General features: G+C 66.7%; 63 protein-coding genes and 2 pseudogenes (2 of these 65 running past the window's edge). 30 read left to right on the forward strand and 35 right to left on the reverse strand.

Features of this window, described 5'->3' with window-relative positions; genetic code table 11:
* Position 1, forward strand: partial view of a zeta toxin family protein gene (locus tag HBE63_RS11190; RefSeq protein ID WP_166904808.1) — a 1-nt sliver only. 578 nt of this gene lie to the left of the window's left edge; a 1-nt sliver of its 579-nt coding sequence is all that appears in the window; its start codon lies beyond the left edge, outside the window; the stop codon is cut by the window's left edge — 1 of its three bases falls inside, at position 1.
* 60 nt (positions 2 to 61) lie between these two features.
* On the opposite strand, the gene HBE63_RS11195 is transcribed toward HBE63_RS11190, so the two are convergent.
* Genes HBE63_RS11195 through HBE63_RS11205 form a run of 3 tightly spaced genes read right to left on the reverse strand, consistent with a single transcriptional unit; the run spans position 62 to position 2,013 of the window.
* On the reverse strand, positions 62 to 418 hold the full coding sequence (locus HBE63_RS11195; protein WP_166904809.1) for a thiocyanate hydrolase: 357 nt from the start codon (positions 416 to 418) through the stop codon (positions 62 to 64).
* Between the two features lie 10 nt (positions 419 to 428).
* Positions 429 to 1,154 (reverse strand): thiocyanate hydrolase subunit gamma, encoded by a 726-nt coding sequence (scnC, locus tag HBE63_RS11200; RefSeq protein ID WP_166904810.1) that lies wholly within the window; start codon positions 1,152 to 1,154, stop codon positions 429 to 431.
* Positions 1,155 to 1,188: 34 nt separating this feature from the next.
* Complete coding sequence (locus HBE63_RS11205) at positions 1,189 to 2,013, reverse strand: SH3-like domain-containing protein (protein WP_166904811.1); 825 nt, start codon at positions 2,011 to 2,013, stop codon at positions 1,189 to 1,191.
* A gap of 215 nt (positions 2,014 to 2,228) precedes the next feature.
* Between HBE63_RS11205 and HBE63_RS11210 the strand changes: the two genes are divergently transcribed.
* Positions 2,229 to 2,867 (forward strand): FKBP-type peptidyl-prolyl cis-trans isomerase, encoded by a 639-nt coding sequence (locus tag HBE63_RS11210; RefSeq protein WP_208301345.1) that lies wholly within the window; start codon positions 2,229 to 2,231, stop codon positions 2,865 to 2,867.
* A 47-nt stretch (positions 2,868 to 2,914) separates the two neighbouring features.
* Entirely contained in the window at positions 2,915 to 3,520 is a 606-nt protein-coding gene (locus tag HBE63_RS11215; protein ID WP_166904812.1) for a bifunctional 2-polyprenyl-6-hydroxyphenol methylase/3-demethylubiquinol 3-O-methyltransferase UbiG, read from the forward strand.
* Here HBE63_RS11215 and HBE63_RS11220 read toward each other — a convergent pair.
* Positions 3,517 to 4,311, reverse strand: a complete 795-nt coding sequence (locus tag HBE63_RS11220; protein ID WP_208301434.1) for a thioesterase family protein — start codon at positions 4,309 to 4,311, stop codon at positions 3,517 to 3,519. The two genes, HBE63_RS11215 and HBE63_RS11220, sit on opposite strands and share 4 nt — an antisense overlap.
* Before the next feature lie 215 nt (positions 4,312 to 4,526).
* Here HBE63_RS11220 and HBE63_RS11225 point away from each other — a divergent pair, with 215 nt between their 5' ends.
* On the forward strand, positions 4,527 to 4,943 hold the full coding sequence (locus HBE63_RS11225) for a hypothetical protein (protein WP_166902188.1): 417 nt from the start codon (positions 4,527 to 4,529) through the stop codon (positions 4,941 to 4,943).
* A 28-nt stretch (positions 4,944 to 4,971) separates the two neighbouring features.
* Positions 4,972 to 6,333: a TIGR01777 family oxidoreductase gene (locus tag HBE63_RS11230; RefSeq protein WP_166904814.1), complete on the forward strand. Its 1,362-nt coding sequence runs from the start codon at positions 4,972 to 4,974 to the stop codon at positions 6,331 to 6,333.
* On the opposite strand, the gene HBE63_RS11235 is transcribed toward HBE63_RS11230, so the two are convergent.
* Complete coding sequence (locus tag HBE63_RS11235) at positions 6,323 to 6,850, reverse strand: hypothetical protein (RefSeq protein WP_166909663.1); 528 nt, start codon at positions 6,848 to 6,850, stop codon at positions 6,323 to 6,325. The genes HBE63_RS11230 and HBE63_RS11235 overlap by 11 nt on opposite strands.
* A 193-nt stretch (positions 6,851 to 7,043) precedes the next feature.
* On the opposite strand from HBE63_RS11235, the gene HBE63_RS11240 reads away from it, so the two are divergent.
* The gene (locus tag HBE63_RS11240) at positions 7,044 to 8,261 is read left to right on the forward strand and encodes an NAD(P)/FAD-dependent oxidoreductase (RefSeq protein ID WP_166904815.1); all 1,218 of its coding nucleotides are present in this window, start codon (positions 7,044 to 7,046) and stop codon (positions 8,259 to 8,261) included.
* A gap of 8 nt (positions 8,262 to 8,269) precedes the next feature.
* Here HBE63_RS11240 and HBE63_RS31150 read toward each other — a convergent pair whose 3' ends face one another.
* From HBE63_RS31150 to HBE63_RS11260, 4 genes are all read right to left on the reverse strand, one after another.
* Positions 8,270 to 8,749, reverse strand: a complete 480-nt coding sequence (locus HBE63_RS31150) for a peptidoglycan-binding protein (protein WP_208301346.1) — start codon at positions 8,747 to 8,749, stop codon at positions 8,270 to 8,272.
* A gap of 119 nt (positions 8,750 to 8,868) precedes the next feature.
* Positions 8,869 to 10,233, reverse strand: a complete 1,365-nt coding sequence (locus tag HBE63_RS11250) for an NAD(P)/FAD-dependent oxidoreductase (RefSeq protein WP_208301435.1) — start codon at positions 10,231 to 10,233, stop codon at positions 8,869 to 8,871.
* Positions 10,234 to 10,258: 25 nt separating this feature from the next.
* Positions 10,259 to 11,428: an RNA polymerase sigma factor gene (locus HBE63_RS11255; RefSeq protein ID WP_166904817.1), complete on the reverse strand. Its 1,170-nt coding sequence runs from the start codon at positions 11,426 to 11,428 to the stop codon at positions 10,259 to 10,261.
* The gene (locus tag HBE63_RS11260) at positions 11,428 to 11,835 is read right to left on the reverse strand and encodes a YciI family protein (RefSeq protein ID WP_166904818.1); all 408 of its coding nucleotides are present in this window, start codon (positions 11,833 to 11,835) and stop codon (positions 11,428 to 11,430) included. Before HBE63_RS11260 ends, HBE63_RS11255 begins: the two co-directional genes overlap by 1 nt.
* 189 nt (positions 11,836 to 12,024) lie before the next feature.
* Between HBE63_RS11260 and HBE63_RS11265 the strand changes: the two genes are divergently transcribed.
* Positions 12,025 to 12,261, forward strand: coding sequence for a hypothetical protein (locus HBE63_RS11265; RefSeq protein WP_166904819.1), 237 nt, complete (start codon positions 12,025 to 12,027; stop codon positions 12,259 to 12,261).
* Position 12,262: 1 nt separating this feature from the next.
* Here HBE63_RS11265 and HBE63_RS11270 read toward each other — a convergent pair whose 3' ends face one another.
* From HBE63_RS11270 to HBE63_RS11310, 9 genes are all read right to left on the reverse strand, one after another.
* Positions 12,263 to 13,822, reverse strand: coding sequence for a threonine/serine exporter ThrE family protein (locus HBE63_RS11270; RefSeq protein WP_166904820.1), 1,560 nt, complete (start codon positions 13,820 to 13,822; stop codon positions 12,263 to 12,265).
* 65 nt (positions 13,823 to 13,887) lie between these two features.
* Positions 13,888 to 14,556, reverse strand: coding sequence for a class I SAM-dependent methyltransferase family protein (locus HBE63_RS11275; protein WP_208301347.1), 669 nt, complete (start codon positions 14,554 to 14,556; stop codon positions 13,888 to 13,890).
* 187 nt (positions 14,557 to 14,743) lie between these two features.
* Positions 14,744 to 15,661 (reverse strand): PHB depolymerase family esterase, encoded by a 918-nt coding sequence (locus tag HBE63_RS11280; protein ID WP_208301348.1) that lies wholly within the window; start codon positions 15,659 to 15,661, stop codon positions 14,744 to 14,746.
* Positions 15,662 to 15,863: 202 nt separating this feature from the next.
* Entirely contained in the window at positions 15,864 to 16,877 is a 1,014-nt protein-coding gene (locus tag HBE63_RS11285) for an alcohol dehydrogenase catalytic domain-containing protein (RefSeq protein WP_166904821.1), read from the reverse strand.
* Positions 16,878 to 16,945: 68 nt separating this feature from the next.
* The gene (locus HBE63_RS11290; RefSeq protein ID WP_166904822.1) at positions 16,946 to 17,602 is read right to left on the reverse strand and encodes a maleylpyruvate isomerase N-terminal domain-containing protein; all 657 of its coding nucleotides are present in this window, start codon (positions 17,600 to 17,602) and stop codon (positions 16,946 to 16,948) included.
* A gap of 9 nt (positions 17,603 to 17,611) precedes the next feature.
* Positions 17,612 to 18,079 carry a cyanase gene (gene cynS / locus HBE63_RS11295; RefSeq protein ID WP_166904823.1) on the reverse strand — a complete coding sequence of 156 codons (468 nt, stop codon included), beginning with the start codon at positions 18,077 to 18,079 and terminating at the stop codon, positions 17,612 to 17,614.
* 26 nt (positions 18,080 to 18,105) lie between these two features.
* A complete protein-coding gene (locus HBE63_RS11300) occupies positions 18,106 to 19,944 on the reverse strand; it encodes a fatty acyl-AMP ligase (protein WP_166904824.1) in 1,839 nt (612 codons plus the stop codon).
* 9 nt (positions 19,945 to 19,953) lie between these two features.
* The gene (locus HBE63_RS11305; protein WP_166904825.1) at positions 19,954 to 20,397 is read right to left on the reverse strand and encodes an SRPBCC domain-containing protein; all 444 of its coding nucleotides are present in this window, start codon (positions 20,395 to 20,397) and stop codon (positions 19,954 to 19,956) included.
* The gene (locus HBE63_RS11310) at positions 20,394 to 20,726 is read right to left on the reverse strand and encodes a helix-turn-helix transcriptional regulator (protein WP_166904826.1); all 333 of its coding nucleotides are present in this window, start codon (positions 20,724 to 20,726) and stop codon (positions 20,394 to 20,396) included. The genes HBE63_RS11305 and HBE63_RS11310 overlap by 4 nt, the downstream gene beginning before the upstream one ends.
* 105 nt (positions 20,727 to 20,831) lie before the next feature.
* On the opposite strand from HBE63_RS11310, the gene HBE63_RS11315 reads away from it, so the two are divergent.
* Positions 20,832 to 21,602: a DUF899 domain-containing protein gene (locus tag HBE63_RS11315; RefSeq protein WP_166904827.1), complete on the forward strand. Its 771-nt coding sequence runs from the start codon at positions 20,832 to 20,834 to the stop codon at positions 21,600 to 21,602.
* A gap of 45 nt (positions 21,603 to 21,647) precedes the next feature.
* Positions 21,648 to 23,225, forward strand: a complete 1,578-nt coding sequence (locus HBE63_RS11320; protein WP_166904828.1) for a class I adenylate-forming enzyme family protein — start codon at positions 21,648 to 21,650, stop codon at positions 23,223 to 23,225.
* A 92-nt stretch (positions 23,226 to 23,317) separates the two neighbouring features.
* Here the strand turns inward: HBE63_RS11320 and HBE63_RS11325 are convergent, their stop codons facing one another.
* Both HBE63_RS11325 and HBE63_RS11330 read right to left on the reverse strand, forming a co-directional pair.
* On the reverse strand, positions 23,318 to 24,439 hold the full coding sequence (locus HBE63_RS11325; RefSeq protein ID WP_243858610.1) for a cytochrome P450: 1,122 nt from the start codon (positions 24,437 to 24,439) through the stop codon (positions 23,318 to 23,320).
* 35 nt (positions 24,440 to 24,474) lie between these two features.
* On the reverse strand, positions 24,475 to 24,849 hold the full coding sequence (locus HBE63_RS11330; protein WP_166904829.1) for an NYN domain-containing protein: 375 nt from the start codon (positions 24,847 to 24,849) through the stop codon (positions 24,475 to 24,477).
* A 98-nt stretch (positions 24,850 to 24,947) separates the two neighbouring features.
* Between HBE63_RS11330 and HBE63_RS11335 the strand changes: the two genes are divergently transcribed.
* From HBE63_RS11335 to HBE63_RS11350, 4 genes are read left to right on the forward strand one after another with little or no spacing between them, the layout of a single operon-like run.
* The gene (locus HBE63_RS11335) at positions 24,948 to 26,222 is read left to right on the forward strand and encodes a GTP cyclohydrolase II (protein ID WP_166904830.1); all 1,275 of its coding nucleotides are present in this window, start codon (positions 24,948 to 24,950) and stop codon (positions 26,220 to 26,222) included.
* A complete protein-coding gene (locus HBE63_RS11340; protein ID WP_166904831.1) occupies positions 26,219 to 27,436 on the forward strand; it encodes a URC4/urg3 family protein in 1,218 nt (405 codons plus the stop codon). The genes HBE63_RS11335 and HBE63_RS11340 overlap by 4 nt, the downstream gene beginning before the upstream one ends.
* Before the next feature lie 9 nt (positions 27,437 to 27,445).
* Positions 27,446 to 28,075, forward strand: a complete 630-nt coding sequence (gene upp, locus HBE63_RS11345; protein ID WP_166904832.1) for a uracil phosphoribosyltransferase — start codon at positions 27,446 to 27,448, stop codon at positions 28,073 to 28,075.
* Complete coding sequence (locus HBE63_RS11350) at positions 28,072 to 28,758, forward strand: CPBP family intramembrane glutamic endopeptidase (protein ID WP_166904833.1); 687 nt, start codon at positions 28,072 to 28,074, stop codon at positions 28,756 to 28,758. The genes upp and HBE63_RS11350 overlap by 4 nt, the downstream gene beginning before the upstream one ends.
* 4 nt (positions 28,759 to 28,762) lie before the next feature.
* Here the strand turns inward: HBE63_RS11350 and HBE63_RS11355 are convergent, their stop codons facing one another.
* The 3 genes from HBE63_RS11355 to ripD all read right to left on the reverse strand — a co-directional run bounded on the left by HBE63_RS11355 (position 28,763) and on the right by ripD (position 31,362).
* Positions 28,763 to 29,545 carry a hypothetical protein gene (locus HBE63_RS11355; RefSeq protein ID WP_166904834.1) on the reverse strand — a complete coding sequence of 261 codons (783 nt, stop codon included), beginning with the start codon at positions 29,543 to 29,545 and terminating at the stop codon, positions 28,763 to 28,765.
* 55 nt (positions 29,546 to 29,600) lie between these two features.
* Positions 29,601 to 30,659 carry a M48 family metallopeptidase gene (locus HBE63_RS11360; protein WP_166904835.1) on the reverse strand — a complete coding sequence of 353 codons (1,059 nt, stop codon included), beginning with the start codon at positions 30,657 to 30,659 and terminating at the stop codon, positions 29,601 to 29,603.
* Positions 30,660 to 30,735: 76 nt separating this feature from the next.
* The gene (gene ripD / locus HBE63_RS11365; protein WP_166904836.1) at positions 30,736 to 31,362 is read right to left on the reverse strand and encodes an NlpC/P60 family peptidoglycan-binding protein RipD; all 627 of its coding nucleotides are present in this window, start codon (positions 31,360 to 31,362) and stop codon (positions 30,736 to 30,738) included.
* 346 nt (positions 31,363 to 31,708) lie between these two features.
* On the opposite strand from ripD, the gene tenA reads away from it, so the two are divergent.
* Complete coding sequence (tenA, locus tag HBE63_RS11370; RefSeq protein WP_166904837.1) at positions 31,709 to 32,392, forward strand: thiaminase II; 684 nt, start codon at positions 31,709 to 31,711, stop codon at positions 32,390 to 32,392.
* Between the two features lie 56 nt (positions 32,393 to 32,448).
* On the opposite strand, the gene tpx is transcribed toward tenA, so the two are convergent.
* The gene (gene tpx, locus HBE63_RS11375) at positions 32,449 to 32,940 is read right to left on the reverse strand and encodes a thiol peroxidase (RefSeq protein ID WP_166904838.1); all 492 of its coding nucleotides are present in this window, start codon (positions 32,938 to 32,940) and stop codon (positions 32,449 to 32,451) included.
* A gap of 61 nt (positions 32,941 to 33,001) precedes the next feature.
* Between tpx and HBE63_RS11380 the strand changes: the two genes are divergently transcribed.
* Positions 33,002 to 33,895, forward strand: coding sequence for an aminoglycoside phosphotransferase family protein (locus HBE63_RS11380; protein WP_166909669.1), 894 nt, complete (start codon positions 33,002 to 33,004; stop codon positions 33,893 to 33,895).
* A 4-nt stretch (positions 33,896 to 33,899) separates the two neighbouring features.
* Here the strand turns inward: HBE63_RS11380 and HBE63_RS11385 are convergent, their stop codons facing one another.
* Both HBE63_RS11385 and HBE63_RS11390 read right to left on the reverse strand, forming a co-directional pair.
* A complete protein-coding gene (locus HBE63_RS11385; RefSeq protein WP_166904839.1) occupies positions 33,900 to 34,223 on the reverse strand; it encodes a hypothetical protein in 324 nt (107 codons plus the stop codon).
* 160 nt (positions 34,224 to 34,383) lie between these two features.
* Entirely contained in the window at positions 34,384 to 35,349 is a 966-nt protein-coding gene (locus tag HBE63_RS11390; protein ID WP_166904840.1) for an o-succinylbenzoate synthase, read from the reverse strand.
* A 103-nt stretch (positions 35,350 to 35,452) separates the two neighbouring features.
* On the opposite strand from HBE63_RS11390, the gene HBE63_RS11395 reads away from it, so the two are divergent.
* The 3 genes and pseudogenes from HBE63_RS11395 to HBE63_RS11405 all read left to right on the forward strand — a co-directional run.
* On the forward strand, positions 35,453 to 35,701 hold the full coding sequence (locus HBE63_RS11395) for a hypothetical protein (RefSeq protein WP_166904841.1): 249 nt from the start codon (positions 35,453 to 35,455) through the stop codon (positions 35,699 to 35,701).
* A gap of 18 nt (positions 35,702 to 35,719) precedes the next feature.
* Entirely contained in the window at positions 35,720 to 36,382 is a 663-nt protein-coding gene (locus HBE63_RS11400) for an MOSC domain-containing protein (protein WP_166904842.1), read from the forward strand.
* Positions 36,383 to 36,395: 13 nt separating this feature from the next.
* Positions 36,396 to 37,142: pseudogene (locus HBE63_RS11405) on the forward strand (GlxA family transcriptional regulator); the annotation flags it as partial.
* Positions 37,143 to 37,150: 8 nt separating this feature from the next.
* Here HBE63_RS11405 and HBE63_RS11410 read toward each other — a convergent pair.
* Together HBE63_RS11410 and HBE63_RS11415 are read right to left on the reverse strand one after the other, a co-directional pair.
* Entirely contained in the window at positions 37,151 to 37,840 is a 690-nt protein-coding gene (locus HBE63_RS11410) for a GDSL lipase (protein ID WP_166904843.1), read from the reverse strand.
* 155 nt (positions 37,841 to 37,995) lie between these two features.
* Positions 37,996 to 39,210, reverse strand: coding sequence for an acyltransferase (locus HBE63_RS11415; protein WP_166909671.1), 1,215 nt, complete (start codon positions 39,208 to 39,210; stop codon positions 37,996 to 37,998).
* A gap of 330 nt (positions 39,211 to 39,540) precedes the next feature.
* Here HBE63_RS11415 and HBE63_RS11420 point away from each other — a divergent pair, with 330 nt between their 5' ends.
* Positions 39,541 to 39,783, forward strand: coding sequence for a hypothetical protein (locus HBE63_RS11420; protein WP_166904844.1), 243 nt, complete (start codon positions 39,541 to 39,543; stop codon positions 39,781 to 39,783).
* A 15-nt stretch (positions 39,784 to 39,798) separates the two neighbouring features.
* Here the strand turns inward: HBE63_RS11420 and HBE63_RS11425 are convergent, their stop codons facing one another.
* Complete coding sequence (locus tag HBE63_RS11425; RefSeq protein ID WP_166904845.1) at positions 39,799 to 40,365, reverse strand: hypothetical protein; 567 nt, start codon at positions 40,363 to 40,365, stop codon at positions 39,799 to 39,801.
* On the opposite strand from HBE63_RS11425, the gene HBE63_RS11430 reads away from it, so the two are divergent.
* The 4 genes and pseudogenes from HBE63_RS11430 (at position 40,364) to HBE63_RS11445 (ending at position 42,973) form a co-directional block, all read left to right on the forward strand.
* Positions 40,364 to 41,626: an alkaline phosphatase family protein gene (locus HBE63_RS11430; RefSeq protein ID WP_371814965.1), complete on the forward strand. Its 1,263-nt coding sequence runs from the start codon at positions 40,364 to 40,366 to the stop codon at positions 41,624 to 41,626. The two genes, HBE63_RS11425 and HBE63_RS11430, sit on opposite strands and share 2 nt — an antisense overlap.
* Before the next feature lie 47 nt (positions 41,627 to 41,673).
* Positions 41,674 to 42,000, forward strand: a complete 327-nt coding sequence (locus HBE63_RS11435; protein ID WP_166904846.1) for a DUF732 domain-containing protein — start codon at positions 41,674 to 41,676, stop codon at positions 41,998 to 42,000.
* An 18-nt stretch (positions 42,001 to 42,018) separates the two neighbouring features.
* Positions 42,019 to 42,273 (forward strand): annotated as a pseudogene (locus HBE63_RS31400) (DUF5078 domain-containing protein); the annotation flags it as partial.
* A gap of 289 nt (positions 42,274 to 42,562) precedes the next feature.
* Positions 42,563 to 42,973: a hypothetical protein gene (locus HBE63_RS11445; RefSeq protein WP_166904848.1), complete on the forward strand. Its 411-nt coding sequence runs from the start codon at positions 42,563 to 42,565 to the stop codon at positions 42,971 to 42,973.
* Positions 42,974 to 43,045: 72 nt separating this feature from the next.
* On the opposite strand, the gene HBE63_RS11450 is transcribed toward HBE63_RS11445, so the two are convergent.
* Both HBE63_RS11450 and HBE63_RS11455 read right to left on the reverse strand, forming a co-directional pair.
* The gene (locus HBE63_RS11450) at positions 43,046 to 43,843 is read right to left on the reverse strand and encodes a thioesterase family protein (protein ID WP_166904849.1); all 798 of its coding nucleotides are present in this window, start codon (positions 43,841 to 43,843) and stop codon (positions 43,046 to 43,048) included.
* A complete protein-coding gene (locus tag HBE63_RS11455; RefSeq protein ID WP_166904850.1) occupies positions 43,840 to 44,667 on the reverse strand; it encodes a RecB family exonuclease in 828 nt (275 codons plus the stop codon). Before HBE63_RS11455 ends, HBE63_RS11450 begins: the two co-directional genes overlap by 4 nt.
* Positions 44,668 to 44,752: 85 nt before the next feature.
* On the opposite strand from HBE63_RS11455, the gene HBE63_RS11460 reads away from it, so the two are divergent.
* Positions 44,753 to 45,613 (forward strand): tRNA (adenine-N1)-methyltransferase, encoded by an 861-nt coding sequence (locus HBE63_RS11460; RefSeq protein ID WP_166904851.1) that lies wholly within the window; start codon positions 44,753 to 44,755, stop codon positions 45,611 to 45,613.
* 117 nt (positions 45,614 to 45,730) lie between these two features.
* Here the strand turns inward: HBE63_RS11460 and HBE63_RS11465 are convergent, their stop codons facing one another.
* The 3 genes from HBE63_RS11465 to HBE63_RS11475 are packed head-to-tail and all read right to left on the reverse strand — an operon-like array spanning position 45,731 to position 47,110.
* Complete coding sequence (locus HBE63_RS11465) at positions 45,731 to 46,042, reverse strand: DUF503 domain-containing protein (protein ID WP_166904852.1); 312 nt, start codon at positions 46,040 to 46,042, stop codon at positions 45,731 to 45,733.
* A gap of 7 nt (positions 46,043 to 46,049) precedes the next feature.
* Positions 46,050 to 46,598, reverse strand: coding sequence for a hypothetical protein (locus HBE63_RS11470; RefSeq protein WP_166904853.1), 549 nt, complete (start codon positions 46,596 to 46,598; stop codon positions 46,050 to 46,052).
* Positions 46,599 to 46,606: 8 nt separating this feature from the next.
* On the reverse strand, positions 46,607 to 47,110 hold the full coding sequence (locus HBE63_RS11475) for a hypothetical protein (RefSeq protein ID WP_166904854.1): 504 nt from the start codon (positions 47,108 to 47,110) through the stop codon (positions 46,607 to 46,609).
* 145 nt (positions 47,111 to 47,255) lie between these two features.
* Between HBE63_RS11475 and arc the strand changes: the two genes are divergently transcribed.
* Positions 47,256 to 49,097 (forward strand): proteasome ATPase, encoded by a 1,842-nt coding sequence (gene arc, locus HBE63_RS11480; protein WP_166904855.1) that lies wholly within the window; start codon positions 47,256 to 47,258, stop codon positions 49,095 to 49,097.
* A gap of 67 nt (positions 49,098 to 49,164) precedes the next feature.
* Here the strand turns inward: arc and HBE63_RS11485 are convergent, their stop codons facing one another.
* Positions 49,165 to 50,106: a LysR family transcriptional regulator gene (locus HBE63_RS11485; protein ID WP_166904856.1), complete on the reverse strand. Its 942-nt coding sequence runs from the start codon at positions 50,104 to 50,106 to the stop codon at positions 49,165 to 49,167.
* 72 nt (positions 50,107 to 50,178) lie between these two features.
* Between HBE63_RS11485 and HBE63_RS11490 the strand changes: the two genes are divergently transcribed.
* From HBE63_RS11490 to thpD, 5 genes are all read left to right on the forward strand, one after another.
* A complete protein-coding gene (locus HBE63_RS11490) occupies positions 50,179 to 51,186 on the forward strand; it encodes a DMT family transporter (RefSeq protein WP_166904857.1) in 1,008 nt (335 codons plus the stop codon).
* A 402-nt stretch (positions 51,187 to 51,588) separates the two neighbouring features.
* On the forward strand, positions 51,589 to 52,134 hold the full coding sequence (gene ectA / locus HBE63_RS11495) for a diaminobutyrate acetyltransferase (RefSeq protein ID WP_166904858.1): 546 nt from the start codon (positions 51,589 to 51,591) through the stop codon (positions 52,132 to 52,134).
* Between the two features lie 48 nt (positions 52,135 to 52,182).
* Positions 52,183 to 53,469, forward strand: a complete 1,287-nt coding sequence (ectB, locus tag HBE63_RS11500; RefSeq protein ID WP_166904859.1) for a diaminobutyrate--2-oxoglutarate transaminase — start codon at positions 52,183 to 52,185, stop codon at positions 53,467 to 53,469.
* Positions 53,470 to 53,483: 14 nt separating this feature from the next.
* Positions 53,484 to 53,876, forward strand: a complete 393-nt coding sequence (locus HBE63_RS11505; protein ID WP_166904860.1) for an ectoine synthase — start codon at positions 53,484 to 53,486, stop codon at positions 53,874 to 53,876.
* Positions 53,877 to 53,911: 35 nt separating this feature from the next.
* Positions 53,912 to 54,254: the 5' portion of an ectoine hydroxylase gene (thpD, locus tag HBE63_RS11510; protein ID WP_166909674.1), read on the forward strand. 551 nt of this gene lie beyond the right edge of the window; the window shows 343 of its 894 coding nt (coding positions 1-343); it begins with the start codon at positions 53,912 to 53,914; the stop codon falls past the right edge of the window.

Genomic DNA, 54,254 nt, shown 5'->3' on the forward strand with positions numbered 1-54,254 from the left:
GCAGCGCGATCCTGCGCCATATGCTTCTCGTCAAGTTCGATCGGCCGGACACAACCAGGGGTCAGGCCTCCTCGAGGCGGGTCCGGACTTCTCGCATCCGCTGGGCCAGCGTCTCTTCATCGATGACGTGCCTGGCCACCAGCGAATGCGTCAGTGCGACAAGCTGATTCTCCGGGTACGGCAGGGTCACATAGACGGCTTGGACCAGGCTGTCCTCATCGGTTCGACGGGTGAGCAACGGCAGCGTCACTCCCTCGTGGTCGAGTGCGTCGCACATCCCGTCAAGACTCGACTTCCACGGCGGTACCAGGTTGGCGACGCCATACTTCTGCGCCATGCGGGGCCACGACTGCCCTCGCCCGACGATCTGTTCGAGCGTCCGGACCCTGACAGCGGTGATGTCATCTTCGTCGGTCATCGGTTGCCCCTCAGGACCCCTCGACCGGACGGACCGCTGCATGCACCGGTCGTGGCGCGTTCGCCGTCACCCCAGGCTTCGGCAAGGCGACACCGATCATGCAGTCGCGGGTAACGATCTCGGCGAGTTGCTCCTCAGTCCAGTCTTCGGTTCCGGCGGGCCGGACCGGCAGCACCAGGAACCGGCGTTTGGAATTGGAGTCCTCGACACGGATTTCGACGTCGTCAGGCAGGAAAAGGCCGAACTCACCGAGAACCTGGCGCGGCCAGCGCACAATGCGACGCCGATAGTTCGGCGTCCGATACCACTCGGGAGAATTCCCGAGCAATGGCCGCGGATAGCACGAACACAAAGTGCAGACAATCACGTGATGCAAACTCGGTGTGTTCTCCAGTACCTCCAAGGCCGTGAAATCACTGGGTGTCCCGAAGCCGGTCGGGTGCAGCCAATCAATTCCCACTTCCCGACTGGCAGCGATGGGGTCTCGAAGCACCAACTGGTTGAAATCGGGATCCAGCCACGCCTTCGCGACGAGTCGCGAGCCCGGCGCCGGCCCGATCTGCTCGACGAACTCGGTGTAATGCCGGTGATCTTCGGCAGTGAACAGGCCCTTCTCGATCGCCAATTCGCGGAGCGCGATCTCCAAGACCTCGAAATCGGTCACTTCCTCGACCATGGGTGCCGCGTGCCGCTCAGGCGCTTCATCGTGCGTATGCGCCGCTTCGTCGTGCGTCATGTCGGATTCCTGTCCGTTCCGTCGAATGAGCGGTCTAGTCGAGCGGCCGCAACCACAATTCGGAAATCTCGGCCTGAAGGGTGTCGCCCTCGGCGCCCGCATACGGATCCCACACGTCGCTCATGTTGAAGCGCACGATGTAGAACCACTGAGGCGTCTGCTCCTCACGATCGAACGCCTCGTCCTCGGGTACCAGGCTTTCGTAGGACACCTCGGCGATGGTCCCGGGCTTCCCGCGCAGATACTCCTGGGTGCGGGTGTAAAAGATGGTCGGGAGGTCCCGCACCCGCACTCGATCGCCGACTGCGAATCGAGCTTCGCCGGCCTGGCCCGCGAACCGTTGGGGATCGCCCTTGCCGAGCGCCTCGATGTGATGGCGGTTCCTGGAGACCGCCGTCGGATCGCCGACGCTGCGCGGGGCAGCCGAGAGGGCGTCGGCAGCACCGGTGGCCACCCGTGCGCGCACCTCGTCGACCCGCTCGAGCAATTCGCGAAGCGTGATGTGGTCTTTCTCGACGAGGCACCGGGCGACAGCCCATACCCACCGGCCGTAATAAGGGAAGCCGTGGTAAATCGTCCGGCCCACATCGACGTTTCCGAGCCGCCGCCGTTCCTCGGACGTCCAAATGCCACGCCAGCCGAGCACCTCACAGGTGACAAAGGTATTGAGCTCCCACGCCTCTTCTTGCTTCTCCTCGAAGATCGCGGGTGCGTCGGGATCGCCGCCGACGTCGTGCGGGTTCTTCATGAACGCGCCGAAGAGCGTGTGGTCGATCTGATCCGGGTAGGGCCAGTCCTGCAGCCGATGCAATGCCGGCCGCAACTGGCTGACAAAATCACCCATGGAATTGTTGGCCATATTCCGTGTCCTCAGATGGATAAACGGTCTGCCTGCAACGACGCTATCACGGGCAAACATGGCTCGATGCCTATCGATGAATCTTCCCGCCTCTGGGCACCGGGTCTTTGAACTTTCACAATGACGACAGGATTCGGCGGTGGGAATTTGCCCATCCGGGCGCCATCACCCGGCTATCGGCAGGTGCAACCCGTGCCCGCTGTAGCGTGACGCGCATGAACTCCATTCGCGTGCCTTCCACCGTCGCGCTCGTGGCCTGCGCCGCGTCGTTGACCATGACGCTTGCCGCATGCGGCTCCGACACGGACACCTCCGCGGCTTCGTCCTCGCCGAGCACGTCATCGGTCGCCGAGGTGCTCACGCCCTCCATCGCCGAAACCGCCACCGAGGCCAGCACCTGTCCGACGGCAGCGCCTCAGGGCGCCGGCGCCCCCGAATGGACGCTGTCCGGAGCGACCGGCAATGTCGCCGTCACCGGGTCGACCGACACGGCCGCGCCCGTGGTGAAGGTGACCGGACCGTTCAGCGTGGCCGAGACCCAGGTGCACACCCTGAAGGCAGGCGACGGGCCGGTCGTCGCGCCGTCGGCGAACGTTTCGGTCTGCTACATGGGTGTCAACGGGCGTGACGGGTCAGTGTTCGACAGCAGCTACGAACGCGGTGAACCGGTCGACTTCCCCCTCAACGGTGTTGTGCCCGGCTTCCAGAAGGCCATCTCCGGACAAAAGGTCGGCTCTACGGTGGCCGTCGCGATGACGTCTGCCGACGGCTACCCCCAGGGTCAGCCCGCCGCGGGAATCCAGCCGGGTGACTCGTTGATCTTCGCGATCAAGATCCTCGACGCCCAGGGCTGAGTCACACCGCCCACCCGGGCCCGGGGCCGGCTTGTAACAATGCTTCTATGGTCGAGCGCAGCATCTGGATGCAGAAGGTGGAAGCCGATCCCGGGCACTCGGATTGGTACGTCGAACGCTTTCGTGCCATGGAGCGCGCGGGTCAGGACCTGGCCGGCGAGGCCCGTCTGATCGACGCGATGGCATCGCGCAATGCCCGCATCCTCGACGCCGGCTGCGGTCCCGGCCGGGTCGGTGGATATCTCGCCGAGGCCGGGCACCAGGTGGTCGGCGTCGACGTCGACCCGGTACTGATCGAGGCGGCCGAGAACGACCATCCCGGTCCGCGCTGGCTCGTCGGAGACCTCGCCGAACTCGACCTGCCGGCACGCGGTATCGCCGCCCCGTTCGACATCATCGTGTCGGCCGGCAACGTGATGACCTTCCTGGCCCCGAGCACCCGCGTTCAGGTTCTGACGCGGCTGCGCGCGCATCTTGCCGACGACGGCCGCGCGGTGATCGGATTCGGCGCCGGCCGCGAATACGAGTTCGACCAGTTCTTCGACGACGCGGTATCGGCCGGTTTCACCACCGACCTGTTGCTGTCCAGCTGGGATCTCCGCCCGTTCACCGAAGAATCGGACTTCCTGGTGGCGATCCTGCGCCGCGCCTAGCTCGAGCCGTTTGGGCTGAAGTTGAAATTGGCTATCGCGGTGGACAATCCGGTGCCGATCGGGCCCGATGCGTCGTACAGGCACGCACTGCCGGTGGCCACGCCCTCAGCGCTGGTATGAGTCACCGCCGCCATGCCGATGAAGGGGCCGACCGGCAACCGGCTCAGCGCCAGCGTGTAGTCGGCATTGATGAAAGCCAACCCGGCCGAACTGAAATTGCTCATCGAACTCGTGACGTCAACCGCCAGGGCGGCTCGCACGAACGGCGTGAGCTCCTCGCCGGCAACCAGCTCTCGGACTTCACGCAGCCATGCATACCGGGGCCCGCACTGCTGCCACGGGAACCCCTCACCGGCCCATTCCGCGTCCGGCCCGTACGCCCTGATGAACATGGGCATGGTGTCGTCGAAGTGCGCCGGTTCTTCCGGTAGCGGCGGCAGATCGATCGAGGTCGTCCAGAACTCACCATCGGGTTGGGCGCCACGCCTCAGATACAACGCCGAGGCGCGTGCCACCAACTCGCCGTCCTGTGTCATCACCGCATCGACCGCCTGCATCCGTGAGCCGGCTCTCACCACCGACGCGGTGACGCGGACCGGAGCGCCGGCGACCCGACGCAGTATCTCCACCGTGAACCGCGCCGGGTGCAGACCGTCGTCGGTGACGAGTTGTTCGACGGCGCGGGCCAGGAGGCCGCCGACCACTTGACCGCCGAGGGTCGGCCCCCATCCCCCATGTGCGATCTCGTTCGGCGCGAACCCGTCGTCAGTGCTGACAAAGAACGGCGTCATCGCAGTGCGTTCCACACATACACCTTTCGTCCTACACTTCGGGCAGTACGGACTCTATTACAGATATGACTACAGTTGGCATGACGATAGCTGCCGGACGCCGTCGGAGATCGAACACCGACCAATGACACGGATGACGACCGCCGGGCCGACGGCTATTGCCACGGGAATCCCATCGTTCTACTATCGCCTGTAGTACTTCGATTGGGGCACGTATGACGGCACCGACAATCGTTCAGGCGCAACGTTTTCTGCGCCTGACGGCATGGACATTCCTGCTAGGCTGGGGATTGCACGTGATCGACCACCTGCTCCGGGGAATGTCGGCGTCACCGATGTTTGTCATGGCCGGCGGCATGATTCAGGGCGCGATCGTCATCATCGCGATCACCATGACGTTGCGCGGACATCCGCGAGCGCCCGACCTCGCGATATTCACCGGCATCGGCAGTGCAGTCGTGTTCACCTATGCGCACCTGCTGCCGAATTTCTGGCCGGATTTCCAAGACAGCTATCTCAGCGGTCCCCGCATCAACGTCACCTGGTTCTCCTGGGTGACAGCGCTTTCCGAGATCGGTACCGGACTGTTGTTCGCCTATGCGGGCATGCGAGCGAAGCGGGCCGCGGCGTAGATGCGGATTCTGCGGGTAACGTCGGCCGATGGGATTGGTGTACTCCAGCATCATCGACGCCCCGCAAGACGAGGTCTTCGCCTGGCACAACCGCCCGGGCGCGTTCGCCAGGCTGGCACCACCGTGGCAAGCCATGAAGCTCATATCCGAGGCGGCCTCACTGCGTGACGGCCGTGCCGAACTCGCGCTGCCCGGCGGCCTGCGGTGGGTGGCGCAGCACCAGGCCGACGCCTACGACCCACCACGGCGGTTCGTCGACGAGATCGCCACCGGCGGGCCGGCCTCGCTGCCGGCCGCACTGGCGATGCGCTGGAAGCACATTCACGAATTCGAGGCGATCGACGCCACCCGCACCCGGATGACCGACCGTGTCGAGACCCTTGTACCCGGCCGTTTCCTGCGTCCGATGTTCGTCTACCGACACCGCCAGCTCGCCGACGACCTCGCGGCGCACCGGCAGGCCCGCGGCTCGGGGCTGGGGCCGCAGACGATCGCGATCACCGGAGCATCGGGGCTGGTCGGGTCGGCGTTGACCGCGTTCCTGAGTGCAGGCGGTCACCGGGTCATCCGGCTGGTCCGCCACGCAACTGCCAAACCTGATGAGCGGCAATGGGACCCGGCCGACCCCCACCCCGAACTGTTCGCCGGAGTGGACGCCGTCATCCACCTGGCCGGCGCGTCGATCGCCGGCCGGTTCACCGAGGGGCACCGCAGTGCGATCCGCGACAGCCGCATCGAGCCGACTCGCCGGCTGGCCGAATTGGTCGCAGCGACCGATTCCGGGCCGCAGGTGGTCGTCAGCGCGTCGGCGGTCGGTTTCTACGGATACGACCGCGGCGACGAGGTTCTCACCGAGACAGCCGAGCGCAGCGGCGGGTTTCTGGCCGATGTGGTGGCGGAGTGGGAGGACGCGCTGGCTCCGGCTGAACAATCCGGGGCGCGAGTGGTGCGGATCCGTACCGGAATCGTCCAGTCCCCGCGCGGCGGCACCCTGCGACTGCTGCGTCCACTGTTCGCTGCCGGGCTCGGCGGCCGTATCGGCGACGGGCAACAGTGGTTGCCCTGGATCGGTATCGACGACCTGGTCGACGTCTACTACCGCGCGTTGTGGGACGAGCGACTATCCGGTCCGGTCAATGCGGTGGCACCGGAGCCGGTGCGCAACGCTGAATACAGCGACACGCTCGGCCGTGTCCTGCACCGCCCGACGGTTGTGCCGGTGCCGACGCTGGGCCCACGGCTACTGCTGGGCGATCAGGGTGCCCGCGAACTGGCGTGCGCGAGCCAACGGGCGGTTCCGGCGATCCTGACCGCCGGCGCGCACCGCTTCCGCCATCCGTACCTGGATCAGGCACTGCGCCACGTGTTGGGACGCGCGGTTACGGCGTAGGAGCTGCCGGCGGCGCCGGAGGGCGCTGTCCCGGTGAGTTGAACTCGTATCCGGGCGGCGGCGGGCCGTTAAGCGAGTAGTAGCCAGGTGGCAGCGCCGGGCCGGCCGGACCGCTACCGGGTGCCGGCGCCGTGACCGGCGTTTCCGAGCCCGGAGCGTTGATCGATCTGTATCCGGGCGGCAGCGGCGGAGGCGGACCAGCGCCGGGAGGCGGCGCGACACCCTCGGGTGCTCCCCCGCTGGCCTGGAACCCGCCCGGGTCGTGGGCTTGATGCCAGAGATCCCTGAGCGTGCCGACCGGGCCGGATCCGTACTGGCCGGAGCCGTACACGGGGTTGGCGATCTCGGGCACCTGCGGAGGACCGGCCGGTGCCGGTGGCGGAGGTGCTGCCAGTGCGGGATCCGCGGGAACAGGCGCTGGATCAGGCACGACGGGGTCCGCTGCGGCCTGGCCCGACGCGGCCAGCACGGCACCGACGGCAGTCAGGCCTGCGATCGCGAGCTTCGCTCCGTTCATGGCGAGCGTGGCGCGGTGCGCTTCGGTCATCTATCCGGCGGTCCTCTCTCAATGCAGCCGCAGAAACTCCTGCTCTCCGAATCTGGGCGAATACCGGGCAGTCAGTCCGTGCATCGTCGCACACCGGCCTGAGGACGCGCTGGGTTAGATGTACTGACCACGGACGTTAGGTACGGCGTGGCACGCTGAGTGCGTGCGCCGCGTTCTGATCGTCGGATCGGGTTTCGCCGGACTGTGGGCAGCGCTGGGTGCGGCCAGGCGACTCGACGAACTCGGACCTGCCGCTGACGCCGTCGAGATCACGGTCGTCAGCGACCGCCCCTTCCACGACATCCGGGTACGCAACTACGAATCCGACCTCGATGACTGCCGGATCCCGTTGGCGACGGTGCTCGATCCCGCCGGAGTCGGCCACATCGTCGCGAAGGTCACCGAGATCGACGTCGAGACCCGAACCGTCACCGCCACACAGGTCGGACGAACCATCGCGATCGGCTACGACCGGCTGGTGTTGGCCGCAGGCAGCCAGGTCGCCCGGCCCGACATCCCGGGCCTGCGGGCGTTCGGTTTCGACGTCGACACCTTCGACGGTGCCCGCCGGCTCGCCGCTCACCTGGACGCGTTGGCCCGCCGACCCCGCACACCGGGTACCGGCACGGTCGTGGTGGTCGGGGCGGGCCTGACCGGCATCGAGACGGCCTGTGAACTGCCCGGACGGTTGGCCGCGATCTTCGACGGCAGCCTGGCCCCGAGGGTCGTGCTTGTCGACCACAACCCCGAGGTCGGATCCGACATGGGTGCCTCGGCGTGCCCGGTGATCGAATCCGCGTTGTCCGACAATGGAGTTCAGTGCATGACCGGTGTCAGCGTGGTGGCGGTGGACGCCGGTACGGTGACGATGTCCTCGGGCGACATCGTGCCCTGCGCGACAGTGGTGTGGTGCGCGGGAATGCGGGCCAACCCGTTGACGGCGCAGTTCCCGGTGACGCGGGATCGGTTCGGCCGGCTACCGGTCGACGACTACCTCCGCGTCGAGAGCGCGTCCGGGGTGTTCGCGGCCGGCGACGTGGCCGCCGCCCGGGTGGACGACGGCCACCTGTCGGTGATGTCGTGTCAGCACGGCAGGCCAATGGGCCGCTACGCCGGATACAACGTGATCGGCGATCTCCTGGGCAAACCCATGCTGGCCCTCCGAATCCCTTGGTATGTGACGGTTCTCGACCTGGGGCCGGCGGGAGCCGTGTACACGGAAGGCTGGGATCGCCAAGTCGTGGCGACCGGCGCGGTGGCCAAGGCCACCAAGAAGACCATCAACACCGAACGGATCTACCCACCGCTCACCGGCGACCGGCAGGCCCTGCTGGCGTCGGCTGCCCCCGACCTCCAGGACAGGCCGGCCCGCGGCGAGTAGGTCTGGCGTCAGTTGAACGAGAACTGGACGACCGCGTTGTTTCCGCCGCGGCAGGTCACCCAGTCACCCTCTCGGACACACGCCATGGTGTAGGTCTGATGCGTCACCGGACTGAACACGTTGATCTGCACTGAATCCCCGGAAACCCTGAAGTACTCCTGGCGGACATTCTGGGCGAACGGACACGAGGCGCTCTGACTGGCCCAGATGCCGCCGTTGCATTCCTTCATCTCCTCGCCCACCGGGCCGGCGCCCTGGGTGGTGAGCTCGTCGAGCTTGGCCAACGTCTCGGCCCCCGCGACGCCGTTGACGAACAGCCCGGCCCGCTTCTGGAATTCGCGGATGACAGCTTCGGTCTGCGCGCCGAACTCGCCGTCGACCTGCAGGTGTGAATAGGCCGGGTAGTCGAGGTTCAGCAGCGCCTGCAGCGTCGCAACCTGTTGGCCCTGACTTCCGTTCTTCAATGTGACTGTCGGATATGGAGGCATGACAGCGCTCCTCTCATCTCGGTGGCTTCGAGCCAACTTCGGATGATCGGAACGTAGCCGCGAACGGCGGCCGTGGGCACGCGTAGCCGACTACTCGAAACGCGGTGTGCCGCCGCGCGCTACGGGCCGTGCCGGCGGTCGTCGCCGTCCGGTGGCGCCTCGGGCGGCGGCGGTGTCAGCGCGTCCCATGCGGTCCACGTGTAGTGCTGATCGGGTAGACCGCTGGCACCGAGCATGAACGCACGGTGCGAGCGGTTCTCGCGGGCGATGGTGGCCAGCCAGGTGGTCACCGTACTGACGCGGTTGCGTACGCCGGTGAGGAATGCGATGTGGATGAAACCCCAAGCCAGCCAGCCGAAGAAACCGGCCACCTTGACCGGGCCGACCTGCAGGACTGCCTGTCGGCGGGCGATGTACGCCGCGGAACCGAGGTCTCGGTACCGGAACGGTCGCCGGGGTTTCCCGTCAAGTTCCCGGCGAACACACGAGGCGACGTGGAGCCCACCCTGCATCGCGTTCTCGGCAACACCCGGCAGGTTCTCCCGGCCGGCCAGATCTCCGATCACAAAGATCTCGGGACGGCCGTCGATCGAAAGATCGGGCCCCACAGTGATTCTCCCACTGCGATCCGCCTCCACCCCCAGCACCTGCGCGAGGTGCCGAGCGAACGGCACGGCCTCGACCCCGGCCGTCCACAACACGGTCCGGGCCGCGTACTGCTCGTCGGGGCCACCGGCCTTCGGGCTGATGGTCACCCCGTCCCGATCGACGTCGGTCACATGGACTCCCATGTGCAGCTCGACGCCCAGTTTCTGCAGCGACTTCGTCGCCTTCTCCCCCAGCTCGGGGCAGAAGGCCTTCAGCACCCTCTCCCCACCGTCGAACAGCAGCACCCTGGCTTCCTCGGGCTCGATGCTGTGAAACTCGTGAGCTAAAGTGCGCGTGGCCATCTCACGGATCTGCCCGGCCAACTCGACCCCGGTGGGTCCGCCCCCGGCGACAGCGAACGTGAGCCAACCGTCGCGCTCCGGGCCGGGCGGCAGGGTCTCGGCGATCTCGAAGGCTGTGAAAACCCGCTGCCGGATGTTGAGCGCGTCGTCGAGCGTCTTCATCCCGGGCGCCCACTCCGCGAAATGTGCTTTGCCGAAGTAGGACTGCTGCATCCCCGCGGCCACCACAAGTACGTCGTAGTCGAGGGTGAAGGTCGTCTCATCGGGCCGGCGGGCCGTGACCCGGCGCAACTCGGGATCGAGGTCGATCGCCTCACCGAGCAGCGTGGTGACGTTGCGGTGCCGCTCGAACTCCTCGCGTAGCGGCCGGCTGATCTGGCCGAAGCCCAAGGTCCCGGTGGCGCATTGGTAGAGCAGCGGCTGAAACAGATGTCCGGCCGCCCGATCCAGCAGGGTCACGTCGACGTCGACTCCGCCCAGCCGTCGGGCACAGAACAGCCCGCCGAATCCCCCACCGATGATCAACACTCTCATCCGACTGTGGCCCACAACTAGGAGGTTAACCGCCTGTCTCGGAAATGCGACGGTGCAGAGCAGATGCGCGCAGGGTGAGGTGGTTGCGCTCGGCCAGTGATGGCGCCTCGGCGGCTGCCTGCACGTACAGCTGTGCGGCGGTTGTGGTGTCCCCTGCCTGCTCATGAAGGTAGGCGGCCGCGGCGGTGTGGCGCGGCAGCGTCGGGTCGAGTTCATCGAGCGCTGCCAGTCCCGCCCGCGGACCATCTGCTTCGCCGACGGCAACGGCGCGGTTGAGGCGCACCACCGGGCTGTCGGTGAGTGCGACGAGTTCGTCGTACCACTCGACAATCTGCACCCAGTCGGTCTCCTCGGTGGACTGGGCATCGGCGTGCAACGCCGCCACCGCCGCCTGAGCCTGGTACTCCCCGAGCCGGTCGCGCGCCAGTGCGGCCTGCAGCACGTACACACCCTCGGTGATGAGATCGTCTCGCCACAGAGTGCGGTCCTGCTCCGACAGAGGAACCAGGGCCCCGTCGGCACGGGTACGCGCCGGGCGCCGGGCATGGTGCAGCAGAAACAACGCCAGCAGGCCTGCAACTTCCGGATCATCGGTGGCTCGGGTCAGCTGGCGGACCAACCGGATCGCCTCGGCCGCCAGGTCGACGTCGCCGCTGTAGCCCTCGTTGAATACCAGGTACAGCACCCGCAACACGGTGTGCAGGTCGCCGGGACGATCCAGCCGCACCGAGCTGACAATGCGCTTGGCGCGGCTGATCCGTTGCGCCATGGTCGCTTCCGGTACGAGATAGGCCTGAGCGATCTGACGCGTGGTCAGGCCTCCGACGGCGCGCAGTGTCAGGGCGACCGCCGCCGACTGGGTCAGACTCGGGTGCGCGCACAAGAAGTAGAGCTGCAAGGTCTCGTCGACCGTGGGGGCCGGCCCGGCCGCCGGCTCCGCAGAAACCCGGACCTCGCGGTTGCGCCGTGCGACCTCCGATCGGGTGAGGTCCAGGAATCGACGCCACGCCGTGGTGATCAACCAGCCCTTGGGGTCGTCAGGTCGTTGGTCCGGCCAGGTTGCCCAGGCCCGCACCAAGGCTTCCTGCACGGCGTCCTCAGCCGTCGCGAAGTCGGCCCCGCGGCGGACCAGGGCAGCCAGGACTCCGGGGATCAGATCCCGCAACTGCTCCTCGCCCGCCGCATCGAGGTCCATCAGTCGGTGACAGTCGGCGGAGCGGTCAGGAACGGACGCACCTCCAGCCACTCGTGGATGGGCCGCCCGCCCGCACCCGGCGCCGCCGACAGTTCTCCGGCCAACGCGACGGCGCGTTCGTACGAGTCGACGTCGACCAGCATCCAGCCCGCGATCAGGTCCTTGGTCTCGGCGAACGGGCCGTCGGTCACGGGCGGCTTCCCCTCACCGCCGTACTGGACCCACGTGCCCTCCGGGGCAAGGGCCTGGCTGTCGACGTACTCGCCGCTGTCCTTCAGCCGATCGGCGAAGTCATTCATGTACTGGATGTGCGCCTGGATCTCGTCCGGTGTCCACTGGTCCATCGGAATGTCGTTGACCGACGCTGGGGCGCCTCGGTAGTGCTTGAGAAACAAGTACTTGGCCATGAAATTCTCCTTCGGATTCGCGACCCTGGTTGGTCGCTCACAACGGGGACGGAGCCGTCGCGCGGTTCTCGACATCGTGGACGAAAGTATTTTTGAACCCGTCGCCAGACCTCAAGTGCAGACTCAATCACTTCGTTTGGCTAAGCTTCGGGTATCCAAGTTCAGAGTCAAGCACCGAGGTGGACATTCATGTTCGGAAGCAAGGCAACCCTGGCGACCATCGCCGCCACCGGCCTGATCGGGGCCGCGCTCGGCCTGGGCACCGCCATCGCAAGCGCGGAACCGGATCCGAGCCTCCCGCCGCCGCCAAACGCGCCGAAGAAGCCGGCTGAGACGTGGCAGGGCCACCCGATGGTCTGGTGGAACCTGCCTGCCGGCGGCCACTGGGGCGTCTGGGTCAACGGCGACTTCCTCCCGTTCACCTGATTCAGCTGTCGGGCTCTGCGCCCTCGTCGGCGTCCGGCTCCTCGGCCGGGACGGCTTCCAACGGGACGCTTTCCGCGCGTGGAGCGCCGACCGCAGCTGTGTTGTCGGCCGGTTGCAGCCGGACCACCTGACCCACTGCCCGGCGTAGCCCGGGCGGTCCGTCTTTACGGAAGAACTCACCGATGCGTCCGGCGCGGTACCGCAGCGGCGAGCCGAGCAGCTCACCCATCACCACGCCGCTGCCGAGTGCCAACGCCGTCGCTGCCGCGCTCAGCAGGTGCGCGAGCCCCTCACCGAACTTCTCGTCGACGGCAAAGGCGAACACCGCCCAGAACACCGAGAGACCGGGCAGCATCGGCATGATGCCGGCGGTCGCCGTCACCAGCGCGGGAGACTGCCGGCGAATGGAAATCAGGGTGGCCAGAAAACCGACACCGACCGCCGCGATCCCGGTGGCCGCCCACTGGCCGAATCCGGCTGTCCCGAGCCAGATCAACGTCAGCTCGGCCAGCGCGGCCGCCAACCCGGCGGTGGGTAGTGACCGCAGCGGTGCATAGCTGGCCATGGTCAGGCACATCCCGGCCAGCGCCGCACCCACGACCGCCAGGACGATCGCCACCGGTCCTTTGGGCGTGAGGAAGGTGCCGGCCGTGTTGACGTGCAGTTCGATCTGGATCCCCAGGAGCGTGGCGGCCTGCAGTGCACCGGTGATGCCCACGACGATTCCCGCGGTGAGAAACACGGCGTCACCGAGCCGCGCGACCGCGGTGACCATGTAGCCGGTCAACGCGTCCTGCACGGCACCGACCAAAGTCATGCCGGACAGCAACAACACGATCCCGGTGGCGACCAGCGCACTGAGACCCTGGCCAGCGTACCGGTAGGCAGCCAGCGCGATCAATGTCGCGATCGCCGCTCCGACTGCGTGCTGAAAAAAGAACGGCGTGCCGATTCGATTCAACAGACGGCCGACCCGGTCGATCAGTGCGGCCGTCACGGTGGCCAGCAGACAGGTCAACCAGTTGCCGCCCAGCAGCATCGCGATACCGAGCGCGAAGCCCGCCCACCCGGCGGTCGCGAGCCACCGAGGGAACGGATGCGGGCTCTCGGTCAGCTCATCCATGGCCTCCTGCGCCTCGTCGACGGTGATACCGCCGGAGGTGATGCGCCGCACCAGCCGATCGAGCTCGGCCAGCCGGGTGTAGTCCGTGGACCTGGTCCGCACCGCCCGCATGATCGTCACCGGCGGGCTGTCCGCGGTGGGCAGTGCCGACACGATGATCGTCGCGACGGTGATGTCGACGACGCAGTCGGTGAGCCGGTAAGCCTGCGCGACATCCTGGGTGGTGGCCACGACATCGGCAGTACCCGAACCCGACGACAGCATGACCTCCGCGAGCCGGATGGTCAGGTCGAGGACCTTGCGGGTGTGTACGTCCCCCATCCCGGCCGACGCGCGACTGCGCCGACCCGCGACCGGTGCTGGGTCGCGGCGCCCGCGCAGCGCCATGCGCAGCCCGCCGCGCAAGCGGTCCCTGCCGTTCAGACCTTCCTCAGCCATCGTTGAAAAGGGTACTGATGAATGCTCGGGTGCTGGTGGAGGACAGGCCCTGCCGGCAGGACTCGTCAGCCGGCGTGGCGGGCGCGGTCGGCGGCCCGGATCACATCGGAGCCGACAAAGGTGAAGATCTGGGTGCCGGCTGCCAGTGGTTCGGGTTGCCCGGTAAAGCGATGGGCTCCCACGCCGTAGCTCACATCCGGCTGAGACACCCAGACCAGGTCGAAGCCGCGCTCGTCAAACCAGTTGAGGATCAAGGGAACCCGGTCCGGAACGGTGCGCCCCCGGGTCCACAGCACGGTGCCGCCAGACTTGGTCAGCTGCGGAAGGATGCCGATCGTCCGCTCGATGTCCTCATCGGTGATATTGCCGAAGATGCCGCAGGCCACCACGATGTCGGCGGGTACCAGATCCTGATAGTGGTCGATGACCGCGGCATCACCGGTCACGACCTCTACCCCGGTCAGTCCATAGTTGTTCACCGCCTCGGCGGCGACTGCGGCGTTGCGGGGATCCAATTCGACCAGGCGCGCCCGCACATCATCGCGTCGCGGATGCCCGGCCAATACCTCGAGCAGGTCGCGGCCCTGCCCGGCGCACAGGCTCACGACCCGCAGCGGGCCGGCCGGAGCCTCATCCAGCGCCTGCCTGATCAATGTCTGCACCGCGCGAAGTCGGTGCGCCAACGCCGAATCGGGCCTGTCATAGTCTTCGTGCCAGCTGTGCCAATCAACCACACCGGAAACCATATGGCCGCGACGCCGGCGGCCGCGCCGACGCAAGTCGGAGCGACGCCGCCGCACTTGACCGTGCACTGCCGCAACTGTGTCGCGAATTCAATTGGTATTGAGCACTATTCGATCCCTGCGCATGTGCCGAACCGAACTCAAAATGGGTTAACCGCGGCGTGATGAATATTCGCGGCTATCTGCCGTGAGAGGCGAAAAACTGACCGGAGGCATCCGAGGCGTCGAAGGCCCGACTGGCGGCCCCGACGGACTGGGGCGGAAGAATCTCGGGAACGCCCGGCCAAGTGTGCCCGCCCCCGTCGACCCGCATGAACACCACCGAGGTTCCGGCCGCACACCCATCAGAGGCGATGCGGTGCGTTTCGGTGCCGTCGCCGGTACCGGGCAGCACCTCGTCAGACGGAGCCGGGCAACCGTTGATCTGGCGCCACCGGTCCACCAATGCGGACCCCGACAGCACCGTGCTTCCCCCGCCGCGCCCCGTCATCGGTCCGCCGTTGAACGGCACGATGGGGTCTGCAGTGCCGTAGGAGGCGAGAACCGACACGGGCCTCGACGGATTGCAGCCCACATTCGTTCCGAGCGTCCCGGCGACCGGGGCGATCGCGGCGAACAGGTCAGCCCGGTCACACGCCAACCGGTTGGCCATGAAGCCGCCCGCCGACAGACCGGTGGCATACACGCGGCCCCGCGGGATGCCGTTTTCCGAGACGAGGCGGTCGACCAGGGTCGAGATGAACCCGACGTCGTCGACCCCCTGGCGGTCCGGCACCGACGCGCCGCGGCCGTCAGCCCAGCTGTAGTCGATCCCGTCGGGATAGACCACGGCGAACCCGTGGGCGTCGGCGACGCCGTCGTAGTGGGTGAGCGCGGCCTGGTCGCCGCCCGTCGCACCGGCGGCGTGAAGGTTGACGACCAGACCCGAAGGGGCGCCACCGCCGGCCGGCAGGTGGAGCCGATACGTGCGCATCATGCCCCCGAAGTCGATCTGCGCCGACGGCACAGGTGCGGCCGAGGCCGGGGTCACCCCGGCGGCGCACCACGCAATGGCGACAAGCGCCGCCATTGCCAGTGTTCGGAGACGTCCCGGCATGAAAAGCACCGGGGCAGAGTAGATATCACGAGCGAACTCTTGGGCAACGCCAGGTGACCTACCGGAGAAAAACCTGCCGGCAACCGTCGCCATCCGCTTCCACGCCATCCGGCCCCCACCGATTCGTCGTCCAGCAAACGAAGTCCCGACGCTACCCGTTCGCTGTGACCAGTGGGGCGAGATAACCGGATTCGACCACCGGTCAGACGGTCAGGACCATGCGGTAGCGCGCCTGCCCCTGTTCCATCGCGGCGTAGGCGTTCGCCGCCTCGTCGAGTGGGCGCTCCTCGATCCGGGCCCGTACCCCCGACAGCACCGCGAAATGCATCGTCTCCTCGACGTCACGTGCCGTTCCAGACGGGTGCCCGGAGATGCTCAGCGCGGGCTGGATCAGTTGCACCGGGCTGATCGGGAGCGGGTCCGCCGACACCCCGATCACCACCAGTTCGCCGCGTGGTGCGAGCCCTCCAACGGTGTCGGCCATCGCCTGCGAATTGCCCACCGTGGCCAGCACCACAGCCGCGCCGCCCAGGTCCCGCAGCGCTGAACTGACGTCGCCGGCGGTCGAGTCGATGTAGTGCCGGGCCCCCAGCGAACGGGTATCGGCTTCCTTGCCGGGGCCGCGGGCGATGGCGACGGTCTCGAAGCCCATCGCATGGGCGAACTGCAACCCGAGGTGTCCCAAGCCACCCACGCCCAGGACCGCGACCACGTCCCCGGGGAGGGCACGGGTGTGGCGCAGCGCGTTGTAGGTCGTCACCCCGGCACACCCCATCGGAGCGGCCTCGGCGAAGGACAGTTCGTCGGGGATCCTGGCGAGTGCGTTGGCCGGCACCGTCACGGATTCCGCGTAGCCACCCGGATAATGCAGGCTCGGTATCTGTCCCTTTTCGCAGTGGATGAACAGGCCCTTACGGCACGGAATGCAGACCCCGCAGTGCCCGCCGAACCATCCGATCGCCACGCGGTCACCTACCGCGAAATCGGTGACGCCCGCGCCCACTTCCGCGATGGTGCCGGCGATCTCGTGGCCCGGGGTCAGCGGCCAGGCGATGCCCGGGAACCCGCCGTTGATGATGGCCTGATCGGTGCCGCAGACCCCGCACGCGGCCACGGCGACCCGAACCTGCCCCCGATCGGGCGAGACAGTCTGGGCGTCAACGAGTTCCAGCGCACCGCCGGATGACTGGACGTGAACAGCTCGATGAGTAGCCATCAGAATCCTTACTGTCGCCGCAGAGATATCTGGCAATCATGAACCGTCAGCGGCCCGCTTGGCCAGGATCAGCCCAGGACGAACGGCAGCCGTGCCGCCGCCGCACCGAGATCGGCCGCCTCCGAATCGGTCGGAGCCCGGCGGCCCGTCGCAACCAGCAGAACGTCCGCGTCGGAGAATTTCGCGGGAAACCGGACACCGGCGATGTCGCCCAACATCGCGCGTGATCGGGCCAACCCGGGCGCGGGCGGCCCCACCACCTTCGGCAGGTGCGCGATCAGGTCGAGGTGGTGCAACGTCCATTCCAGAACGTAGGCATCCAGGTAGTCCTCGACAGTGAGGACCTGCCCCTGCGTGGCAACCCGCAGGTCCTGGTCGGCAAGGTCGGCCGCGCGTCCCGCAGCCGAACCCACGTCGTCGAGATGGAACTTGAGCAGATCCGGATCCCGGTATGCCGCGGCCAGTCTGACGGTCAGCGCGTCCAGCGGATCCTCACCGGTCGGAGGGGTGTCAGAGACCTCCCAGTAGGTCAGGGCGTCGCGGGTCGGTTCAGCATCGGCCGGGGTGACCAGCGTGATCAACACATCTTGAGCATCAATGACGAGGTGGCACACCAGGTCTCGAATCAGCCATCCGGCACAGCCAGAAGATCGCTCGAAGTCCTGCGCCTCGAGCCCGGCCACCGCCGCACGCAGCGCCGCCCACGAATCTGAGAACTGGCCCACGACTGCAAACTAGCAGCGGACCACTCTCTCGGCCGCCGTCCAGTCGTAGGGCAAGAACTTTCCGTCGAACGTCACCACCACCCGGTCCCCGGAGGGGTGTGATTTGCGCTGGATGTCGACGCTGAAGTTGATGGCGCTCATGATGCCGTCACCGAACTGTTCGTGGATGAGTTCCTTGAGCGCCCCGCCGTACACCTGAAGTGCCTCGTAGAACCGGTAGATGGTGGGATCGGTGGGCACGGCCGACGGCAAACCGCCGCGCATCGGCACCGCGGCCAGCACCGGGATCACCGAATCGTCCAATCCGAGTAGGTCCACGATGATCTTGCCCGATTCGGCCGGAACCGGGTGTTGTCCGAGCAATGCGGACACGGTCCACACCACGGGCTTGTCGATGGCGTCTGCCAACTGCTGCCAAGTCAGGCCCTTGGTCAGGCGGGCTTCCACGATCGCGGCGGTGATCTCGTCTCTACTCATACCAGCAGCATGCCTGCGACGCGGCGTCACCGCACGCCCAATGTGCCGTCCAGATACTCAGCGCGGCAAGCCACCCGGGCCAGCTTGCCGCTGGTGGTCCGCGGGATCCCGCCCGCTGGAAGGAATCGCAGATCCGCCACGGTCAATCCGTGCCGGCCGGCCACCGCCGCCCGGATGGCCTCACTCGCCTCGGCGGGGTCGGTGCGGCTGGTGCCGGCCGCACGTTCGGCGATCACCACCAGCCCGGGAGACACGGTGAACGCGGTGACATAGCCACGCCGGACCAGCGGTGAGGCCTCCGCCACCGTGGCCTCGATGTCCTGCGGGTAGTGGCTGCGACCGTCGATCTGCACGAGGTCGGCCATCCGCCCGGTCACGTAGAACTGCCCCTCGAAGTACACCCCGAGATCGCCGGTACGCAGCCAGGTCGCGTCCTCAGGAAGACCCCCGGCGTGACTGTCCGAGGCAAGGCGTGAGTGCAGCGATACATCGAAGACCTTGCGCGTCTCCGCCGGCCGGCCCCAGTAGCCCCGGCCGATGTTGTTGCCGTGCAACCAGATCTCGCCGACCCGGCCGTCCGGCACCTCGGCTGCTGCCGACCCGTCGGCAGTCGCCGGATCGACGATCACCGCCCACAGGCTGCGGGCCGGGTGGCCGCACGACACATGGGCGACGGCACCTTCCGCGTGAGCGCTGACACGGACCGCACGCCCGACGGCGAGATGCGCGCGGTCGAAATAGACCACCGATGCCTGTTCGGCCGGGGCGATCGTCGAGATCAGCAGAGTCGCCTCGGCGATGCCGTAGGACGGTTTGAATGCTGTCGGCGGCAGCCCGTAGGGCGCGAACACCTCATTGAATGCCGTGATCACCTCGGGGATCACGGGTTCCGAACCGATGATGAGCACCACGTTGCTCAGATCGATGTCCTCCCCCGCTGCGGGCACACCGCGCTGCGCGGTCCATTCGTAGGCGAAATTCGGTGCGGCGGTGATGACGCGGCCGTGCTTCGACGCCTCCGACATCGCCCGGACCCAACGCTCGGGGCGACGGATGAACGCGGTCGGCGACATCAGCGTCGAGTGCCCGCCATACACCGCGGGGAACCCGATCATGGACAGGCCCATGTCGTGATAGAGCGGTAACCAGCTGAGGCCGTGCGTGTTTCGGTTCAGTAGATCGATGGACAGAATCATCTGCAGCAGGTTGGTGCCGACCGCACGGTGGGTGATCTCCACTCCGACCGGCGGACGCGTCGAGCCCGAGGTGTACTGCAGGTGGGAGATGTCGTCGGGACCAACCCTGATCGGGGTGAAGCCACCCCCCACCGAGTCGGGCACCTCGTCGATGATCACCACCTCGGGCCGCAGGCTGTCCGGCAGTTTCGCCAGGAACGCCTGTACAGCGTCGGCGGCGGCAGCGGTGGTGAGCACGGTCGTCGGACGGCAATCGAGCAGCGCAGTTTCGAGTCGTTCGGCGTGACCCTGCAATTCCGGCGCGAACAGTGGCACCGCGGTGTTCCCCGCCTTGATCGCGGCGAAGAAGCCGACGACATAGTCGAGGCCCTGCGGCGCTAGGACGGCGACGCGGTCACCCCGGGCGGCGACCTGCTGCAGCCGTGCAGCGACGCCCCGTAGCCGAACGCCCAGCTGGGTCCAGGTCAGCTCGAAGATCTCTTCCTCGGCGTGGCTGTAATCCAGGTAGCGGTAGGCGACGAGGTCGCCGACGTGGGCGATGTTGCGGTCGATGAGCGAGATCAGGGTGGTACCCGGGGGCAGCACGATGCCCCCGGCCTTGTCCAGGCAGTCCTCGATGCGCAGCAGACCTGCCGGAGCTTCGTATTGAACCTGGGTGCCGCTGTCCATGCCCGCAGTCTAGGTGGCGGCACCCTCGAGGAAGGTTGCCAGCTGCTCGAGCGTGAGAGTCCATCCGCTGTGGAAGTTGCCGAATTCCTCTGGTGGCAAAAGGGAATGCTCGATGGTCATCATCGTCTGGCCGTCACCGGCCGGCTCGAATTCGACATTGACGATGCTGGTGGCGGTCGGATCGATCCAGTTCGAGTTGCTCCAGGTGAACCGGAGCAGGCGAGGACGCTCGATGGCCAGAAACTGTCCGGTGGTCAGAACGCTGGCACCGGAAGCGTCGAGGTCGAAACGGACCAGCCCGCCGACGCGGGGCTCGACGGTCACCTCGACGCAGCGCACCGGGCGGGGACACATCCACTCCAGCAGCGACTCCGGGTCGAGCCACTGGTCGAACACCACATCGGGCTCCGCAGGCATCAATCGTTGTACGCGGACGGTCGGCGCGTCGGTCATCGGGAGCCCGCCTGCCGCCGCAACCGTGCGGCCAGCGCGTCGGCGCGGCTCGACCAGAAGTCCGTCTGTTCGTTCATCCATTGCTGGGCCAGCGTCAATCCGTCCGGCTTAAGCGACACCCAGTGCTCCCGACCGCGCACCTCGCGCTGCACCAGACCGGCGGCTTCCAGCACCCCGATATGGCGCGAGACGCCGGCGAAGGTCATGGGCAACGGGGCGGCCAGGTCGCTGATCCGGGCGTCGCCCTGACGCAGGGTCTCCAGCAGCCGACGACGGGTCGGATCGGCCAGGGCCGAATATGCGCGGTCCAGAACTTGATCTTCAACCACCTTGTTGACTATAGCGGCGTGCCGTGGTTCGCTGAGGGAAGCGATATTCAACTGATGTGTTGAATGTTTGTTGGGCACCGCGCGTAACCGAGGACGGGAGCAGCCGTGAAGAATCCACCGATCGTGCCGGCCGTCGACTGGCAGGTCGCACTCGACGAAGTGCTGGTCAAGGAAAAGGAATTCACCCGCGCACGGGACCGACTCGCCGCGCTGCGCCGGCGCATGCCGTGGACCCCGGTCGAAAAGGACTACGAGTTCGAGGGCCCCGAAGGCGCCGTGACCCTGCTCGACCTGTTCGCCGGTCGTCGCCAGCTGATCGTCTACCGCGCCTTCCTCGACCCCGGTGTGCACGGTTGGCCGGAACACGGTTGTGTCGGCTGTTCGTTGATGGCCGACCACATCGGCAACCTGGCCCACCTCAATGCCCGCGACACCACACTCGTGTACGCCTCACGCGGGTCGCAGACCGAAATCGCCCGGATCAAGGCCCGCATGGGGTGGGGCCATCCCTGGTACACCATGGTCCCCCGCCCGGATGCGGCATTCGACGTGGACTTCGGTGTCGATGAATGGCACGGCACCAACGCCTTCATCCGCGACGAGGACCGGATATTCCGCACCTATTTCATCGACAACCGCGGCGACGAGGCGTTCGTCAACACCTGGAACTTCCTGGACATGACCGCGCTCGGCCGCCAGGAGAGCTGGGAGGACTCCCCGCCGGGATACCCGCAGACCAAGGCCTACGAGTGGTGGTCCTGGCACGACACCTACCCCGAGCATGAGCCCTCGCGGTGGTTCGGTGATCCCGACCCTGACAATCCCCGCGATCCACGTCCGCCACGGGACGACTGCACGGCCTGCGGGAGTCACTGACCCACCGCGGGTGGACCGCCGCCATCCATTGGAGAAGATGGGCGGGTGACGCAATCCCCGCTGACGATCCCCGCACTGCTGCAGCACAGCGTCGCCGAGTTCGGCGAGTCCGTCTACCTGGTCACCCCCACCGATCGACTCACCTACCTCGAGGCCGAGCAACGGTCGGCGCGACTGGCGCGCTGGCTGCTGCGCGAAGGAGTCGGCAAGGGCAGTCGCGTCGGCCTGTTCTTCCCCAACGGCACCGAGTGGGTGACGTGGTGGCTCGCGGTATCGCGGATCGGGGCAGTGGCGGTACCGCTCAGCACGCTGTACACACCCGCCGAGATCGCAAAGGTGCTGCGCCTGGCCGACATCGGTCTGCTCATCACCCCCAGCACGGTGCTGAACATCGACGTCGCCGAACGGTTGGAGAAAGCCCTACCCGAACTGGCCGGCCACTCCACGAGCCGGCTGACCCTGCGTGCCGCTCCCTATCTGCGCCGCATCGCGGTGATCGGCTCTGTCGACCGGCCCTGGGCGTCGCGCGGATGCGACGAAACCACCGACGGCGTCCCGGCCGAGGTCCTGGCCGCCGTGGAAGCCGAAGTGTCCGCCGCCGACCTCGCGATCATGGTGCACACCTCCGGATCCACCGCCGATCCCAAAGGTGTCCTGCACACCCATGGCACCCTGGTGCGTCAAACCTCGACCTGGCCCGCCGCCATCAGGGCGATCACCCGGTCGCAGGACGAGTCCCGGGTGTTGTGCGCGATGCCGTTCTTCTGGATCGGCGGACTGCTCGCGGTGACCGGAGCCCTGCATGAGCCCGTGGCTCTGGTGACGATGGCAAAACTGGATCCGGAAACCGCACTGGACCTGGCTGAGCGGGAACGGATCACCGGGATCGTGGGCTGGCCGGCGTTCACGCAGCGGTTGCGCGACCATCCCTCGTTCGCCGACCGGGATCTGAGCAGTGCACCGATGCTGCGCGAGGGTCCGCTGGACATCGCCATGACCGATGTGCCCGACGGATTTCCGGTGCACCGCACCATGTCTGAGACTGCGGGTGGCTTTGTCTTCACCGACATGGCCATCGTCGATGACGACGGCGCCCCGGTTGCCCCCGGGGACACCGGCGAACTCCTGGTCCGAGGTATCGGAGTGATGGCCGGGTACAACAAGCGCGAACGGTCGGAGACCTTCGACGCCGACGGCTGGTACCACAGCGGCGACCAGGTGTACCGGCGCGACGGCGATCCCCGGCTGTTCTACGTCGGGCGCACCACTGATCTGATCAAGGCCGCCGGGGCCAACGTCTCGCCGTTGGAGGTCGAGGCCGTCATCTCCGAATCTGCCGCCGTGGCGCAGTGTGTGGTCGTCGGCATCGACGACCCGCACCGCGGCGAGGAGGTCTGCGCGGTCGTGGTGCCCGCCGCGGAACTCGACCTGGCAGCCCTGGCCGCCTACGCTCGGGAACAATTGTCCGCCTACAAGGTCCCTACCCGCTGGGCGCTGACCGACAGCGAACGGATCCCCACTCTGTCCAGCGGAAAGTTCGACCGGAAAACCCTGCGGCAGTTGATCATCGACGGCGATATCGAGGCGGTACGCCTACAGCCGCCTGGCCCGACCGCGGGCTGATCACGCTGCCGTGAACCGCACCGGCATCGCATGGATGCCGTTCATCAGGTTCGAGCGCACCCGTTCTACTGGCCCGACAATCTCGAGATCTTTCATCCGGCCCAGGATTTCGGGGAATATCGCCGTGGCCTCCACTCGGGCCAGGTTTGCCCCGAGGCAGAAATGTGTCCCCCCGCCGCCGAAAGCCAGGTGTGGGTTCGGGTCGCGGCCGATGTCGAAGCGGTCCGAGTCTCCGAAGCGCGCGTCTCGTCGCGATTGGCCGACGGGAAGAACATGGCCACCCGCTCCCCTTCGGCGATGCGCACACCGCGCAACTGAGTGTCTTTCGTTGCGGTGCGGGCGAATACGTTCACCGGGCTGACGTAGCGCAGCATCTCTTCGACTGCGGTCGGGAGAAGTTCCGGGTTGGCCGTGAGCCGGGCTTGTTCATCGGGATGCTCGAGGAGGGCAAGTGTCCCAGCCGCGACCAGGTTGCGGGTGGTGTCACCACCGGCGTTGATCAACAACAGGAAGAACAGGTTGAACTCCAGGTCGGTGAGGCGTTGACCATCCACTGCGGCCTGCAGCAGCGCACTCGCGATGTCGTCGGTCGGGTCGGCACGCTTGCGTTCGGCAAGTGCCGACGCGTATTCGAACATTTCTCCCATAGCCTGTATCGCCGACTCGGTGGGTGTGCCGACCCGCTCCGTATTCATGATCTCGGTCAGCACATAGAGTCGGCGACCGTCCTCATGCGGGATCCCGAGCAGTTCGGCGATCACGTACGACGGCAACGCGCCCGCGACGTCGGACACGAGATCACATTCGCCGCGGTCCAACACACCGTCGATGATCTCGGCTGCGAGGTCTGCCACTCGAGAATTCAGTTGCCCCACATGCCGCGGGGTGAACCCCGTGCTCACCAGCTTCCGCAAGACGGTGTGTCTCGGCGGGTCCATCGTCAGCATCATCAGGCTGAGCTGGTAGGCCTCCTCCGACCGAGGAACGTCGAGCATGACCCCGGTCTGCTGCGAGGACCACGTTGCGCTGTCCCGCGACACCGCGAGTACCTCGTCATAGCCGGTGAGCGCCCAGAAACCCGCGTCACCGTACGGGTGCCACGCGACGGGGGCCCGCCGCCGAAGTTCACGGAAAGCCTCGACCGGGATACCGGCCTGGTAGACGGCAGGATCTGTGAGGTCAACACCGCTGATGCCGACCGCATCGTCGCGCATGCCGGTGACGGTAATGCAGCAGGGCGCTGGGGTATTCAGAATGAGTCGATCTGGTCCCGGAAACCGGCAGCAGGTTGCACGAGTGCGCCCGCATCGCGAACCCTCGCGGCCAGCCCGCTGTCCGATGTAACGACGGTGATCTCGTCGGGTCGCGGATCGGCCAGGACCAATCTCACGATCTCGTCATCGGCCGAATTCGCGGCCGCCCTTGGGGCATGGCCGATCTCGATCACCGCAGATTCGATCGGCGGCGTCGTCGGCCCTTCGAACACCACCGTCACCGGGTGTCCCCCGGCCGCGGCCCAGTGCTCGAGCCGCTCGACCAAACCTGCCATCGCGCTGCGGCGATCCTTCCACCAGCCGTCCGGTCGGGTGCCGATGACGTTCATGCCGTCCACGATCCAGCGCACCCAACCGACCGTACGGGCACACCGCATGCAGAACCCGCCGAATCGGGGTTCACTGGAATGTCTCAGCCGGGCACGGGCACCGAGGAAGGAGCACCGACATGGTCGTCGAGTCAGGTGGTGCATCCGCGGAGCCGACGAAGGCCCGGCATATCCGGTTGACGTCCCACAGTGCTGTCGCGGGCACCCCGACCATCCAGTGGGCCGCACCGAATGCTGCCGAGCGCGGTCCGGTGATCGGTACCACCACCACACGTGCGCACCGCAACGTGATCGGCACCCACAGCGGGTCCTACAGCGTGTACCGGGCTTTGGCCGTCGCCGCGGGCGCCCTCTCACCGGAGCACCGCGCCGATCTCACCAATACCTCGCCCACCGATGTGATCGGGCCGTACACCCAGTGGGGCCAATCCGAGACGATCGTCAGCCTGGATCCGTGGGGCGCGATGGTCGCTGACGCGTTCGCCGCCGAACTGGCTGCCGGCTATGACATCCGGCCGACCATCGCGGTGACCAAGGCCCATGTGATGGTGCCGGAGGTCGCCACCGCCATCGCCGCCGGCCGGCTGCATCCGGACGGCCACATACTCCTGGAAAACGGTACGGCCCTGGTGACGAAGGCGGCCATCGAGCCGGTGTGGTACCTGCCCGGGGTCGCCGCCAGGTTCGGCTGCACCGAGACCGCGCTGCGCCGGGTGCTGTTCGAGGAGACCGGGGGCATGTACCCCGAACTCGTCACCCGCAGCGACCTGGAGGTGTTCCTGCCGCCGATCGGCGGGCAGACGGTGTACATCTTCGGCGCACCATCCGATTTGGCCGATCCGACCGTGGAACTGACCGCCCGGGTACACGACGAGTGCAACGGTTCGGACGTCTTCGGCTCCGACATCTGCACGTGCCGGCCCTATCTCGCACACGCGATCGAGGAATGCATCGCCGGTGCCCAGCGCGGCGGGGTCGGCCTGGTCGCCTATTCACGCAAGGAGGGCCGCGCACTCGGAGAGGTGACGAAATTCCTGGTCTACAACGCGCGCAAGCGCCAACACGGCGGCGACACCGCCGATCAGTACTTCGCCCGCACCGAATGCGTGGCGGGCGTGCAGGATATGCGGTTCCAAGAGCTCATGCCCGACGTTCTGCACTGGCTGGGGATCCGCAAGATCCACCGCCTGGTGTCGATGAGCAACATGAAATACGACGCCATCACCGGATCCGGAATCGAGGTCGGCGAGCGGGTCAACATCCCCGACGACCTGATCCCGGCCGACGCCCGGGTGGAGATCGATGCCAAGATGGCCGCCGGCTACTTCACCCCCGGGCCGGTACCGGGCGCCGACGAACTGAAGATCGCCAAGGGCCGCGGACTCACGCCATGACCACCACCCTGGACGGCTCAGCCGCTGTCGCCACGCTGCGCACGACCACCGCGATCCGCGAACGGGCGCAACACCTTCTGCAGCGCGCCCGGGTGGGCAACTCCGCCTGGTTCCTGGTGGATGACGATGCCCTGGACCGGGCAGCCGCCGAGGTCGCGGACGTCACCCGCACCCGCTACCCGACACTCGCCATCCCATACCACAGCAGGTGGCGCCATTTCGAGGCCGGAGGTGTGGACCGCCGGGCCGAGTTGGATTCGCACACAGCCAATGTGGATACCGTGACCCGCGCTCGATCAATGATCGACCTGGCCGTGGTCAGCGTGTTGCTCGACGCCGGAGCCGGAACCGATTGGCATTACACCGAACCCGGCACCGGCCTTGTGCTGACCCGCTCCGAGGGGCTGGGGGTGGCGAGCTGGCACGCCTTCTGTAGCGGATTGTTCTCGAGCGATCCCGCCGATCCGCTGCGGGCCGACGCCGCCGCGTTGGGCCGCCTCGGCGTCGAAAGCCTGGCTGCGGCCTTTCAGGTGCGTGCAGGAAATCCGTTGGTCGGTCTCGCCGGTCGGGTGCAGTTGCTGCGTCGCCTCGGCGCGCAACTGGCTGCTCGCCCTGCCGTGTTCGGCCCGCACGGCCGGCCCGCGGGGCTGTTCGACACAGCGACCGGTCCGACCATCGCGGCCCACGACCTGCTCTCGACGCTGTTGGACACCTTGTCGGGAGTATGGCTCACCGACAACACCATCGGCGGTCAACCGCTCGGCGACTGCTGGCGGCATCAGGCGGCCCCGGGGCCCGGTCTGTCGCGCGGCTGGATGCCGTTTCACAAACTGTCCCAGTGGCTGACCTACTCCCTGCTGGAACCGTTCGAACGGGCGGGTGTCGTGGTCACCGATCTGGATGCCCTCACCGGCCTGCCCGAATACCGAAACGGCGGTCTGCTGCTCGACACCGGCGTGCTGCGGTTACGTGATGCCGCACTCGCCGAGAAGGAGTGGGCAGTGGGCGACGAGCTCGTCGTCGAATGGCGGGCACTGACCGTCGCGCTGCTCGATGAACTGGCGCCGCTGATCCGCGGTCGTCTCGACGCCCCGCAGTTGCCGCTGGCCTGTGTGCTGGAGGGCGGGACGTGGGCCACCGGGCGGGCACTCGCCGCGCGCCTGCGCGACGGCCGCCCTCCGCTGTCCATCGTCAGCGACGGCACGGTCTTCTAGGAGGACACGATGGGCAACCTGCATGTCATCGACCATCCGCTGGTGCAGCACAAGCTCACCCTGATGCGGCAGAAGGACTTGTCCACCAAAGGATTTCGCCAGTTGCTCATCGAGATCTCGATGCTGATGAGTTATGAGGTGCTGCGCGACATCCCGGTGCACGACATCGACATCGAGACGCCCCTGGAATCCACGACAGGAGCCGTGATCGACGGCAAAAAACTCGTGTTCGTGTCCATTCTGCGGGCGGGCAGCGGCATCCTGGACGGCATGCTCAGTGTGATGCCGAATGCCCGGGTCGGCCATATCGGCCTGTACCGCGATCCGAAGACCCGAGTGGCCGTGGAGTATTACTTCAAGCTTCCGAGCGATCTGGACGAACGGGACGTAGTTGTCGTCGATCCGATGCTGGCCACCGGCAATTCAGCCGTCGCGGCCATCGACCGCATCAAGGAATACGGGCCCCGATCCATCAAATTCGTCTGCCTGCTGACATGTCCGGAAGGCGTCGAGGCCATGCAACAGGCGCATCCGGACGTACCCATCTACGCCGCCGCACTGGATCGGGAACTCGACGAGCAGGGCTACATCGTCCCTGGCGTCGGCGATGCGGGTGATCGCATCTTCGGAACCAAGTGAACACACATCGCTGGGGCCTCGGCGCCTTCGTCATCGTCGAGGCCGTCTATCTGCTCACCTCGGCAGCGTTCGGTCTGTTCGCACCCCCGGGCCCGCCGCCGGCCGGGTTGATCACGCTGGCGATCGGGGTGCCCACGCTCGTCGCCGCGACCCTGGCCGTCGCCATCGCGAAATGGCGCGGCAATGGTGCCCGCATCGACTTTCGATGGCAGTGGTCCTGGCGTGCAGTCGGTCTCGGGTTGGCATTCGGCATCGGCGGACTGTTCGTCACACTGCCGGCTGCGTTGCTGTACCAGTCGATCGTCGGACCCGACGCGACCTCAGCCGTCGGCGGGGTCTACGAGGGCGTTCGGACCGGGTGGCCGCTGGCGGTGGCGGTCCTGCTCCTCGTCGCGTTCATCGCACCGATCTGCGAAGAGGTGGTGTATCGCGGACTGCTGTGGGGTGCGCTCGAGCAACGGTGGGGGCGCATCGTCGCGGTGATCGTGTCCACCCTCGTATTTGCCTTCGCCCACCTGGAACCCGAGCGGGCTCCGCTCCTGCTGGTGGTTGCCATCCCAATTGCATTGGCGCGGCTGTACTCCGGAAGTTTGTGGGGCGGCATCATCGCCCACCAGGTGACCAACCTGCTGCCGGGTCTCGTCATGATGTTCGGACTGCTGGGCATGCTGCCTGCCCGCTGAGCTGCTACCTCTTGCGGTCGCGCACCTTGTATGTCGAGGGCCACGACATGCGGGATTCATCGCCCACCAACGGAGTTCCCGAACCGCCGACCCGGACGTCATAGGCTTCCTGTCCGGCGCCGACCTCGCGGTTGGCGTGCTCCTGGGCCAGGTAGTAGAGCTGGTCGATCTCGGCTTCGGAGAACGCCACGAAGGTGGTCTTGCGCACGATGTCGTTCATACCGGCCGTCATTCGGTCGGGCAGGACGCGTGAGGCCAGCGCGGCCAGGCCCAGCAGGATGAACGGGATGACCCAGTAGCAGATGAACGACAGCGGAGTCTTGGTGTCCAGAATCGTGGCATCACCCTGCACGACCGGCGGGATGGCCGAGGAGACCGTCATCCCGGCGAATGCACCCACCCAGATCCAGGTCAGGATCTTGACGATCCGTTGGAACAGATCACTTTCCACGACTCCGGGCGGTTGGCCCGCCGCGGCGAACTCCATCACGAACGGCTTACCGATCAGCAGGCCGACGAGTGCGACGAGGAAGATTCCGGCGGTGCTCAGCGGCTGTATCCAGCGCTCCATCACGTCCTGGCTCAACACCAGGGTCAAGATCGTGAGCACGATGAATGTCGCGAGCGCACCAACCTCCAGGGTGCGCCCCGGCGCCCCGGAGATCCGGCTGATCGTGAACGTCGCGACGGCCGTCGCCAGCGCCACCAGCACGGCGACCAGGAACGGCACGTTGCCGACGAGTACCCAATAGATGATCCACGGCGCGAAGCCAAACAGGATGCCCACGAGCGCCTAGTCTAGGGGCTTACCGTTGATCCGACGGCAAGTACCCACCTGAGCGCTATTCCTCGCTCGGCCCGGCGTTGCGGCGCCATTCGGAGATCTTGCGGCCCATCGAGTCGGCCGCACTCGTCGCGGCCTGCCCTACTCCGTCGACGACACCGCCCAAGCCGTCCCGGATGCCCCGGATCAACGGATCGTTGGACTGGTCGAACCCGTCCCTGTAATGACGCGCCGCCGCGCTGACGTCGTCGGTCCAGCTCGCCGTCGCATCGTCGGACCGCAGCGGATAGTTGCCGGCCATGATCGCGCCGTATCCGCCGGTATCGACCCACTTGGTCAGGTCCGCCGCTCGAAGCACCGAAAAGGGGTGCGTCTGCATCTCCAGGTTGAGCAGTTTGAGCACCCCGTCGCGCATGTCCCCGGTCGCGTCATAGTCGCGTGCCTGCGCGAGGAACGCCTGCGAGTCGAGTTTGTCCAGGTGCCGGCCCGCCGCCAACTTCAGCTCGACCCGGATCGCCATGTCGAAGTCCTGCCCGCACAGCAGCCCCGCGCGGTCGCCCGAAAGTTCGGATTTGCGTTGCCATTCCTGCAAGGCGGCGACGATCGCGCGCAATGCCCAACCGCCGATCGGGATGAAGCCGAAGGACGAGGCCAGCCGCAGCAGATGATGGAGCATCGTGCGGTACACGGCATGACCGCTGAGGGCGTGGCCGAGCTCATGGCCGATGACGAAGCGCATCTCGTCATGCGTCATCAGCTCATACATCCCCGAAGTGACGACGATGAAAGGGTCCTCCATGCCGATGCAGTACGCGTTCGCTTCCGGCGACTGGATGATGAACATCTCCGGGCGCACCGGAGCGTCGAGCACCTGCACGCACTCGTCGAGCAACGCGTCGAGGTCGGCGAACTGCCGTGGACCCACCCGGGCCGAACTCGACAGATACAGCAACCGGTGCTTACGTTCACGCAGCATCCCGGACAGCACCTTGAGAACCTGGTCGAATCCCTTGAGCCGCCGCAAGGCGGTCAGCGCCGTGCGGTCCGCCGGATGTTCCCAAGCACGCGAACTGATGTCGGGAAAAACGGTCCGCGTAGTCGCAGGAGTCTGTTCCATCGGTTGTGTGCGCCCTTCGTCGTCGACAGCTCAGAGCCTACGGACTATCGAGCCGCCTCAGACGCACAAATACTGGTCAGGCGATGATGCGGACCAAATAGGGTGTCATGCCCTCGGCGCGCACCGGTGTGACCGCGACGGCGGGCTCGGTGCCCTGGATCATCTGGTTGTTGCCGAGGTACAGCGCCACGCTCTGGATGCCCTCAGGTCCGTAGAAGATCAGGTCACCGGGCAGCGCCTGGGACGGGAGTACCTTCTGGCCGACCTTGTACTGCTCACCGGACGACCGCGGCATCTTCACCCCGGCTCCGCCGAACGCATAGACGATCAGCCCGGAGGCATCGAATCCGACCACATTCGCCGCGGGATCCGGCGCAACGCCGAAGCCCGGGGTCAGCACCGGAGCGACCGGAGCAGTCACGGTGGGCGTCGACAGTCCCGGAGTGAGACCGCCGCCCGCGAGCGGCGGCGGCGTCGGAGTCAGGCCCGGGGCGGGCAGGCTGCGGGCGATGCCACGGGTCGGCCCGTTCATGTCCCCGCCTCCGTAGCTGAAGGGCACTCCGCGCTGTGACATCGCGCGGGCGATCACAAGGTCTACATAGCGCTGGTTGCCGGTGGGGCGTTCGATCGGTGCGGCGCCGGCCAGTCCGGGAGCCGCCACCAGGAATGCCAGACCGAACAGCAGGGCAAAGGAACGTCTCATCGAACATCAACTCTCTCGACCACCGGAAGGCGACACCGGCCGCTGGCCGTTGTCAGCCGGGTCAACCATTTGTACCCCTGAACGCGTTGTTTGCCCAATTGGTTTGGGGCGCAAGCCTGATCAGATACAGGACCGTGACCGAACAGTTACCGCGCACGCTGTTTGCCGCACCTGCGACGGCTCCGGCGGCGCCGTCACCGGCAGCGTGCCGCCGGGTGTATGCCGGCCGCTGCGGCAAAGCGCCCGGGGCCTGTCCGATTTGACCCCACCGCCGCGAAAATCGTTGCGGTACAGGGTGCGCCGGGAGGGCGCACCACGTTTGCGGGTCACCTGACACGATGGGCGCATGCACCCCGACACGCACCCGCAATCCTGGTCGGCCCGGCTCTGGGAGCCGATCGAGCCGACATTCACCGCGATTCTCACGCATCCGTTCCTGACCGGACTGACCGACGGCAGCCTGGACGACGCGGCGTTCGCCCACTACGTGGCACAGGACGTCCACTATCTGCGCGACTACGCCCGCGCGTTGGCCATCGTCGCCGCCAAGGCCCCCACCCCGGCCGACACCGCGATGTTCTCCCGGCATGCTGCTGAGGTCTTCGAGGTCGAATTGGGTCTGCACAGCGAACTGCTCCCAGAATTGGGGCTGGATATAGGGGCGCTGAACGCGACACCGGTCGCTCCGACCACACGCGCCTACACGAGCTATCTGCTGGCCACCGCATACGGCGGCACGTTCGCCGAAGGCTTGGCGGCGGTCCTGCCCTGCTACTGGATCTACGCCCGGGTCGGAGCGGCGTTGCTGGAACGCGGTTCGCCTGATCGACGCTATCAGCGTTGGATCGACAGCTACGGGGGCGACGAGTTCGCCGCGACGGTGGCCGAGGTGCTCGATCTCACCGATCGGCTGGGACCGACACTGGGCGGGGCGGACAAGACCGCCGCACGAGCCCATTTCGAGGTCACCGCGAAATACGAATGGATGTTCTTCGACGCGGCCCATCGCCGCGAGGAGTGGCCGATCTGAGTGCCGGCCGGTCCCTCACCGGCGCGACGCGCGCCGGTGAGGGACGGTGACGACGATCAGAGCGCGGCCAGCGCGGCGTCGTAGTCCGGCTCCTGGGCGATCTCGGGCACCAGCTCGGAGTAAGCCACGTTGCCGTCGGCGCCGATCACCACGACCGCGCGCCCCAGTAGACCGGCCATCGGGCCGTCGGCCAGGGCGATTCCGTAATCCTCACCGAAGCTGTCCCGGAAGGCCGAGGCCGTGGTGACATTCTCGACACCCTCGGCGCCGCAGAAGCGCTTCTGCGCGAACGGCAGATCCTTCGACACACACAGCACCGTGGCTCCGGCGGCCGCGGCACGCTCATTGAAGGTGCGGACGCTCGTGGCGCACACCGGGGTGTCGACCGACGGGAAGATGTTCAGCAGCACCGACTTGCCCTGAAACTGATCGTTGGTGACGGCGCCGAGATCGGTGCCGACGAGCGAGAAGCTCGGGGCCGGGCTACCGACCGCCGGCAGATCGCCGACAGTGTTGATGGGGTTTCCGCGCAAAGTTATCTGTGCCATGGGGCACAGTCTGTCAAAAGTGGGTGCCGCGCGGGCGGGCCGGGGTGCAACGATGGGCGCAATGATCGATCTGCCCGAAGCGGTGCGCGAGATGAGCACGCGTGGACCGCAGTGGCAGTCGTGGGTCGATGGCTTGCCGCGCATGATCCGGGACCAGTTCGACGAATGGGATCTGAGCGCCGACGGACCTGCTGATCACGGCTATTGCTCGATCGTGCTGCCGGTACGCACCGGAGAGGGTGCGCCCGCGGTCCTCAAGGCAGCTTTCCCCGATGACGAGTCCGAACATGAACACCTCGCGTTGCGCCGTTGGGCGGGGGCGGGAGCGGTCCGGTTGCTGCGCGCCGACCCGCACCGGCGGACGATGCTGCTGGAACGGCTGCATCAACGAAATCTCAACGGGCTCTGGGATATTGAGGCGTGTGAGATAGTCGCTGAACTGTACGGCCCCATCCATGTGCCGTCGCTGCCCCGGCTACGTTCGCTGGCCGAGTACACCTCACGGTGGACGGCCGATCTGGTGCGACTCCCCCGCAACGCCCCGGTTCCGCGTCGACTCGTGGAACAGGCCATCACCCTCGGCACAGACCTGGCCACCGACACCGGCATCACCGGCACGCTGATCCACGGCGACCTGCACTACGAGAACGTCCTCGCCGCTGACCGCGAGCCATGGCTGGTGATCGACCCCAAACCGATGAACGGCGACCCGCACTACGAGATCGCGCCGATGCTGTGGAACCGATGGGATGAGCTGGCGGGTTACGTTCGCGACGGGGTCCGGCGCCGGTTGGCTGCTCTGGTCGACGCCGCCGGTCTGGATGCCGACCGGGCCCGAGCCTGGGTCATCGTACGGATGGTGCACAACGCGATGTGGGAACTGACCGAAACGCGCGAGCCCGACGCAGACTGGCTCACCAGGTGTGTGGCGATCGCCAAGGCTGTACAGGACTGACGCCTCAGATGACCTTGTACGTGAGGTCGTACAGTGCGCCCGCTCCGCTGAATTGCTGAGTGAGCTCTCCCCGCCCCAACTCGTCGGAGCGGATGAATATCGAGCCGACGTCCTCCATCTCGTCGGTACGGACGTCCACCTCCCTCAGCACGATCTCCAACTGGCCGTCGAACGGCAGCAGTCGGTCCAGATCCACCACGTCCCCCTGGCACATCGAGACAGCCTTGAACTGAAATCCATCAGCTCTGCTGATGCTGAGCTCGTCGGCCCCACCGCAGTCCTGGGTCCTTACGGCCCGGAGTTCCGACAGCTTGGCGAACAACGACATGGCATCCTCCGTTGGATCTTCCCGCCAGCGGTAGCTGACGAAGTCGATTCTCGAGTTGCCGCCCCGTCGCGCACATGCGTAGTGCGCTACTTGAATCTGTTCGGCGAAGGTTGCTTCTCCCGGTGCCGAGCTGCCTCACCCGATACTGCATCCGGGCAGTTCACGATGCAGAAATGGCATGTTGCAGGCGTTCGCGCCACCAGGTCAGCCGGGCCGGGTCGGTGAGGGCGTACCGCTCGAGTCGGTCGCGCTGCGGCGCCGGGGGCATGGGCGCGACGGGTAGGTAGCCATCAACTGTGACCAGGGAACGCGAATCCGCGACGACGTCGCCGGCGAGAAATCTCCTGGTTCCCAACTCGCACGCGAACGCCAACTGGGGCAACGCGCCCGCCAGCGCGAGTCCCGCGCCAAGTCCGATGGTCGTCTCCAGCGTCGAAGTGACCACACAGGGCAACCCGCAGGATTCGGCGACGCGCAACGCGCGCCGGGCCCCGCCCAACGGTCCGGTCGCGAGCACTGCGATGTCGGCCGCCTCGCCGAGGCGCAGGCCCATCGGTTCGTCGGATTCGCGGATCGACTCGGCGGCCGCGATGGGCACCGCGACCCGGAGCCTCACCTGCGCCAGCTCGTCGATGGTGGAGCACGGCTGCGCGATGAACTCCAATCCGCCGGCCGCGCGATCGAGAGCAGCGATGGCGGCGACCGCAGTGTCCGGATCCCACCGCCCCTTCGCGTCACATCTGAGGACGCCATCCGCGCCGAGCCCGTCGCGCACCGCCCGGACGCGCTCGACGTCCTGGGCCAGTCCCCCGACACCCACCTCGATCGCCGCGGTCCGACAACCCGATGCGGCGGCGATCTCGTGCGCCCGGGCGGCGCCGACGGCGGGAATGGTGACCGCGATGGGTACCCGCCCGCGCACCGGATCGGGCCAGCCGACGGTGCCCGGCTCGGTGGCCGCGGTGAGCCAGCGTCCCAGTGCGCGCTCATAGGGCAGCGGGCTGAATTCCCCCCAGCCCTGCGGCCCCTCGATGAGCATTCCCTCGCGAATCGTGAGCCCGCCGACCGGCTCGAGGGTCGGGATGGCGAAAACCGGCGCGCGGTCAAAGTCGATCAGGGTCTGCACAACCACGTGACGCTAGCGGACCGAACCGGTCCTGGGCAGTCAACCCGCGGCTTAGACTGCGCCCGTAGGCCCTAAAGAGGTGCCGCCGATGAGGAGACAGCCAATGACGAGCGCAGTGTGGCGCGGGGTATTCACGGTGGTCTCGGCCGCGGTGCTGTCGGCCGGGTCGATGGCGGTCGCCACGATCGTTACGCCGGCCTCGAGCTCGGCGTGCGCGCCCGGGGAAACCGGCGTCACCAACGGTTGTTCACCGTTCTGCATACCGGGCAGGCAACTCGACACCGCGACTGGGCTGTGCCTGCCGGTTCCGCCCCCGCCGGCCGCGGATGGCGTTGCGACACCACTTTTCTAAGCCATTACGCTGGGCGCCATGGCGCAGGTCCTGACGGTGAACGTGGCTCATCCACGACCGAACGCGGCCGAGGGGCGTGCCGTCACCGGCATCGACAAGCGTCCCGTCGACGGGGCCGTCGCGGTACGCGCGCCGGGACCGATGCACGGCGGGCTCGGTAGCGGCCTCGTCGGCGACACGATCGGTGACCAACAGTTTCACGGCGGCGACGATCAGGCGGTGTACGCCTACGCACGCGAAGACCTCGACGGCTGGCAGAGCGAACTGGACCGTGAGATCGCCAACGGCGTATTCGGCGAGAACCTGACCACCGCGGGCATCGACGTCACCAACGCCGTCATCGGTGAACGGTGGCGGGTCGGGTCCGACGGGCTCGAGCTCGAAGTGTCCCGGCCGCGCATCCCCTGCCGGACATTCGCCAACTGGTTGCAGCTCAACGGGTGGGTCAAAACCTTTACCAGAGCAGCGATTCCAGGGGCGTATCTGCGTCTGGTGGCACCGGGCTCGGTATCTTCGGGCGATGAGATCGTGGTGACCGACCGGCCTGACCATGACATCACCATCGGATTCGTGTTCCGTGCGCTGACCCTGGAGCCACAGCATCTGCCCTCGATCCTGCAGGCGGCCGCCCTGCCCGACCCTCTGCGGGAGCTCGCCGAACGTCGGACCGCCTCGAGCTGATTGGCGGGCCCGCCTGTTCTCCGGCGGAGACGATCTGGTGGGCCGGCCGATCGATCCCAGACTGGTGGCGGCGTTGCGAGACCTACCCACTCGAACCCGGCGGCTGGCATCGATCTGCACCGGGTCCTTCATCCTGGCCGAGGCCGGCCTGCTCGACGGCCGCCGGGTCACCACCCACTGGCGGCACGCACGGCTGCTGGCACGCGCGTATCCCACGATCTCGGTCGAGCCCGACGCCATCTTCGTCCGGGACGGAGACGTCTACACCTCAGCTGGAGTGTCGGCGGGCATCGACCTGGCATTGGCGCTGGTGGAGTCGGATTGGGGAGCCGACCTGGTGCGCGACGTCGCGCGGTCACTGGTCGTGTATCGCAAGCGCGCGGGCGGCCAGTCGCAGTTCTCCACGCTGGTCGAGTCGGACGCACCGGCAGAGTCGGTATTGCGCCGGGTCACCGACGCGATCGCGGCTGACCCGACTGCGGACCACAACGTGAAACACCTTGCGGCACTGGCCTCATTGAGTACCCGACAACTCACCCGGCTGTTTCAGGCAGAGCTTGGCAGCACCCCGGCGCGCTACGTCGAAACGGTGCGGATCGACGTCGCACGAGCAGCCCTCGATGCGGGACGCCAGGTGGGAGAAACGGCCCGCCTGGCCGGGTTCGGCAGCGCCGAGACCCTACGACGGGTGTTCGTCAACCACCTCGGGGTGTCACCGAAGGCCTACCGCGGCCGGTTTCGCACCACGTCCGGCGGCTGAACCCGGACTCAGACCCAGCGCGGAAGCTCCTTGCCGATCAGCGGTGCGATCTTGTCCGCCATGTAGGCGTGGCCGGCGTCGGTCGGATGGATGCCGTCGACCCCGATCAACTCCGGGTTGTCGAAGAACCAGCGCTCGGCGATCGGATCGACGAACGTCGCCCCGACCTGCCGTGCCTGATCCCGCAGAATGTCACGAACACCGAACAGATTCGGCGGAACATCGGCGTTCACCCACGGCGGCCCGATCACCAGCATCCGCGCGGTGGGGGCGGCTTGCCGTGCCATCGTCAGGGCATCGTGGGTCAACCGGGCGACCGCACCCAGGTCAGCGTCCTTGTCGTTGCGCGACCCGAAGAAGACGATCAACGCGTCGTCAGGCTGCACTGCCCTGGGAGTCAGGTCGGCGAAGATGCTGCCGTGGTTGCCACGCGCCTCATAGCCGGCGCCGCCCTCGGCCACCACATCCGCGTCCACCTGCACCCCGCGTTGCGCCAGTTTCTGCCAGGCCAGCGACGCCCAGTTCCTCGGCCCCATACCGCCCTCGGCGAGCATGCCCGTGGTGTAGGAGTCCCCGATCACCGCGATGTGGTTGATCTGGGGATCCAGGCCCGAGTTGACATAGCGCCGCTGAGGGGCCTGCGCGAACAACCCCACCAGGAGGGCGAGCGAGACGATGAAAGTGGCCAGACGACTCACTGCAACCTCCACTGCCGGCGGGACCCCATACGTCCCGGACCGCGATACCGAGACAGCCTAAGGTGTGAACCTAGGCCGTAGATAGGCGGCCGGTGACACCGCGATAACAAGGGCATAACAACCTGTCGCGCAGCGGCTTTGGATGGTTACAACGGTCAGCCCGCGCGGGCTGAAACCTCGTCGGACCGGTCTGCGGGCTCGGTGTCGATCCGGTGCAGTTTCTTGTTCGTCTGGTCGACCGGCCGGATGTCGACCATTCTGCGCATCCAGCGTCTGGCCGGCTCCTCCACGAAGTGATACAGCGCGATGGCGCCCACCACTGCAATCGCGAACAGGCCGAGAAGCGTCGCCTTACCCGAGAGCGTGGGTGTCAGGGTCAACTCGAATTGCCGGGTGGTCCAGATCCAGGCGGTATGGACCAGCTCGTGCACCATGTACAGGCCGAATGAGATCTGGCCGCCGTAGACCAGAAGCCGGGTGGACAGCAATGCCGGAAGGCTGCCGACGCCGATCGCCAGGGCGACAACCTGCGGAACGAAGAGGATGTCGACCATGCCGCCGGCATCGCCGACCGTGTTCAACGGGTGCTTGTCGAAGAAGTACAGTCCGCCGACGATGGCGGCACCCAACAAGATCGAGAGGTAGCCCGCACTCTTCTGGGTCCGATCCGTCAGATGCAGCTTGCGCACCGCGGCGCATGCCAGCGCACCGGCGGTGAACTGCATGACGATCCGGGGCAGCCAGCTCCACGGCGTATAGAAGTGTCCGGTGGCCATCAACAGCACGACCGGTGGCACTGCGGCGGCGATGGCCAGCAAGACCAGACTGCGCGCCCGGGTGGCGCGGGCGATCCGGAAGATCACCAGGATCAGCGCTCCGAACAGCAGGTAGGCCAGCCACTCGGCGCTGATCGACCACGCCGGCCCATCCCAGCTCGAGCCGTCGAAGTAGGGCTGGAACCACAGTTGGACCAGGAAAAGCTGCCGCACATAGCTGACGGCGTTGTAGCCGCTCGTGTCCTCAGGTGGGATATGCCCGACATTGAGGGTGAAGATCAGCCACAGTGCGGCCAGGTGCAGCGTGACGAGGTACACCGGCCACACCCGGGACAACCGCAGCCACAAGAAGTGCAACGTGGCCCGGGTGGACCAGGTCGGTCCCATCCGGTCGATGTAGTTCCAGGTCAGGACGAATCCGCTGAGAATGAAGAACAGATCGACGCCCTGTGCGCCGCGGTCGAGCACGGGGGCGAGCGCTTCGGTGACGTCAGGTGCCACCTGGTAGAGCAGGGGCCGAAAGTGGAAGAGAACCACCCACACCGCTGCAACGATGCGCAGACCCGTCAGGGCCTTGATCTCTGCGCCGCGCACAACACCCTTTTCCGTATCCACCAAGCTGATCCGTCACGTTTCCGCCGCGGCTGGCCGGGCGGATCGGCCCGCGATTCGCGCAACCGGCAGCTCTCGCAGACTAGCAGCGTGCCGCTGCAGGGCCTGCTCCCCGCGCGGTGCGCGGCCCCTGGGCGGCACGTCGGTATTCGCGAACACCGGCTCGGGTGATCTTGTGCAGCAAAGCATTTGCCGACGTCGACGCCCTCGCCGGAACGTCGTGGTCAGCGACGACGCGGCGTGTCCGATTCCTGGCAGTCCGCTCAGCGGGCCGATAGGCTCGGGTTACGTGATCTCTTGGGGAGGTGCGAGATGACCAGCATCATCGGCCGCTGCGCCGCGGGCATCGGCGCGATACTGGCTCCGTTCGGTCTGATGGCAGTCGTTACCGTCGCCACACCGGCAGTCAGCTGGGCCGACTGTGGGGCCGGAGAATGGTGGGATCCGGTGGCGAATGTGTGCCGCCCGCCGGTCGTGCCGCTGGGATGCGACAACGGCTGGTGGTGGGACCCGGTGGGTAATGTCTGCCGGCCGCCGTTGCTCCCGCCCGGCTGATCCCAGGGCAAGCCGTCAGGGATTCGGCACCGACGACCCGTCGTAATTGCGGGCGTTGTTGTTCAGGGTGTCCATCCACGAGCGCAGCTTGGCCCCGCCGACCAGCGCCGGGATGGCGCCGCTGGCCGGGGTGTCGGGGACGGCGTCGGTTGGCTGCCACGGCTGGCAACCGCTTGTCTTGAACGCCTTGTCCGTCGCTTCGATCGTGATGACCTGCGGTTTCTTGCTGAACGCATTGTCGATGATGTCGCCGCCGTGTAGATCGGCCATGCGCTTCCAGTAGCAGGTGCCACCCTCGACCGGTCCGGCCGAGGCGTAATTGCCCGGCTGAATATCGGTACCGACCATGAAGAGGCCGTCGTGGTCGATTGTCTTCACGCCCGCGGGGGCCGCCGGAGGCGCGTCGGCGGGACCGGGGGGCGGACCGGGCGCGGGGACGGGACCCGCCGCTGGACCCGGCGCTGGACCCGGCGCGGGGCCGGGGGCCGGCGCGTCCGGGTCGGCGCTGGCGATGCCACTGAACGCCCCACCTGCGGACACCACCAGGGCGGCGGCGAGGATCACGGCTTTCATCGGCTTCATGAAAACCCAGCGTACCGGGTACAGCGGAGTGGTCGGGCGCCCTTGGGCCGAGGTCTGCGCCGGCAAAACCCGCCGACGTGATCTGTGGCACGCTCGCGGTGTGGAGCCTGCGCGTCCCGATCCCGATGCACCCCACCTGGCCGATGTGGTCCCGTCGGTGCTTGCCGCGATGGGGGCGCCCGGATTCGATGCGCGGATCCCCTGGGCCGGCCCGATCCGCGGAGCGTGCGTGCTGCTGATCGACGGACTCGGCGCCGAACTACTGGCCGCCCATGCCGCCGATGCACCGGTCCTTACCGCGATGTCGGACAAGGCGCCCCACCAGACACTGCACGTCGGGTTCCCGTCCACCACGGCAGCGGGACTCGCGGCGATCGGCACCGGATACCGCTCGGGTGAGCACGGCTTTGTCGGCTACTCGTTCCGGGTTCCCGAAGCCGGGCCGGAATTCGATGTGATCAACGCGCTGCGGTGGCGCCCCCATCCGTGGGGACCCGATCTTCGAGACCGCGTGGTGCCCGAGCGGATCCAGCCGCTGCCCACCACGTTCGAACGGGCCGCCGAGGCCGGGTTCGAGGTCTCGGTCGTATCGGGCGCCGAGTACTCCGGTTCCGGACTTACCCGGGCGCTGCTGCGCGGCGGACGTTACGTCGGCGTGCATGCCCTCGGCGATCTCGCTGCCGAGGTCATCGGGGCCGTCGCAGGCAGCGGCTTCTGCTACGGATACCACGCCGACCTCGACTTGACGGGCCACCTGCACGGGCCCGGGTCGCCGGCCTGGCGGATGCAGTTGCGCCAAGTCGACCGCCTGGTGGAGTCGGTGCTGGAGGCCTTGCCGTCGGAATGCCTACTGACTGTGGTGGCCGACCACGGCATGATCACAGTCGACCCGGCGGCCGCGGTGGACATCGACGAGTGCGACCCGCTTCGCGACGGGGTGGTTGCCATCGGTGGTGAAGCCCGCGCTCGGCACGTGTACACCGCTGCCGGTGCGGCCGACGACGTTCTCGCCGCGTGGCGCACCACCCTGGCAGATTCAGCGTGGGTGATGTCTCGGGACGAGGCCGTCGCGGCGGGTTGGTTCGGGCCTCGGGTACGTGATGACATTCGGTCCCGAATCGGCGATGTCGTCGCCGCCGCGCGCGGCTCAGCCGCGTTGCTGAGACGCCATGCAGAACCTCTGGAGTCGGCATTGATCGGCCATCACGGTTCGCTGACGCGCGCCGAGCAGTATGTCCCGCTACTGTCGGCGATCGGCTGAGCGAACCGCACACCCGAAACAGGCTTAGATGGGCTAAGATTCACCGCATGAAGCTTGCAGGGCTGGCAGTGATCGGTGCCGCGGCGGCAATTGCCTTCGCCGCTCCCGCACATGCCGAGATTGATACTGATTTCGCCAATGAGCTGCACACCTTCGGCATCTACGGGCAGCGTGACTACAACGCCTGGATCGGCAAGCTCATGTGCAAGCGGCTGCACAACGGCGTCGACCACACCGCCCAGGACTCGGTCGGTTTCGTCAAGAAACAACTGGCCAAGGACAGCACCGACGCCCAGGCCTGGCAGTTCACCGGCACCGCCATCAACTACTACTGCCCCGATCAGCGCGCCGTCTACGAGCAGGCCGCGCACTAACCGACTTTTGGGAGCACCATGTCCAACCGCACGAGTGTGAAAAACCTGATCCGGACCGGCGTGGCCACCTGCGCCGTCGCCGCCAGCCTGGCCGGCGCCGGCATCGCGGGGGCCGACGCCACCGACGACTACCCGATCCCCAACCGGATCCTGCGCACCCCCTGCACCGCCGAACAGATCATGGCCGCCGCCCGCGACGTCGAACCGGTCTACTACGAGCGCTACATGATCGACTACAACAACAAACCCGTCGCCGATCAGCAAGGCGCCCGGTCCGGTGATGCTCGTGGCGCCCCTATGGCGGTGCGATCATCACCGGGGCCGGCGCCCAGGTCACCATCGGCGGTACGTTGCCGGTGCTACGACGCACTCTCCAGATAGACGCAAGTAGATATACGAGTCCGCGGGAACCCGCGGCGATGATTCAGCTCGGCGGTCAGCGGGAACCCTGCCCGTTCAAGCCGCAGAATGCGGCCCCGATCGAACTGGAGTCCAGACCATGTCACCGAGCCGGCTCACGACGACCCACAGCGATCCATGGCCCCTTATCCGGAAGTGGTCCGTGTCAGTCGGGATGGGCTTGGCCCTCACCGCGGCGCCACTGCTCGTGGGTTGTGGATCCAACGAAGACACCGCCCCGACGACGACATCTGTCACCACGCCAACGACAACAGTCACGACGCCTACCACCGTGGAACCCACCTCTCCGGCTCCGGCGACCGGTGGTGAAGGCACGGTTCCCGGTGGTCCGACCGGTGGCGGGGGGCCCGAAGGCGGGGGCGGCTCGATTCCGGGTGGTCCGACCGGCGGTGGTGGACCCGGCGGTGGCGGCGGCGAAATTCCCGGTGGTCCGACCGGCAGCGGCGGGCCGGGTGGCGGGGGCGGCTCGATTCCGGGTGGTCCGACCGGCGGTGGTGGACCCGGCGGTGGCGGCGGCTGCGTTCCCGGCGTCGGCTGCGTACACGTTCCCTGACGCCATCAGCCCGATCGCGCTTGGTGCGGGCCAGCGCCTAGGCCAGGTGGAACTGACGGCGCACCTCGACGGTCACGACGCCCGCATCACCAGCAGAGTCTGGGCTGAGGTGCCGATAAACCCTTGGCGGTCAAATATTTCGGCAGTCGTCGCGCCGACACCGTCTGGTCCGATCGAGCCACGTGCCCGTAGGGCGAAGTCCGATCCCTGCGGAAGCCGGTGCAGATGCACCGAGGTATCGGTGTTCATGAAGATGAACTTGTCCGGATCCAGTGCCGCACCAATACCATTGGCAGAATCCACCACGAGCGCCAAGCGCTGCAACGCCGTCGTCTCCTCGTCGTCGACCACCGGCGTCAACGGACTCATCCACGCCACGGCCGACTCACCCTCGGCGGTGGGTTGCCGCCGCCAGGACACACTTTCCAGATAGCCCGGCGCGCCTTCCCAATTGTGTGCCACATCGGCGGCCGCGCCCTCCACCAATGGCGGGAACCGGTCGGTGACCACGTCACTGGTGTCGCTGGGCGCCAGCAGCCAGGCGGTGACCCGGGCGACGGCACGCCAGGTGCCGTCGGGCCGGGCCGCCTCCATCTCGGAGGCAACCATCGAGATCCGTGATCCCGGCCGGTCCACCCAGGCCCGAACCCGCACCGGCGCAACCGGAATCGCGCCCAGAATGTCGAGCGTCAACCGCCCGATCCGCAGGCCTGAGGCCGCACTCAACTCCTCGATCGCCTTGGTCAACAACGCCAACGGCGGTGAGCCGTGCTGAATCGCCGGATCCCAGTTGCTTCGAGTATCGGCGGTGGATTCGAACATCTGGTACTCACCCTCGGAACCGAGCCGATGGTAGTGACAGCCGATCATGCAGCTCCTGATTCTGGCCACCCGGGATACGGCGGCGGGGTGCCACCGAACGCCGGACACAAACTCTGATGTGCACACCATGAGCACAACCGTGACGGTTTGGGCCGGAAGTCGCCCGTGGCCCCGGCCGTCTGGATGGCTTTCCAGATCGCCATCAGCGTGCGCTCGAACCGCAGCAGCTCGTCATGCTCGGGGGAGTAGTCGAGCACTTGACCGTCGGCCAGATATAACAGCCGAAGCCGCGACGGCATCACGCCCCGCGAGCGCAGCAACGCGACGGCATAGAACTTCATCTGAAACATCGCCTTGAACTCGGCCTGTGCCCGCGCCTCGGGCGGGGCCTTGCCGGTCTTGTAATCGACGACGCGCAACTCTCCCGACGGTGCCACATCGATCCGGTCGACGAACCCGCGCAACAGTGTGCCGTCGGCCAGCTCGACCTCAAGGCGGTGCTCGCAGCACTGCGGATCGAACCGGGTCGGATCCTCCAGGCGGTAGTAACCCGACAACAGCGCCCTGGCCTCGGCGAGCAACGTGGCCGGGTACTCGGTGCCGGCCAGCTCGGGCTCGGCGGCGACCACCTGCTCCCACGCCGGCTCGACCAGTGTCAGCGCGGTGTCATGCACCCGCTCGGCTGCGGGAAGGCCGTAGAGCTGCTCCAACGCGGCGTGCACCAGTGAACCGCGCAGCTGTGCGGTGGACCGGGGCTCGGGGAGCCGGTCGATGGCGCGGAACCGGTACAGCAGCGGACACTGCTTGAAATCGCCGGCCCGCGACGGTGACAACGCCGGGCGGCGCGGCGTCGGGGCCGGTTCCTCACTCACACCTGTAAGCCTAGGACCGCGCCCCGACAAAGTTGCGGAACCCCGGGCACCAGGCTCGGTGCGGGTACTGGCAGGCTGGACGTCCGTGGCAGGGAAGAGACCGACCGGACCGTTCGCCGTTGGCGACCGGGTGCAACTCACCGACGCCAAGGGCCGGCGCTACACGATGGTGCTCAACCCCGGCGGCGAGTTCCACACCCATCGCGGCATCATCACCTTCGACAACGTGATCGGGCTGCCGGAGGGCAGCGTGGTCAAATCCACCAACGGCGATCAATTCCTCGTGCTGCGGCCGCTGCTGGTCGACTACGTGATGTCGATGCCCCGCGGGGCGCAGGTGATCTACCCGAAAGACGCCGCGCAGATCGTGCACGAGGGCGACATCTTCCCCGGCGCGCGAGTGCTGGAGGCCGGCGCCGGCTCCGGCGCGCTGACCTGCTCGCTACTGCGGGCGGTGGGCCCCGAGGGCCGGGTGACGTCCTATGAGATCCGTGACGATCACGCCCCGACCGCCGAGAAGAACGTGATCACGTTCTTCGGTGAGCGGCCCGACAACTGGGACCTGGTGATCGCCGACCTCGCCGACTACGACGGCCCGGAGATGGACCGCGTGGTCCTGGACATGCTGGCGCCCTGGGAGGTGCTGCCCGCGGTCTCCAAGGCGCTGGTCGCCGGCGGCGTACTGATGATCTACGTCGCCACCGTCACCCAGTTGTCGAAGGTCGTCGAGGCGCTTCGCGAGCAGCAGTGCTGGACCGAACCGCGGGCCTGGGAAAGCATGCAGCGCGGCTGGCACGTGGTGGGACTGGCGGTACGCCCGGAACACAGCATGCGCGGCCACACCGCCTTTCTGGTCAGTGCGCGCAAATTGGCGCCGGGGGCGGTGGCGCCGGTCCCGCTGCGCAAGAAACGTCAGCTCGCCGCCGCGCCTGAGTCGAGCGCCTGAATCGGCCATCTGCCGTCGCCGTTCTCTGCACCACGGTTGTCCCGAGGTTGCGATGACCGCCCTCAGGTTGAAAGCGGCGAGTAGGCCGGCGTCGAAACCGGCGAGTGGCCTGACGGCTCAGTCGTCGCTGTGGTGCAAGCCCCTTCGGGTGGAGAGTAATTCGAGCTCGGGTCGGCTGGCGACCATCCGTTCGGCGGCGTCGAGCACGTCGAGCACGTCGAGCACGTCGACCACGTGGGCACGGTCGGCGGCGACGACGGCGACGCCGATGCCGGCGCGGCGGTGCAGATCCTGGGCGCCGGATTCGGCGGCCGACACCGCGAGCTTGCGGTGCAGCTCGGCGATCACCGGCCGGATGGCCGAGCGCTTCTGTTTGAGCGAGTGCACATCACCGAGCAGCAGGTCGAACTCCATCCAGCCGATCCACATGGCCGGTTCAGCGGGGTGGGGTCGGGGCGGGCGGCGTAGACCCTTCGGCACCTGCGCCCATCACCAGTAACAGGTCGGCGGTGTGTCGGGTCAGCTGCCAGCCGTCGCCGTGCGGGGTGAATTCCATCGGGAAGCTGAAATCGCGCGCCGAATTCTCACCGCCCGCGATGACCTTGACGGTAGCCACCACGTTCTTCGGCTCGGTTTGCGACCAGGCCAGATCGGTGGCCTCGAAGGTCAGCCGGGTGAAGCCGTTGTCGGCCAGCGCGCGGCCGAACTTATCGAGCGCAGCGGCGTCATCGGCGGTGCCCTGTTCCACCAGGACGACCTTGTCGGCGCCGGGGACATTGACGTCGGCCAACCGATCCAGCACACCGGTCAGTGCTTCAGGGGCAGGCAGCGGCGCGGCCGGCGGCGTCTCCGGCATGGTCGTCGATTGCACGCTGGTCGTCGGGTGCGAAGTCTTGGCCGGGTGGTCGCCACTACTGCACCCGCAGAGCCCAAGTGCCGCCACGATCGTGGCGGCACTCAGGACTGCGATGCGGCTGCGGTTCAATTACCTACTCAGCCGACTGAAGACAGCAGGTTCAAGGCCGATCCCTTGGAAATCTGCCAGCCGGTGGGGCTCGGCCCCGCCACGAACTGGATATTCTGGGTGGCGGTGCCGCCGGTGGCCGAGGTCGCGGTCACGTCGGCGTACGCCACGCCGCCCTGGTCGTCGATGTTGGCGATGTCGAAGGTCAGCGGGAACTTCCCTTCCGCAGCGGCCTTGCTGTACGCGCGGTCCGCGGCGATGCTCTCGATGCGACCGATGCCACCCTGGATGTAGGGGGCCTTGCCGCTGAACGAGCCGCCGCTGGAGAGCGCCTGCAAGGTCTGCACCAGTGGCGACGCCAGATCCGGTGCCGGGGTGGCCGGCAGGGGCGCGTCGAACACGACCGGCTGGATCGCCGGGGCGGCCGACATGCCGCTGGATGCAATAGAAGTCACACCCGCCGCTGCTCCGCCCACCACGGCGGCGGCAGCAGCTGCGGTGATAAAGCCGGTAACGAGGGTTTTCAAGGCCACGATTGTCCTTTCGATCGGACCAACTGAACTAAGAGGCTAACAGTGGTGCTGGTGTGTCTCGTTCCTAGAGCGCACACAATGGCTGAATCGCCGGTAGCGTTGAAGTTGTTACTGCACCAACTTACGGTGCGGGAGGGAGCGCAATATGAGTGAGTCAGAGCGTTCGGACGGCCATGCCGAGAGTTTCTCGGCCGGCCACTCGCAACCTATGTCCAGCGAAGATGCCGCAGAGCTGGAATCGCTGCGGCGTGAGGCTGCGGTTCTCCGTGAGCAACTGGAGAATGCGGTAGGGCCCCAGAGTGGGCTGCGCAGTGCCCGTGACGTCCACCAGCTTGAGGCGCGGATCGACTCGCTCGCGTCGCGTAACGCGAAGCTCATGGACACACTCAAAGAAGCCCGCCAGCAACTGCTCGCACTGCGCGAGGAGGTGGACCGCCTGGGTCAGCCGCCCAGCGGCTACGGCGTGCTGCTGGGCACTCATGAGGACGACACCGTCGACGTGTTCACCTCCGGGCGCAAGATGCGACTCACCTGCTCGCCGAACATCGAGACCTCCTCGCTCAAGCAGGGCCAGACGGTCCGGCTCAACGAGGCGCTCACCGTGGTCGAGGCCGGCAACTTCGAGGCTGTCGGCGAGATCAGCACGTTGCGCGAAATCCTGTCCGACGGTCACCGGGCACTGGTGGTCGGGCACGCCGACGAGGAGCGCATCGTGTGGCTGGCCGAGCCTCTGGTCGCCGCCGAGGATCTGCCCGACCTTCCTGACGCCAGGCAAGACGATGACCGGCCCCGCAAACTGCGTCCCGGCGATTCCCTGCTGGTCGACACGAAGGCCGGATACGCCTTCGAGCGCATTCCGAAGGCCGAGGTCGAGGACCTGGTGCTCGAAGAGGTGCCCGACGTCAGCTACAGCGACATCGGCGGCTTGGGCCGGCAGATCGAGCAGATCCGCGACGCGGTGGAGCTGCCCTTCCTGCACAAGGAGCTCTACCGCGAGTACTCGCTGCGTCCGCCCAAAGGCGTGCTGCTCTACGGCCCGCCCGGTTGCGGTAAGACGTTGATCGCAAAGGCGGTGGCGAACTCGCTGGCCAAGAAGATGGCCGAGGTTCGTGGCGACGACGCCCGCGAGGCGAAGAGCTACTTCCTCAACATCAAGGGTCCCGAGCTGCTGAACAAGTTCGTCGGCGAGACCGAACGCCACATCCGGCTGATCTTCCAGCGTGCCCGTGAGAAGGCCTCCGAGGGCACCCCGGTGATCGTGTTCTTCGACGAGATGGACTCCATCTTCCGTACCCGCGGCACCGGTGTCAGCTCCGATGTTGAGACAACCGTTGTGCCGCAGCTGCTTTCGGAGATCGACGGCGTGGAGGGGCTGGAGAACGTCATCGTCATCGGCGCCTCCAACCGCGAGGACATGATCGACCCGGCGATCCTGCGGCCCGGCCGCCTCGACGTCAAGATCAAGATCGAGCGGCCCGACGCCGAGTCCGCACAGGACATCTTCTCGAAGTACCTGACCGAAGCGCTGCCGGTGCACGCCGACGATCTCGCCGAGTTCGGCGACGACCGGGCCCTGACGATCAAGACGATGATCGAAAAGGTCGTAGACCGGATGTACGCCGAGATCGACGACAACCGGTTCCTGGAGGTCACCTACGCCAACGGTGACAAGGAAGTCATGTACTTCAAGGACTTCAACTCCGGCGCCATGATCCAGAACGTCGTCGACCGGGCGAAGAAGAACGCGATCAAGGCCGTACTGGAGACCGGTCAGCCCGGTCTGCGTATCCAGCACCTGCTGGATTCGATCGTCGACGAGTTCGCGGAGAACGAGGACCTGCCCAACACCACCAATCCCGATGACTGGGCCCGTATCTCGGGCAAGAAGGGCGAGCGGATCGTCTACATCCGCACGCTCGTCACCGGGAAGAGTTCGAGTGCTTCGCGGGCGATCGACACCGAGTCGAACCTGGGTCAGTACCTGTAGGCCGGTCTGGGTACTCCGGCATCCCCTCGGGCTTGGCGCACGGCCGAGGGAACTGACCCAGGGGGCGTCATGGCGGAGTCGGCAGCGCCGACCTTCCATGCTCGCGTTCGACGGTCGATGAGCGGATGTCAGAAGCGATCCCGGTAAGTTCATCGAGCACGACGGCCACCGCGGGCCGCGTGCTCGCGCCTGCGCGGGTCACCGCCTCCACCCGCCGGGCCACCGAGATGTCGGTGATCGGCAGCCGCACCAACCCGCGGGTCAGTCTCACGTAGCGGGGCATCAGGGCGATACCGGTGCCCACCTGCACCAGCTCCTCGACCACACGGAAATCGTTGATCCGCTGCGTGATTCGGGGCTGGACGCCGGACAGGATTGCAATCGAGTTGAGTACGTCATCGACCATCAACCCACCTTCGACACCGATCCAGTGCTCGTCGGAGAGCTCGGCCAGCCGAACTTGATCGCGGTCCGCGAGATGATGCCCAGGCGGTAGGACGACATCCAATGGCTCCCGCAACAGTTCGGTGGCCTCGAAGCGCGGGCCCCACGAGGCGGTGTCGCGCTCGTCGCGGTGCACCACCACTACATCGAAGTCGGCGAGTTGTGCCGGGCCCCGGGCGGCAGGAACGTCGATGTCGCGCCCGAGCACCTGGACCCCATGTTCGGCTGCCCGGAGGATCAACGGGGCCAACAACATTGCCGCCCCGGAGGGAAAGAACGAAACGCTGACGGTGCCGCGGGGCCTGCTGCGGTAGGCGTCCATCTCGGCCCGGGCGCGGTCCAGTGCCGCCAACACGGCGTCGGCGTGCCCTACGAGCACCTGCCCGGCGTCGGTCAGGCGCACCCGTCTGCCGTCGGGTTCGATCAATGTCACGCCGGCCTCGCGCTGGAGGATCTTCAGCTGCTGGGAGACGGCCGAGGGCGTCATGGACAGCACCTGGGCCACTGCGGCGACCGTGCCGTGGTCGGCGAGCTCGCGCAACATCCGTAGGCGACCGGCATCCATGAAGTGATGCTACATATAATGTGTAAAAAGAGTAGCTTGACTCAACTATTGATGGATTGCACGCTGATCCGCATGGCCCAGCGTTCCACCGACTTCTGCCTACTTGCCGTCGCTGTGGTGTGGGGATCGAGCTATCTGGCCACCAAGGAGATCGCCGCGCCCGACACGGTTTTCGCGCTGCTGGTGGTGCGTTTCAGTCTCGCCGCAGCGGTGCTGGCTGCCGTCCTGTGCCGGCGGCTGACGGGATTGACCGGCCCCGAGGCGGCTTCCGGTGGAGTCGGTGGAATCCTTCTGTCCGCGGTCTGTGTTGCTGAAACCTACGGCGTGACAATGACATCGGCGTCCAATGCGGGACTGATCATGGCACTGACCATCGTGGCCACACCGATGATCCAGCGCCATCGGGTCGCGCATCGCTTCTACCTGGCGGCAGCGCTTGCGGTGATCGGCTGCGCGATGCTGACCCAATCCGGCGGTCTGGCCGATCCGCAGGCGGGTGACGTGGTGATGGTGATCGCCGCCCTGTTGCGCGCGGTACATGTCACCGTCATGGCGCGAATGTCGGCAGCGAATGAGATCGACTCGGCCCGAACCACTCTGGTGCAGCTGATCACAGTCTCCGCAGTGGCGCTCGTACTGTGCGCGGTGTCCGGGCAGTCCGTACCGGCGACGATCGCGGCGTACGGCGTGGCCGCCTGGTCCCTCACCGGGTATCTGGTGTTGGTCTGCACGGTGTTCGCGTTCCTCGTGCAATTGCGGGCATTGAGCACGACCAGCCCGGCCCGAGTCAGCCTCCTGGTGGGCACCGAACCACTGTGGGCCGCCATCATCGGTGTGACGGTGGCCGGTGATCCGATCACCGGCGCCGGAATCGCCGGAGCCGTGCTGGTGATCATCGGCACGACGTGGGGGCGCACGGTGTTGGCGACACCGGACTCGGCGTCGCTCCAACTCCGGGTAGGAGTCCCGGCCGGACGCCCAGCGCAGGTTGCTGCGGTGATTTCGGGTAGCCGCGGCGTCCGCTGCGGATCGCGTGGCGTTGCCCACAGGGAGACGCGGCGACCGCGGGCAGTGCCGTGATTAACGACACCCGCCGAGCTTATTTGACGCTAATTGAATTTGGACCACATCCTGCGATTATTAAAATTCCGTTTGAATTTTTGGCGCCGAAATATCCAGATGACCCCTTTGTGGATGGGGTTCTGTCCGCCGGTCGGACGGGTGTGCTATGGGGCGGGCGGTTGGCGCTCGGGGTGGCACCCCTGCGCCAATGTAACGATTCGATAACAGCGCTAATACTTTTCTGGAATTGACGAATGTCGCAGTTATTGCAGGTCAAAGGCTGTGATCGCAGACGGATTACCGCTTCCGAGGCGGTGTCGGAGCTTGATCCGGGCAGAGGGGTGTGCTTACGTCGAAGGCACCGATGGCTTGAAACTGACGATGATCGCTGAGAAGTTCGGTGGTGACTTTTAACTCGATATGCGTGTTTTAGAAAGCGTTCCTGGGCGCCATTCCCGGGAAGAATTCCTGCGCCAACCACGGGGTACCGATGCGATTGGCATCCGTGACCTCGCGGCAGCTACCGGGGTGCTGGATCTGAATTCCACTTACGCCTATCTGCTGCTGGCAACCGATTTTGCTGCCACGTCAATCGTGGCTGAACGTGATGGTGACCTGCACGGATTCATCACGGGCTACCACCCGCCGCCGCGACCGGATGTCCTGTTCGTGTGGCAGGTCGCCGTCGCGCCGTCGGCGCAGGGCGGGGGACTGGCCAGCACGATGCTCGACGCACTCGTGCACCGGGTGCGGTCACAGCGCGACGGGCGCCCGGTCACCGTGGAAGCCACGGTCTCGCCCGGGAATGCCGCCTCGCGCGCATTCTTCGGTGCCTTCGCGCGCCGTCACGGTGTACCGCTCGTCGAAGACCCGCATTTCGGGTGTGACCTGCTGGATGCGGGCGGAGCGCACGAGGATGAGCCCATCCTGCGGATGGGACCGATCACTACACCGCTTTCTCACTGAAATCAGTTATCTGATAACCATTTTGATCCAATTTGGAAGGATTTTCCCTTGCTGCTGGCTACGACAGCGCCCCTGACCGAATCTGACCTGCCCGACGTCTTCAGCTCGGTTGAATCCGAGGTCCGCAGTTATTGCCGCAGCTGGCCCACCGTGATGAACAGCGCCTCGGGCTCCTGGGTGACCGACACCTCGGGACGCACCTATATCGACTTCTTCGCCGGGGCGGGGGCGCTGAACTACGGTCACAACAACGCCGCCCTCAAGGAGCCGTTGCTCCAGTACCTCGCGTCCGACGGGATCGTGCACTCTCTGGACATGGCGACCGCGGCCAAGCAGCGGTTCCTCGAGAGCTTCGAACGGCTCATCCTGCGGCCGCGCGGGCTCGATTACAAGGTGCAGTTCCCCGGGCCGACCGGGGCCAACTCGGTGGAGTCGGCACTCAAGCTTGCCAGGAAGGTGACCGGTCGCGAGTCGGTTATCAGCTTCACCAACGCATTTCACGGAATGACGCTGGGCGCCCTGTCGGTCACCGGCAACTCGATGAAGCGGGCCGGCGCAGGCATCCCGTTGGTGCACGCCACCCCGATGCCCTACGACAACTACTTCGGCGGGGTCACCGAGGACTTCCACTGGTTCGAGCGTGTGCTCGATGATTCGGGCAGCGGTCTCAACCGGCCCGCCGCGGTGATCGTCGAAACCGTCCAGGGCGAAGGCGGTCTCAACGTCGCCCGGATCGAATGGCTGCATGCCCTGGCCGAATTGTGCCGCAAGCGCGACATCCTGCTGATCGTCGATGACGTCCAGATGGGATGTGGCCGCACCGGGCCGTTCTTCAGCTTCGAGGCCGCCGGCATCGTGCCCGATATCGTCACGATATCGAAGTCGGTCAGCGGCTACGGGCTGCCGATGGCCCTCACGTTGTTCCGCCGCGATCTCGACGTGTGGACACCGGGCGAGCACAACGGCACATTCCGTGGCCACAACCCAGCTTTCATCACCGCCACGGCGGCAATCGAGACATATTGGGAAAACGACGAATTCAGCGCCGAAACGGTCGCCAAGGGTGAGCTGACCCGCGCCCGGCTCGAGGAGATCGCCGCGGCCCACGACGGAGTGACCGCCCGCGGCCGCGGGATGGCACAGGGCATCAAGTTCGACCAGACCGACCTGGCCGGGCAGGTATGCCGGGCCGCGTTCGACCGCGGTGCGCTGATGGAGACCAGCGGCCCGTCCGACGAAGTGGTCAAACTGCTGCCGCCACTGACCACATCGGCCGCCGAATTGTCCGAGGGTCTCGACATCCTCGCCGAGTCCGTCGCCGTCACGCTGGCCTGAGGAGGCTTGAAAACATGATTGTCCGCACCACCGCTGAGATCACCGGCACCGACCGCGACGTGGCTGACGCCACCTGGCGATCCAAGCGGATCATCCTGGCCGGCGACGGTGTCGGTTTCTCATTCCACGAGACCACCATCGAAGCCGGGTCTGTCAACGAATTCCACTACCAGCATCACGTCGAGGCGGTCTGGGTCATCGAGGGCACCGGCACGCTGACGGATCTGGAGACGGGACAGCAGTACCCGCTCGCCGACGGAACCATGTACCTGCTCAACAACAATGACCGCCACCGGGTGACCTGCGACGAGCAGCTGCGCATGCTGTGCGTGTTCAACCCTCCGGTGACCGGGCGGGAAGTGCATGACGAGAATGGCGTCTACCCGGCGCCACAGTCGGTGGCATGACAGCAGTCCAGCGAGAAGCCGAAGGCGGATCGTGCATGCGCGCGCCCAGCGAGGAACGGACGGACCACTACCCGACACGGCTCGACCACGCCATCGAGCCGATACCGCGCCGCGAGCCTGCGGTGTGGGGTGGCGCAGCCGACGGTCCGCTCGGTCAGCATCACCTGGACGGTTTCTCCGAATATGGGTACCTGGTGGCGCCGGAGACCGTGTCGGACGACTGGCTGCCGCTGTTGCGGCACGAAATAGATCGGATCGCAGCGGATCTGGAGTCCGATGACCCACGGGTGATTCGTGAGCCGGGTGGGACGATCCGGTCGATCTTCGAACCGCACCTGCTGAGCGACCTGGTCGCACAGCTGGTGCGGCTCGAGACGG

Source organism: Mycobacterium sp. DL440, assembly GCF_011745145.1.
Classification (GTDB): Bacteria; Actinomycetota; Actinomycetes; order Mycobacteriales; family Mycobacteriaceae; genus Mycobacterium.

Coding starts and splice junctions, on each gene's coding strand:
- HBE63_RS11260 (WP_166904818.1), bottom strand. CDS start 11,835: ATGGCCAAGTACTTGTTTCTCAAGCACTACCGAGGCGCCCCAGCGTCG.
- HBE63_RS11490 (WP_166904857.1), top strand. CDS start 50,179: ATGGCCCAGCGTTCCACCGACTTCTGCCTACTTGCCGTCGCTGTGGTG.
- HBE63_RS11420 (WP_166904844.1), top strand. CDS start 39,541: ATGACCAGCATCATCGGCCGCTGCGCCGCGGGCATCGGCGCGATACTG.
- HBE63_RS11265 (WP_166904819.1), top strand. CDS start 12,025: ATGTTCGGAAGCAAGGCAACCCTGGCGACCATCGCCGCCACCGGCCTG.
- HBE63_RS11220 (WP_208301434.1), bottom strand. CDS start 4,311: ATGACGCCGTTCTTTGTCAGCACTGACGACGGGTTCGCGCCGAACGAG.
- HBE63_RS11270 (WP_166904820.1), bottom strand. CDS start 13,822: ATGGCTGAGGAAGGTCTGAACGGCAGGGACCGCTTGCGCGGCGGGCTG.
- arc (WP_166904855.1), top strand. CDS start 47,256: ATGAGTGAGTCAGAGCGTTCGGACGGCCATGCCGAGAGTTTCTCGGCC.
- HBE63_RS11305 (WP_166904825.1), bottom strand. CDS start 20,397: ATGACCGACGCGCCGACCGTCCGCGTACAACGATTGATGCCTGCGGAG.
- HBE63_RS11505 (WP_166904860.1), top strand. CDS start 53,484: ATGATTGTCCGCACCACCGCTGAGATCACCGGCACCGACCGCGACGTG.
- HBE63_RS11205 (WP_166904811.1), bottom strand. CDS start 2,013: ATGGCCAACAATTCCATGGGTGATTTTGTCAGCCAGTTGCGGCCGGCA.
- HBE63_RS11340 (WP_166904831.1), top strand. CDS start 26,219: ATGACCACCACCCTGGACGGCTCAGCCGCTGTCGCCACGCTGCGCACG.
- HBE63_RS11430 (WP_371814965.1), top strand. CDS start 40,364: ATGAAAACCCAGCGTACCGGGTACAGCGGAGTGGTCGGGCGCCCTTGG.
- HBE63_RS11230 (WP_166904814.1), top strand. CDS start 4,972: ATGGGATTGGTGTACTCCAGCATCATCGACGCCCCGCAAGACGAGGTC.
- HBE63_RS11395 (WP_166904841.1), top strand. CDS start 35,453: ATGACGAGCGCAGTGTGGCGCGGGGTATTCACGGTGGTCTCGGCCGCG.
- cynS (WP_166904823.1), bottom strand. CDS start 18,079: ATGAGTAGAGACGAGATCACCGCCGCGATCGTGGAAGCCCGCCTGACC.
- HBE63_RS11280 (WP_208301348.1), bottom strand. CDS start 15,661: ATGCCGGGACGTCTCCGAACACTGGCAATGGCGGCGCTTGTCGCCATT.
- ripD (WP_166904836.1), bottom strand. CDS start 31,362: ATGAGACGTTCCTTTGCCCTGCTGTTCGGTCTGGCATTCCTGGTGGCG.
- tpx (WP_166904838.1), bottom strand. CDS start 32,940: ATGGCACAGATAACTTTGCGCGGAAACCCCATCAACACTGTCGGCGAT.
- scnC (WP_166904810.1), bottom strand. CDS start 1,154: ATGACGCACGACGAAGCGGCGCATACGCACGATGAAGCGCCTGAGCGG.
- HBE63_RS11435 (WP_166904846.1), top strand. CDS start 41,674: ATGAAGCTTGCAGGGCTGGCAGTGATCGGTGCCGCGGCGGCAATTGCC.
- HBE63_RS11380 (WP_166909669.1), top strand. CDS start 33,002: ATGATCGATCTGCCCGAAGCGGTGCGCGAGATGAGCACGCGTGGACCG.
- HBE63_RS11255 (WP_166904817.1), bottom strand. CDS start 11,428: ATGGACCTCGATGCGGCGGGCGAGGAGCAGTTGCGGGATCTGATCCCC.
- HBE63_RS11250 (WP_208301435.1), bottom strand. CDS start 10,233: ATGAGAGTGTTGATCATCGGTGGGGGATTCGGCGGGCTGTTCTGTGCC.
- upp (WP_166904832.1), top strand. CDS start 27,446: ATGGGCAACCTGCATGTCATCGACCATCCGCTGGTGCAGCACAAGCTC.
- HBE63_RS11385 (WP_166904839.1), bottom strand. CDS start 34,223: ATGTCGTTGTTCGCCAAGCTGTCGGAACTCCGGGCCGTAAGGACCCAG.
- HBE63_RS11195 (WP_166904809.1), bottom strand. CDS start 418: ATGACCGACGAAGATGACATCACCGCTGTCAGGGTCCGGACGCTCGAA.
- HBE63_RS11210 (WP_208301345.1), top strand. CDS start 2,229: ATGAACTCCATTCGCGTGCCTTCCACCGTCGCGCTCGTGGCCTGCGCC.
- tenA (WP_166904837.1), top strand. CDS start 31,709: ATGCACCCCGACACGCACCCGCAATCCTGGTCGGCCCGGCTCTGGGAG.
- HBE63_RS11215 (WP_166904812.1), top strand. CDS start 2,915: ATGGTCGAGCGCAGCATCTGGATGCAGAAGGTGGAAGCCGATCCCGGG.
- HBE63_RS11400 (WP_166904842.1), top strand. CDS start 35,720: ATGGCGCAGGTCCTGACGGTGAACGTGGCTCATCCACGACCGAACGCG.
- HBE63_RS11325 (WP_243858610.1), bottom strand. CDS start 24,439: ATGCGCGACGATGCGGTCGGCATCAGCGGTGTTGACCTCACAGATCCT.
- HBE63_RS31150 (WP_208301346.1), bottom strand. CDS start 8,749: ATGCCTCCATATCCGACAGTCACATTGAAGAACGGAAGTCAGGGCCAA.
- HBE63_RS11360 (WP_166904835.1), bottom strand. CDS start 30,659: ATGGAACAGACTCCTGCGACTACGCGGACCGTTTTTCCCGACATCAGT.
- HBE63_RS11465 (WP_166904852.1), bottom strand. CDS start 46,042: ATGTGGATCGGCTGGATGGAGTTCGACCTGCTGCTCGGTGATGTGCAC.
- ectA (WP_166904858.1), top strand. CDS start 51,589: ATGCGTGTTTTAGAAAGCGTTCCTGGGCGCCATTCCCGGGAAGAATTC.
- HBE63_RS11485 (WP_166904856.1), bottom strand. CDS start 50,106: ATGGATGCCGGTCGCCTACGGATGTTGCGCGAGCTCGCCGACCACGGC.
- HBE63_RS11450 (WP_166904849.1), bottom strand. CDS start 43,843: ATGATCGGCTGTCACTACCATCGGCTCGGTTCCGAGGGTGAGTACCAG.
- HBE63_RS11225 (WP_166902188.1), top strand. CDS start 4,527: ATGACGGCACCGACAATCGTTCAGGCGCAACGTTTTCTGCGCCTGACG.
- HBE63_RS11335 (WP_166904830.1), top strand. CDS start 24,948: ATGGTCGTCGAGTCAGGTGGTGCATCCGCGGAGCCGACGAAGGCCCGG.
- HBE63_RS11425 (WP_166904845.1), bottom strand. CDS start 40,365: ATGAAGCCGATGAAAGCCGTGATCCTCGCCGCCGCCCTGGTGGTGTCC.
- HBE63_RS11300 (WP_166904824.1), bottom strand. CDS start 19,944: ATGGACAGCGGCACCCAGGTTCAATACGAAGCTCCGGCAGGTCTGCTG.
- HBE63_RS11235 (WP_166909663.1), bottom strand. CDS start 6,850: ATGAACGGAGCGAAGCTCGCGATCGCAGGCCTGACTGCCGTCGGTGCC.
- HBE63_RS11285 (WP_166904821.1), bottom strand. CDS start 16,877: ATGGCTACTCATCGAGCTGTTCACGTCCAGTCATCCGGCGGTGCGCTG.